The 57,671-nt window shown below is 53.3% G+C and carries 54 protein-coding genes and 4 tRNA genes (1 of these 58 running past the window's edge); 42 read left to right on the top strand and 16 right to left on the bottom strand.

The genetic code is table 11. The features are described 5' to 3' along the window. A protein-coding gene (gene ilvY / locus FHD02_RS20555) for an HTH-type transcriptional activator IlvY (protein WP_137361412.1) crosses the window boundary here: on the bottom strand, window positions 1-458 show its 5' portion. The gene continues 445 nt to the left of window position 1, outside the view; only the first 458 of its 903 coding nucleotides appear in the window; the start codon lies at window positions 456-458; its stop codon lies beyond the left edge, outside the window. Between the two features lie 164 nt (window positions 459-622). Between ilvY and ilvC the strand changes: the two genes are divergently transcribed. Next, complete coding sequence (gene ilvC / locus FHD02_RS20550) at window positions 623-2,098, top strand: ketol-acid reductoisomerase (RefSeq protein ID WP_001726996.1); 1,476 nt, start codon at window positions 623-625, stop codon at window positions 2,096-2,098. 51 nt (window positions 2,099-2,149) lie between these two features. On the opposite strand, the gene ppiC (FHD02_RS20545) is transcribed toward ilvC, so the two are convergent. Beyond that, window positions 2,150-2,431, bottom strand: a complete 282-nt coding sequence (gene ppiC / locus FHD02_RS20545; protein ID WP_003017999.1) for a peptidylprolyl isomerase PpiC — start codon at window positions 2,429-2,431, stop codon at window positions 2,150-2,152. A 49-nt stretch (window positions 2,432-2,480) separates the two neighbouring features. Next, a complete protein-coding gene (ppiC, locus tag FHD02_RS20540; protein ID WP_061381061.1) occupies window positions 2,481-2,762 on the bottom strand; it encodes a peptidylprolyl isomerase PpiC in 282 nt (93 codons plus the stop codon). Between the two features lie 194 nt (window positions 2,763-2,956). On the opposite strand from ppiC (FHD02_RS20540), the gene FHD02_RS20535 reads away from it, so the two are divergent. From FHD02_RS20535 to rep, 4 genes are all read left to right on the top strand, one after another. After that, window positions 2,957-3,661 (top strand): Crp/Fnr family transcriptional regulator, encoded by a 705-nt coding sequence (locus FHD02_RS20535; protein WP_137350204.1) that lies wholly within the window; start codon window positions 2,957-2,959, stop codon window positions 3,659-3,661. 25 nt (window positions 3,662-3,686) lie between these two features. Next, complete coding sequence (locus FHD02_RS20530) at window positions 3,687-4,436, top strand: nucleoside phosphorylase (RefSeq protein WP_170972945.1); 750 nt, start codon at window positions 3,687-3,689, stop codon at window positions 4,434-4,436. Beyond that, the gene (gene pnuC / locus FHD02_RS20525; RefSeq protein ID WP_137361411.1) at window positions 4,436-5,164 is read left to right on the top strand and encodes a nicotinamide riboside transporter PnuC; all 729 of its coding nucleotides are present in this window, start codon (window positions 4,436-4,438) and stop codon (window positions 5,162-5,164) included. Before FHD02_RS20530 ends, pnuC begins: the two co-directional genes overlap by 1 nt. A 103-nt stretch (window positions 5,165-5,267) precedes the next feature. After that, entirely contained in the window at window positions 5,268-7,292 is a 2,025-nt protein-coding gene (gene rep, locus FHD02_RS20520; RefSeq protein WP_061381060.1) for a DNA helicase Rep, read from the top strand. Between the two features lie 37 nt (window positions 7,293-7,329). On the opposite strand, the gene gppA is transcribed toward rep, so the two are convergent. Both gppA and rhlB read right to left on the bottom strand, forming a co-directional pair. Further along, entirely contained in the window at window positions 7,330-8,811 is a 1,482-nt protein-coding gene (gppA, locus tag FHD02_RS20515; protein ID WP_042314061.1) for a guanosine-5'-triphosphate,3'-diphosphate diphosphatase, read from the bottom strand. 136 nt (window positions 8,812-8,947) lie between these two features. Beyond that, a complete protein-coding gene (gene rhlB, locus FHD02_RS20510; protein ID WP_003829013.1) occupies window positions 8,948-10,216 on the bottom strand; it encodes an ATP-dependent RNA helicase RhlB in 1,269 nt (422 codons plus the stop codon). Window positions 10,217-10,347: 131 nt separating this feature from the next. Here rhlB and trxA point away from each other — a divergent pair, with 131 nt between their 5' ends. From trxA to FHD02_RS20410, 20 genes are all read left to right on the top strand, one after another. Then, the gene (gene trxA, locus FHD02_RS20505; protein WP_001280776.1) at window positions 10,348-10,677 is read left to right on the top strand and encodes a thioredoxin TrxA; all 330 of its coding nucleotides are present in this window, start codon (window positions 10,348-10,350) and stop codon (window positions 10,675-10,677) included. Window positions 10,678-10,835: 158 nt separating this feature from the next. Further along, entirely contained in the window at window positions 10,836-10,937 is a 102-nt protein-coding gene (locus tag FHD02_RS20500) for a rho operon leader peptide (RefSeq protein ID WP_110496374.1), read from the top strand. A gap of 78 nt (window positions 10,938-11,015) precedes the next feature. Then, complete coding sequence (gene rho, locus FHD02_RS20495) at window positions 11,016-12,275, top strand: transcription termination factor Rho (RefSeq protein WP_002437993.1); 1,260 nt, start codon at window positions 11,016-11,018, stop codon at window positions 12,273-12,275. 238 nt (window positions 12,276-12,513) lie between these two features. Next, window positions 12,514-13,617, top strand: a complete 1,104-nt coding sequence (gene wecA, locus FHD02_RS20490; protein ID WP_042314058.1) for a UDP-N-acetylglucosamine--undecaprenyl-phosphate N-acetylglucosaminephosphotransferase — start codon at window positions 12,514-12,516, stop codon at window positions 13,615-13,617. A 12-nt stretch (window positions 13,618-13,629) separates the two neighbouring features. Continuing rightward, window positions 13,630-14,676 (top strand): ECA polysaccharide chain length modulation protein, encoded by a 1,047-nt coding sequence (gene wzzE, locus FHD02_RS20485; RefSeq protein ID WP_042314055.1) that lies wholly within the window; start codon window positions 13,630-13,632, stop codon window positions 14,674-14,676. Between the two features lie 55 nt (window positions 14,677-14,731). Next, window positions 14,732-15,862, top strand: a complete 1,131-nt coding sequence (wecB, locus tag FHD02_RS20480) for a non-hydrolyzing UDP-N-acetylglucosamine 2-epimerase (protein WP_042314053.1) — start codon at window positions 14,732-14,734, stop codon at window positions 15,860-15,862. Next, complete coding sequence (gene wecC, locus FHD02_RS20475) at window positions 15,859-17,121, top strand: UDP-N-acetyl-D-mannosamine dehydrogenase (protein WP_042314050.1); 1,263 nt, start codon at window positions 15,859-15,861, stop codon at window positions 17,119-17,121. Before wecB ends, wecC begins: the two co-directional genes overlap by 4 nt. Further along, on the top strand, window positions 17,121-18,188 hold the full coding sequence (rffG, locus tag FHD02_RS20470; protein ID WP_220394280.1) for a dTDP-glucose 4,6-dehydratase: 1,068 nt from the start codon (window positions 17,121-17,123) through the stop codon (window positions 18,186-18,188). The genes wecC and rffG overlap by 1 nt, the downstream gene beginning before the upstream one ends. Window positions 18,189-18,221: 33 nt before the next feature. Continuing rightward, window positions 18,222-19,103 (top strand): glucose-1-phosphate thymidylyltransferase RfbA, encoded by an 882-nt coding sequence (gene rfbA, locus FHD02_RS20465; protein ID WP_042314045.1) that lies wholly within the window; start codon window positions 18,222-18,224, stop codon window positions 19,101-19,103. Next, window positions 19,081-19,758: a dTDP-4-amino-4,6-dideoxy-D-galactose acyltransferase gene (gene rffC, locus FHD02_RS20460; RefSeq protein ID WP_137361418.1), complete on the top strand. Its 678-nt coding sequence runs from the start codon at window positions 19,081-19,083 to the stop codon at window positions 19,756-19,758. Before rfbA ends, rffC begins: the two co-directional genes overlap by 23 nt. Window positions 19,759-19,762: 4 nt before the next feature. Beyond that, window positions 19,763-20,893 (top strand): dTDP-4-amino-4,6-dideoxygalactose transaminase, encoded by a 1,131-nt coding sequence (gene rffA, locus FHD02_RS20455; protein WP_137361408.1) that lies wholly within the window; start codon window positions 19,763-19,765, stop codon window positions 20,891-20,893. Between the two features lies 1 nt (window position 20,894). Continuing rightward, the gene (wzxE, locus tag FHD02_RS20450) at window positions 20,895-22,145 is read left to right on the top strand and encodes a lipid III flippase WzxE (RefSeq protein ID WP_137361407.1); all 1,251 of its coding nucleotides are present in this window, start codon (window positions 20,895-20,897) and stop codon (window positions 22,143-22,145) included. Then, on the top strand, window positions 22,142-23,221 hold the full coding sequence (locus FHD02_RS20445) for a TDP-N-acetylfucosamine:lipid II N-acetylfucosaminyltransferase (RefSeq protein WP_137361406.1): 1,080 nt from the start codon (window positions 22,142-22,144) through the stop codon (window positions 23,219-23,221). Before wzxE ends, FHD02_RS20445 begins: the two co-directional genes overlap by 4 nt. After that, window positions 23,218-24,573 (top strand): ECA oligosaccharide polymerase, encoded by a 1,356-nt coding sequence (gene wzyE / locus FHD02_RS20440; protein ID WP_137361405.1) that lies wholly within the window; start codon window positions 23,218-23,220, stop codon window positions 24,571-24,573. The genes FHD02_RS20445 and wzyE overlap by 4 nt, the downstream gene beginning before the upstream one ends. Next, complete coding sequence (wecG, locus tag FHD02_RS20435; protein ID WP_137348862.1) at window positions 24,573-25,313, top strand: lipopolysaccharide N-acetylmannosaminouronosyltransferase; 741 nt, start codon at window positions 24,573-24,575, stop codon at window positions 25,311-25,313. The genes wzyE and wecG overlap by 1 nt, the downstream gene beginning before the upstream one ends. Before the next feature lie 275 nt (window positions 25,314-25,588). Further along, window positions 25,589-26,974: an amino acid permease gene (locus FHD02_RS20430; protein ID WP_042314025.1), complete on the top strand. Its 1,386-nt coding sequence runs from the start codon at window positions 25,589-25,591 to the stop codon at window positions 26,972-26,974. Between the two features lie 102 nt (window positions 26,975-27,076). Then, window positions 27,077-27,153 (top strand) — tRNA-Arg (locus FHD02_RS20425). Window positions 27,154-27,209: 56 nt separating this feature from the next. Continuing rightward, window positions 27,210-27,285: transfer RNA gene (locus FHD02_RS20420), tRNA-His, on the top strand. A gap of 20 nt (window positions 27,286-27,305) precedes the next feature. Then, window positions 27,306-27,391: transfer RNA gene (locus FHD02_RS20415), tRNA-Leu, on the top strand. Between the two features lie 41 nt (window positions 27,392-27,432). Continuing rightward, window positions 27,433-27,509, top strand: a tRNA-Pro gene (locus FHD02_RS20410). Between the two features lie 414 nt (window positions 27,510-27,923). Here the strand turns inward: FHD02_RS20410 and hemY are convergent. From hemY to hemC, 4 genes are read right to left on the bottom strand one after another with little or no spacing between them, the layout of a single operon-like run. Further along, window positions 27,924-29,123, bottom strand: coding sequence for a protoheme IX biogenesis protein HemY (gene hemY / locus FHD02_RS20405; RefSeq protein ID WP_137348875.1), 1,200 nt, complete (start codon window positions 29,121-29,123; stop codon window positions 27,924-27,926). 2 nt (window positions 29,124-29,125) lie between these two features. After that, window positions 29,126-30,301, bottom strand: a complete 1,176-nt coding sequence (gene hemX / locus FHD02_RS20400; protein ID WP_137397564.1) for a uroporphyrinogen-III C-methyltransferase — start codon at window positions 30,299-30,301, stop codon at window positions 29,126-29,128. Window positions 30,302-30,322: 21 nt separating this feature from the next. Next, entirely contained in the window at window positions 30,323-31,063 is a 741-nt protein-coding gene (hemD, locus tag FHD02_RS20395) for a uroporphyrinogen-III synthase (RefSeq protein WP_042314019.1), read from the bottom strand. Beyond that, a complete protein-coding gene (gene hemC / locus FHD02_RS20390; protein ID WP_042314016.1) occupies window positions 31,060-32,001 on the bottom strand; it encodes a hydroxymethylbilane synthase in 942 nt (313 codons plus the stop codon). The genes hemD and hemC overlap by 4 nt, the downstream gene beginning before the upstream one ends. A gap of 395 nt (window positions 32,002-32,396) precedes the next feature. Between hemC and cyaA the strand changes: the two genes are divergently transcribed. After that, a complete protein-coding gene (cyaA, locus tag FHD02_RS20385; protein ID WP_079225747.1) occupies window positions 32,397-34,943 on the top strand; it encodes a class I adenylate cyclase in 2,547 nt (848 codons plus the stop codon). A 77-nt stretch (window positions 34,944-35,020) separates the two neighbouring features. Here cyaA and cyaY read toward each other — a convergent pair whose 3' ends face one another. Beyond that, on the bottom strand, window positions 35,021-35,341 hold the full coding sequence (gene cyaY, locus FHD02_RS20380) for an iron donor protein CyaY (RefSeq protein WP_042314014.1): 321 nt from the start codon (window positions 35,339-35,341) through the stop codon (window positions 35,021-35,023). Window positions 35,342-35,479: 138 nt separating this feature from the next. Between cyaY and FHD02_RS20375 the strand changes: the two genes are divergently transcribed. From FHD02_RS20375 to corA, 8 genes are all read left to right on the top strand, one after another. Beyond that, the gene (locus FHD02_RS20375) at window positions 35,480-35,683 is read left to right on the top strand and encodes a lipoprotein (protein WP_032940199.1); all 204 of its coding nucleotides are present in this window, start codon (window positions 35,480-35,482) and stop codon (window positions 35,681-35,683) included. 48 nt (window positions 35,684-35,731) lie between these two features. Next, entirely contained in the window at window positions 35,732-36,556 is an 825-nt protein-coding gene (gene dapF, locus FHD02_RS20370; protein ID WP_042314013.1) for a diaminopimelate epimerase, read from the top strand. After that, window positions 36,553-37,260: a DUF484 domain-containing protein gene (locus tag FHD02_RS20365; RefSeq protein WP_038634510.1), complete on the top strand. Its 708-nt coding sequence runs from the start codon at window positions 36,553-36,555 to the stop codon at window positions 37,258-37,260. The genes dapF and FHD02_RS20365 overlap by 4 nt, the downstream gene beginning before the upstream one ends. After that, a complete protein-coding gene (gene xerC / locus FHD02_RS20360; protein WP_006686068.1) occupies window positions 37,257-38,159 on the top strand; it encodes a tyrosine recombinase XerC in 903 nt (300 codons plus the stop codon). Before FHD02_RS20365 ends, xerC begins: the two co-directional genes overlap by 4 nt. After that, window positions 38,159-38,875 carry a 5-amino-6-(5-phospho-D-ribitylamino)uracil phosphatase YigB gene (gene yigB, locus FHD02_RS20355; protein WP_200009503.1) on the top strand — a complete coding sequence of 239 codons (717 nt, stop codon included), beginning with the start codon at window positions 38,159-38,161 and terminating at the stop codon, window positions 38,873-38,875. Before xerC ends, yigB begins: the two co-directional genes overlap by 1 nt. Window positions 38,876-38,963: 88 nt before the next feature. After that, window positions 38,964-41,126 carry a DNA helicase II gene (gene uvrD / locus FHD02_RS20350; protein WP_038634502.1) on the top strand — a complete coding sequence of 721 codons (2,163 nt, stop codon included), beginning with the start codon at window positions 38,964-38,966 and terminating at the stop codon, window positions 41,124-41,126. A 234-nt stretch (window positions 41,127-41,360) separates the two neighbouring features. Continuing rightward, a complete protein-coding gene (ysgD, locus tag FHD02_RS20345) occupies window positions 41,361-41,417 on the top strand; it encodes a YsgD/CorL family protein (protein ID WP_212723238.1) in 57 nt (18 codons plus the stop codon). A 155-nt stretch (window positions 41,418-41,572) separates the two neighbouring features. Further along, window positions 41,573-42,523, top strand: coding sequence for a magnesium/cobalt transporter CorA (gene corA, locus FHD02_RS20340; RefSeq protein ID WP_038634499.1), 951 nt, complete (start codon window positions 41,573-41,575; stop codon window positions 42,521-42,523). Between the two features lie 69 nt (window positions 42,524-42,592). Here the strand turns inward: corA and rarD are convergent, their stop codons facing one another. Both rarD and yigI read right to left on the bottom strand, forming a co-directional pair. Continuing rightward, window positions 42,593-43,489 carry an EamA family transporter RarD gene (gene rarD, locus FHD02_RS20335; RefSeq protein WP_137371303.1) on the bottom strand — a complete coding sequence of 299 codons (897 nt, stop codon included), beginning with the start codon at window positions 43,487-43,489 and terminating at the stop codon, window positions 42,593-42,595. Window positions 43,490-43,540: 51 nt separating this feature from the next. Further along, window positions 43,541-44,008 (bottom strand): acyl-CoA thioesterase YigI, encoded by a 468-nt coding sequence (gene yigI / locus FHD02_RS20330; RefSeq protein WP_042314003.1) that lies wholly within the window; start codon window positions 44,006-44,008, stop codon window positions 43,541-43,543. Between the two features lie 165 nt (window positions 44,009-44,173). Between yigI and pldA the strand changes: the two genes are divergently transcribed. From pldA to rhtC, 3 genes are all read left to right on the top strand, one after another. Continuing rightward, window positions 44,174-45,043, top strand: a complete 870-nt coding sequence (gene pldA, locus FHD02_RS20325) for a phospholipase A (RefSeq protein WP_042314001.1) — start codon at window positions 44,174-44,176, stop codon at window positions 45,041-45,043. An 88-nt stretch (window positions 45,044-45,131) separates the two neighbouring features. Beyond that, window positions 45,132-46,961 carry an ATP-dependent DNA helicase RecQ gene (gene recQ, locus FHD02_RS20320; protein WP_042314000.1) on the top strand — a complete coding sequence of 610 codons (1,830 nt, stop codon included), beginning with the start codon at window positions 45,132-45,134 and terminating at the stop codon, window positions 46,959-46,961. A gap of 63 nt (window positions 46,962-47,024) precedes the next feature. Then, on the top strand, window positions 47,025-47,645 hold the full coding sequence (gene rhtC / locus FHD02_RS20315) for a threonine export protein RhtC (protein ID WP_061381047.1): 621 nt from the start codon (window positions 47,025-47,027) through the stop codon (window positions 47,643-47,645). A 38-nt stretch (window positions 47,646-47,683) separates the two neighbouring features. On the opposite strand, the gene FHD02_RS20310 is transcribed toward rhtC, so the two are convergent. Next, entirely contained in the window at window positions 47,684-48,568 is an 885-nt protein-coding gene (locus tag FHD02_RS20310; protein WP_137361396.1) for an Rpn family recombination-promoting nuclease/putative transposase, read from the bottom strand. 162 nt (window positions 48,569-48,730) lie between these two features. After that, window positions 48,731-49,351 (bottom strand): homoserine/homoserine lactone efflux protein, encoded by a 621-nt coding sequence (gene rhtB / locus FHD02_RS20305; RefSeq protein WP_042313996.1) that lies wholly within the window; start codon window positions 49,349-49,351, stop codon window positions 48,731-48,733. A 110-nt stretch (window positions 49,352-49,461) separates the two neighbouring features. Here rhtB and pldB point away from each other — a divergent pair, with 110 nt between their 5' ends. The 3 genes from pldB (at window position 49,462) to FHD02_RS20290 (ending at window position 52,274) form a co-directional block, all read left to right on the top strand. Beyond that, on the top strand, window positions 49,462-50,478 hold the full coding sequence (pldB, locus tag FHD02_RS20300) for a lysophospholipase L2 (protein WP_137348865.1): 1,017 nt from the start codon (window positions 49,462-49,464) through the stop codon (window positions 50,476-50,478). Window positions 50,479-50,493: 15 nt separating this feature from the next. After that, complete coding sequence (gene yigL, locus FHD02_RS20295; RefSeq protein ID WP_042313992.1) at window positions 50,494-51,294, top strand: sugar/pyridoxal phosphate phosphatase YigL; 801 nt, start codon at window positions 50,494-50,496, stop codon at window positions 51,292-51,294. Window positions 51,295-51,374: 80 nt separating this feature from the next. After that, window positions 51,375-52,274, top strand: a complete 900-nt coding sequence (locus FHD02_RS20290; RefSeq protein ID WP_042313989.1) for a carboxylate/amino acid/amine transporter — start codon at window positions 51,375-51,377, stop codon at window positions 52,272-52,274. Here the strand turns inward: FHD02_RS20290 and metR are convergent. Beyond that, entirely contained in the window at window positions 52,162-53,115 is a 954-nt protein-coding gene (gene metR, locus FHD02_RS20285) for an HTH-type transcriptional regulator MetR (protein ID WP_038634477.1), read from the bottom strand. The genes FHD02_RS20290 and metR overlap by 113 nt on opposite strands. Window positions 53,116-53,363: 248 nt before the next feature. On the opposite strand from metR, the gene metE reads away from it, so the two are divergent. Next, window positions 53,364-55,625, top strand: coding sequence for a 5-methyltetrahydropteroyltriglutamate--homocysteine S-methyltransferase (gene metE / locus FHD02_RS20280; protein ID WP_137361393.1), 2,262 nt, complete (start codon window positions 53,364-53,366; stop codon window positions 55,623-55,625). Window positions 55,626-55,679: 54 nt separating this feature from the next. Here metE and FHD02_RS20275 read toward each other — a convergent pair whose 3' ends face one another. Beyond that, a complete protein-coding gene (locus FHD02_RS20275) occupies window positions 55,680-56,486 on the bottom strand; it encodes a dienelactone hydrolase family protein (RefSeq protein ID WP_061381042.1) in 807 nt (268 codons plus the stop codon). A gap of 265 nt (window positions 56,487-56,751) precedes the next feature. On the opposite strand from FHD02_RS20275, the gene udp reads away from it, so the two are divergent. After that, window positions 56,752-57,513 carry a uridine phosphorylase gene (gene udp / locus FHD02_RS20270; protein ID WP_003828923.1) on the top strand — a complete coding sequence of 254 codons (762 nt, stop codon included), beginning with the start codon at window positions 56,752-56,754 and terminating at the stop codon, window positions 57,511-57,513. Window positions 57,514-57,671: the final 158 nt, after the last annotated feature.

Genomic DNA, 57,671 nt, shown 5'->3' with positions numbered 1-57,671 from the left:
GGCAGCGTTTCCGGCTTACCGGCAATCGCCAGATCGGCCTCGCCGGAGACCACTTTATCCATCGCGTCGGCGGCGTCGCCGGTGGTGAGCTTAATTTCGACGGAGGGATGCTCGGCGCGGAAGCGGTCGAGGATCGGCGGCAGGTGGCTGTACGCCGCGGTCACCGAACAGAAAATGTGCAGTTCACCAGAAAGTGATGGTCCTTGCTGATCGAGGGTGTGGCGCAGTTGCTGATACTGCAACAACGTTTGCTGGGCAAATACCCGCAGTTCTTCCCCTGCTTCGGTCAGCGTGACCGTGCGGTTATCACGCACAAACAGCGCCTGACCGAGGTCCTCTTCCAGCCGCTGAATTTGCCGGGAAAGCGTGGAGGGACTGACGTGCATCGCCCGCGCGCTGCGGCCAAAGTGGCGGCTTTCCGCCAGATGCAGGAAGGTTTTCAGATCGCGTAAATCCACCGATTTCACCTCACGGTTTTACGTTGCAGAAATTGCAACGTGACGTTGTGAATATATCAATTTCCGCAATAAATTTCCTGTTGTAATGTGGATTCAATCTCGCAAATACAAATCTGCGAACCGAATAATAAGCACCACAACACAACATCACGGAGTACACCATCATGGCTAACTACTTTAATACACTGAATCTGCGCCAGCAGCTGGCGCAGCTGGGTAAATGCCGCTTTATGGGCCGCGACGAATTCGCCGACGGCGCGAGCTACCTTCAGGGTAAAAAAGTGGTCATCGTCGGCTGTGGCGCTCAGGGTCTGAACCAGGGCCTGAACATGCGTGACTCCGGTCTGGATATTTCCTATGCCCTGCGTAAAGAAGCAATCGCTGAGAAGCGTGCTTCCTGGCGTAAAGCGACCGAAAACGGCTTCAAAGTAGGCACCTACGAAGAGCTGATCCCGCAGGCGGACCTGGTGGTTAACCTGACGCCAGACAAACAGCACTCCGACGTTGTTCGTTCCGTACAGCCGCTGATGAAAGACGGTGCGGCACTGGGCTACTCCCACGGTTTCAACATCGTCGAAGTCGGCGAGCAGATCCGTAAAGACATCACCGTGGTGATGGTTGCGCCGAAGTGCCCGGGTACCGAAGTGCGTGAAGAGTACAAACGTGGTTTCGGTGTTCCGACCCTGATCGCCGTTCACCCGGAAAACGATCCGAAAGGCGAAGGCATGGCGATTGCTAAAGCCTGGGCTGCGGCCACCGGCGGTCACCGTGCGGGCGTACTGGAATCTTCTTTCGTGGCGGAAGTGAAATCTGACCTGATGGGCGAGCAGACTATCCTGTGCGGTATGCTGCAGGCCGGTTCTCTGCTGTGCTTCGACAAGCTGGTGGCAGAAGGCACCGACCCGGCTTATGCGGAAAAACTGATTCAGTTCGGCTGGGAAACCATCACCGAAGCGCTGAAGCAGGGCGGCATCACCCTGATGATGGACCGTCTGTCTAACCCGGCGAAACTGCGTGCTTACGCGCTGTCCGAACAGCTGAAAGAGATTATGGCGCCGCTGTTCCAGAAACACATGGATGACATCATCTCCGGCGAATTCTCTTCCGGCATGATGGCAGACTGGGCCAACGACGATAAGAAACTGCTGACCTGGCGTGAAGAGACCGGCAAAACCGCGTTCGAAACCGCGCCGCAGTTTGAAGGTAAAATCGGCGAGCAGGAGTACTTCGATAAAGGCGTGCTGATGATTGCGATGGTGAAAGCGGGTGTTGAGCTGGCGTTCGAAACCATGGTCGATTCCGGCATCATCGAAGAGTCCGCTTACTACGAATCACTGCACGAACTGCCGCTGATCGCGAACACCATCGCCCGTAAGCGTCTGTACGAAATGAACGTGGTTATCTCCGATACCGCAGAATACGGTAACTACCTGTTCTCTTACGCTTGCGTACCGCTGCTGAAAGAGTTCATGACTACCCTGCAGACTGGCGACCTGGGCAAAGCGATTGCCGAAGGCGCGGTAGATAACGCGCAACTGCGCGACGTTAACGACGCCATTCGCGGTCATGCTATCGAGAAAGTGGGCCAGAAACTGCGTGGCTATATGACAGATATGAAACGTATTGCAGTCGCCGGATAAGCGTAGCGCCATCCGATAAAAAAGCCCGGTGTTTAAACACCGGGCTTTTTATTAGTTGCGGTACAGCACTTTAATTATGTGGTAACCGAACTGGGTGTGCAGCGGGCCGGTTGGCTCCAGCACCGGGCAAGAGAAGACCACTTTGTCGAACGCCGGCACCATCTGGCCCTGACGGAATTCACCTAAATCGCCGCCGCGTTTGCCCGATGGGCAGATGGAATGCTTCTTAGCCAGTTTGCCGAAGTCGGCACCGTTTTTAATCTGCTCCAGAAGATCCAGTGCCAGTTTCTCTTCTTTTACAAGGATATGCACTGCTGCTGCTGTTTTTGCCATGATCGTGCCTTCAAAAGGGAATATATAAGGCTGGCGATTTTAGCATGGCTTATCGGCGATACAGCACCTTGATGATGTGATAGCCGAATTTGGTTTTGACCGGCCCGTAAGGTTTAAGCAATGGACAGCTAAACACGGCGGCATCAAATGGCCCCACCATCATCCCCTGTTTGAATTCACCCAAATCGCCGCCGTTGCGCCCGGATGGACAGCGAGAGTAGCGTTTTGCCAGGTGATCGAAGCTAATACCGCGCTCCAGCTTGCTGAGGATCTCCAGCGCCAGTTTTTCTTCTTTTACCAGGATGTGCAGGGCTGCCGCGCTCTTAGCCATTATTTTGTTCTCATGTCTCAAAGATATCTCGTTACTTTATCACCCACCTTCGCCGTGAACATATACTCTTCGCCATCACGGGACAGATGTCTCGCCTGATGTATGGAAGCGAGAGATGAGCGACATTTTTATCTGCCCTATTCCTTCTTGTCGGGGACAGCCGTCCTGTCCCTACCGCTGTGGAGCGAGATAACATGGATACAATGAAAAAACCTGAATTTTCAGTCGGCTGGCTTTCCGGGCTTAGTGATATTGTTCGCGATCCACAGCTTTATGAATTACTGAAATATTGCCCTCTGGAAATCATGCAGCAATGGTGTTTTGAAGAGATCCCGCGCGGAGACTTTATTTGCCGGCAGGGGGAAATATGTCAGCGCTTTTCACTAATTATTGCCGGTGAAGTGGATGTGTTCTATGAGGCTGAAGATGGACGTCGTTATCGTCAGGCCCGCTACCGGAAAAGCGACATGCTGGGTGAGCTCGAGATCTTTGAGTCGCGTCATTACATCTGTTCGGTGGTGGCGGTAGGGCATGTGCAGCTCCTGAGTTTGTCGCAGGAATATTTTTGCCGCTGGCTGGCCTTAGATAACCATTTTAACCAGCGGATGCTGCGCTTCTTTAGTCAGCAATATTATCAGCTGTCAAAAAAGGCCAGCAGCGACAATCTTTACTCGCTGCATCAGCGAGTGTGTCAGGCGTTATGGCTGCGTTATCAACAAGATGGCACCAACGCAATTTTGTTGGATAAGCTAAACCTCAGCGAGGAGCTGGCGGCGACGACCCGTAGTATTAATCGTATTTTACATGATCTGAAAGCGTTACAGATTATTGATACCGATGGTGAAAGCATTGTGTTGTTAGTCCCTGAAAAGTTAAAGCAGGAGGCTGATATCGGATAACCGCCAGAGTGAAGGAGGCGCGAGAATGTCGCTGCAACCCCATATCCAGTTAAGCAAGGAGATGACCGGCGCACGCTATGCGCTGCTGCCGGGAGACCCGTTGCGGGTCGACCGCATCGTCAATTTTCTTGATAACCCAGAACAGCTTGGTCAAAACCGGGAGTTTCGCGCCGCGCGAGGTTGGTATCAGGGCATCGAGATTTTGGTGCTCTCTACCGGGATCGGTGGGCCGTCTACGGCGATTGCCATTGAAGAACTGCGCCAGATCGGCATAACAACCCTGATTCGTATCGGTAGCTGTGGGGCGTTGCAGGATAATCTTGCGCTCGGTGACGTGATTATTGCCCATGCCGCAGTAACGGATGACGGGACCAGCCGTACCTATGCGCCAACGGGCTATCCGGCCTGCGCCGACCCGCAGTTAACCTGGGAACTGATGGCGCAGGCGCGCCAGATGAATATCCCCGCCGTGTGCGGCCTGGTGCGTAGCCACGACAGTTTTTATACCGATCGGGAAGCAGAACTGGACGCGCGGTGGTCGGCGCTCGGCGTTCTGGGCGCGGATATGGAGAGCGCCGCTCTGATGACTATCGGCGCGCTGCGAGGGTTACGTACGGCGTCATTACTCAACGTGGTGGTTGCCCACAACGGTTGTCTGGATAGCAGCATCAATGATTATGTCCAGCAGGACGCGTTGTGCCAGCAGGGTGAAGAACGGCAAATTGCCCTGGCGCTCCGCGCCATTTATTCCGTCAGCCAGTCAGGAGGTCAGTGATGGACTTTTTTAGCATTAACAATGTGATGGTCAACATTCCTCTCGGCGAAGGCGGGTATGCGCTATCGTGGATTGAAGCCATTGGTACCGTATTTGGTCTGTTATGTATCTGGTGTGCCAGCCGGGAAAAAATCATTAATTACCTGTTTGGCTTGATTAACGTCACGCTGTTTGCAGCAATCTTTTTCCAGATTCAGCTTTATGCCAGTCTGTTGCTGCAGGTGTTTTTCTTCGCCGCTAACATTTACGGTTGGTATGCGTGGAGCCGACAAAATGAGGCACAGGAAGCTGCGCTCAAAGTACGTTGGCTTTCACGCCAGCAAACCCTGGCATTAGGCGGCGTTTGTGCGGTGGCGATTGTTCTGATGACGCTGTTTATCGACCCGGTGTTTGCGGCGCTCACCCGCATCATGATTGCCCTGCTGCAAACATTTGGTATGCAGGTCGCTATGCCTGACCTCCAGCCCGATGCCTTCCCGTTCTGGGATTCCACCATGCTGGTATTGTCGATTGCGGCCATGGTACTGATGACGCGCAAGTTCGTCGAAAACTGGCTGCTGTGGGTAGTTATCGACGTGATTAGCGTGGTTATTTACGCGGTGCAGGGCGTTTACGCCATGTCGCTTGAGTATGTCCTGCTGACGGCAATCGCGGTGATGGGATCCTACAGCTGGATCAAGAGCGCGCAGCGCAACGGCTATACACCACTAGCCGCGACGGCTTCCTGATTGACCCGATTTTCTGGCTACCCGCAGAGGTAGCCAGTTACTCTTTCTCCCCCTCTTTCTGCTACAATCCACCTCCCCGTGTTTACAGATTGAGCAATCCTCTATGCGTTTGAACCCCGGACAACAACAAGCCGTCGAATTCGTCACCGGACCTTGCCTGGTGCTGGCGGGCGCAGGTTCCGGTAAGACGCGTGTTATCACCAATAAAATCGCGCATCTGATTCGTGAATGCGGCTACCAGGCTCGACATATTGCGGCCGTGACCTTTACCAACAAGGCTGCGCGCGAGATGAAAGAGCGCGTGGCGCAAACGCTGGGGCGTAAAGAAGCACGCGGGTTGATGATCTCCACTTTCCACACTCTGGGACTGGATGTCATTAAGCGTGAATATGCGGCGCTGGGGATGAAGTCGAACTTCTCGCTGTTTGACGATACCGACCAGGTGGCCCTGCTTAAGGAGCTGACCGAAGGGCTAATTGAAGACGATAAGCTTATTCTCCAACAGCTGATCTCGACGATCTCCAACTGGAAAAACGATCTGATGACCCCGGCGCAGGCGGCAGCCAGCGCAAAGGGCGAGCGCGATCGTATTTTTGCTCACTGCTACGGTTTGTATGACGCCCATATGAAGGCGTGTAACGTTCTCGATTTTGACGATCTGATCCTGCTCCCCACGCTGCTGCTTCAGCGCAATGAAGAAGTGCGCGAGCGCTGGCAGAACAAAATTCGTTACCTGCTGGTGGATGAATATCAGGATACCAACACCAGCCAGTACGAGCTGGTGAAGTTGCTGGTGGGGAAACGGGCGCGCTTCACCGTCGTGGGCGATGACGATCAGTCGATCTACTCCTGGCGCGGCGCGCGTCCGCAGAACCTGGTGCTGTTGAGCAAAGATTTCCCGGCCTTGCAGGTGGTTAAACTGGAGCAAAACTACCGTTCCTCCGGGCGCATCCTGAAGGCGGCGAATATTCTCATCGCTAATAACCCACATGTGTTTGAAAAGCGGCTTTTTTCCGAGCTGGGCTATGGTGCGGAGCTTAAAGTATTGAGCGCCAATAACGAAGAGCATGAAGCGGAGCGCGTCACCGGTGAACTGATCGCCCATCACTTCGTCAATAAGACGCAGTATAAGGACTACGCGATTCTGTATCGCGGCAACCACCAGTCGCGGGTGTTCGAAAAATTCCTGATGCAGAACCGTATCCCGTACAAGATTTCTGGTGGGACATCGTTCTTCTCCCGTCCGGAGATTAAAGACTTGCTGGCCTATCTACGCGTACTCAGCAACCCGGATGACGACAGCGCGTTCCTGCGCATCGTTAATACACCGAAGCGCGAGATTGGCCCAGCGACGCTGCAGAAATTGGGTGAATGGGCGATGACGCGTAATAAAAGCCTGTTTACCGCCAGCTTTGACATGGGGCTGAGCCAGACGCTGACCGGACGCGGATATGATTCACTGACCCGCTTTACGCACTGGTTGGGTGAAATTCAGCGCCTGGCAGAGCGTGAACCCGTTGCGGCCGTACGCGATCTTATCCATGGCATTGATTACGAGTCCTGGCTGTATGAAACCTCGCCGAGTCCGAAAGCGGCAGAAATGCGCATGAAGAACGTCAACACGCTGTTTAGCTGGATGACAGAGATGCTGGAAGGCAGCGAGCTGGAAGAGCCAATGACCCTGACCCAGGTGGTTACTCGTTTTACCCTGCGTGACATGATGGAACGTGGAGAGAGCGAAGAAGAACTGGATCAGGTGCAGTTGATGACATTGCACGCTTCAAAAGGGCTGGAGTTTCCTTACGTATTTATGGTGGGAATGGAAGAAGGATTTTTGCCGCACCAGAGCAGCATTGATGAAGACAATATAGATGAAGAGCGTCGTCTGGCTTATGTAGGGATTACCCGCGCACAGAAAGAACTCATCTTTACACTGTGCAAAGAACGCCGTCAGTACGGTGAGCTGATACGCCCGGAACCGAGCCGTTTCCTGTTAGAACTGCCGCAGGATGACGTTATCTGGGAACAGGAGCGTAAAGTGGTAAGTGCTGAGGAACGGATGCAAAAAGGGCAGGCCAGTATTGCCAATATTCGGGCAATGATGGCAAAGGCAAAAGCGAAGCCGTAGGCCGGATAAGCGCGAGCGCCTTCCGGCAAATCAACGATTAACGTACTTCCAGCGGCCAGTGGACATAGCTTTGCCACTCACTTTCCTGATCGATGAGCTCTTTACCTAGCGGGTGATGTTCCAGCCAGCCTTCAGGTAGTATGACCGTCAGGTGCTCATCTCTTGCATCCAGCTGAATTTCCGGCACCAAATCATCGCGACGACGGCTGGCGAAAATGATCGCCAGTCGTAGCAAACGGCAAAGGTGCTCCGCGATGCGGGGTGGCACGGCGTTTTGCTGATGGAGCGAAGAGAGATCGACCGGATTGGTCTGGTTGAGTAACAGCGTGGCTAACAGTTTTTTCTGCGCCGGCGTAAAACCCGGAAGATCGAGATTGCGCACCAGATAAGCCGCATGCTGTGGTGCCTGTTTAAAATCAACGCTCAGCCCAATTTCATGCAGCTGGCAGGCGCTAATCAGTAGTTCGCGACTAATTGCTTCCAGATGCCACTTATTTTCCACTTGATCGAGGAATTTAGTTGCTAACATGGCAACGCGATGCGCTTGCTCTGTATCGACCATAAATCGACGCTGAATATTACGTAACGTGCGGCTGCGAATATCCTGATCCACTGCCAGATGTAGCATGCCATAGACCAGCCCTTCGCGTAATGCGCCGCCAGCAAGGGTCATGCACTGAATATTCAGTTCGGTGAAAATGGCAATCAGGATCGCCAGCCCGCTGGGGAAAACCAGCGCACGTTCCAGCGTTAAGCCTTCAATTTCCAGCTCTTCCAGACGACCACAATGAATGGCTCGCTGCTTTAGCTGCTGAAGTTTCGCCAGCGTGATACGCTCATCCATGCCTTGCGCCATCATGATTTCCTGCAGCGCCTGGACGGTACCAGAAGCACCAACGCAGACTTTCCAGCCATGAAAACGCAGTTTGTCAGCGACCGGACGCAGCACCTCGCGCGCAGCCTTTTCGGCCTGGTCGAAGTTTTCCTGCGCCAGATTACGATCGGTAAAATACCGTTCGAGCCAGGTGACGCAGCCCATTGACAGGCTAAACAAGGAAGTCGTTTGTGCGCCGGAGCCGGTAACCAGTTCAGTGCTGGCGCCGCCAATATCAACGACCAGACGCTGATCGGCCCCGCCGGTAGTGTGGGCAACACCCTGATAAATCAGTCGTGCTTCTTCTTCGCCGCTAATGACCTGGACAGGACAGCCAAGGATTTCTTGCGCTTTGGCGATAAACACATCGGCATTTACGGCGATGCGTAATGTTGCCGTGGCGACCACGCGGATTTGTGGTTGAGGAATATCCTGCAGGCGTTCAGCAAACAGGCGCAGACATTGCCAACCGCGCTCCATCGCCTCTGTGGAGAGAACGTAATCGCTGTTGAGTCCAGCGGCCAGACGCACTTTGCGTTTTATACGCGTGAGCGTCTGGATGCTTCCCGCCACCTCGCGTACGACCAGCATATGAAAACTATTGGAGCCGAGATCGATTGCTGCATACAACGAGGTAGAGTTCATACACTTCATCCTTCAACCTGTATCTGTGTTGGCTGCGTTCTCTCACCCGAATCACTTACTTTTGTAAGCTCATCGGGATTCGTTTTCTTGCCGCCTTGATAAAGGCTGAATGATTTTGTGTATGGCATAGCTTTTCTTAACCTGAACGACGACGATTACGCGGAGCGCCACCGGTACGACGCGGGCCATTACCTGTGCGCGGGCGCGTCAGGCGCAGCGGCTTCGGCAGATCGGTCATTAGCGCATCCGGGTTGTACTTGCTGACCGGAATTGAGTGGCCGATATAGGTCTCGATTGCAGGTAAATTCAGCGCGTATTCTTCGCAGGCCAGGCTGATAGAGTGACCGCTTGCGCCAGCACGACCCGTACGACCGATACGGTGAACGTAATCTTCACAGTCATCCGGCAGGTCATAGTTAAAGACGTGCGTTACGGCTGGGATATGCAGGCCACGCGCGGCAACGTCAGTCGCAACAAGAATGTCGAGATCGCCACGGGTGAACTCATCCAGGATACGCAGGCGTTTTTTCTGCGCCACGTCACCGGTCAACAGGCCGACGCGATGACCGTCCGCAGCGAGGCTGCCCCAAATATCTTCACAACGGTGCTTGGTGTTAGCAAAGACGATGGCGCGATCTGGCCACTCTTCTTCAATCAGCGTTTGCAATAAACGCATTTTTTCTTCGTTGGAAGGATAGAAGAGTTCTTCTTTAATGCGGTGACCTGTTTTCTGCTCCGGTTCGACTTCAACGTACTCAGCGTTATTCATCTGTTCGAACGCCAGTTCGCGGACGCGATAAGAGAGGGTTGCAGAAAACAGCATGTTCAGACGTTGGGTGGTTGGCGGCATACGACGGAACAGCCAACGGATATCTTTAATAAAGCCCAGATCGTACATACGATCGGCTTCATCCAGCACCACGACCTGAATCGCGCCCAGGTTAATGTGGTTCTGCTTTGCATAGTCAATGAGACGACCGGTCGTGCCGATAAGAATATCGACGCCGCTTTCCAGCACTTTCAGCTGTTTGTCGTAACCGTCGCCGCCATAAGCCAGGCCTAATTTCAGACCGGTGGTCTGTGCCAGCGGCTCGGCATCGGCGTGGATCTGCACGGCTAACTCACGCGTTGGCGCCATAATTAACGCACGCGGTTGGTTCACCTTGCGATCGGCAATCGCGGGATGAGAGAGAAGATAATGAAACGTTGACGTCAGGAACGCCATCGTTTTTCCGGTACCGGTTTGCGCCTGCCCTGCAACATCACGACCTGCCAGCGTTAGCGGCAGCGCGAGGGCCTGAATGGGCGTGCAGTTATGAAACCCTTTATTTTCAAGGGCTTCTATCACCTTTGGGTGCAGGGCGAAGTCGGAAAACTTCTGTTCTGTTAAATGTGTTTTGCTCATAGTGTGGTAGAATATCAGCTTACTATTGCTTTACGAAAGCGTATCCGGTGAAATAAAGTCAACCTTTAGTTGGTTAATGCTACACCAACAGCCTACACCAACACGCCAGGCTTATTCCTGTGGAGTTATATATGAGCGATAAAATTATTCACCTGACTGACGACAGTTTTGACACGGATGTACTCAAAGCGGACGGAGCGATCCTTGTTGATTTCTGGGCAGAGTGGTGCGGTCCGTGCAAAATGATCGCTCCGATTCTGGATGAAATCGCTGACGAATATCAGGGCAAACTGACGGTTGCTAAACTGAACATTGACCAAAACCCAGGCACCGCGCCGAAGTATGGTATTCGTGGTATCCCGACCCTGCTGCTGTTTAAAAACGGCGAAGTAGCGGCGACTAAAGTCGGCGCACTGTCCAAAGGTCAGTTGAAAGAATTCCTCGACGCGAATTTGGCGTAAGGAAGTCTCATGATCGGGCGACCATACTTCGAATTGATTCGGATGACTGGACGCCCGACTTGAGTCGTGCTAAGTTAGTGTTGACTTCGTATTAAACATACCTTATTAAGTTTGAATCTGGTTACATCCCATACTTCCCGTTGTTTCTCGCGCGAGAAGTGGACAGATTCAGGGCCTTATCACTCAATCCGTCTTGTCGTTTCAGTTCTGCGTACTTTCCTGTGACCAGACAGCGAACAGACATGAGTCGATGGCCGTAAACAGGCATGGATGACCCTGCCATACCATTCACAACATTAAGTTCGAGATTTACCCCAAGTTTAAGAACTCACACCATTATGAATCTTACCGAATTAAAGAATACGCCGGTTTCTGAGCTGATCACTCTCGGCGAAAATATGGGCCTTGAAAACCTGGCTCGTATGCGCAAGCAGGACATTATTTTTGCCATCCTGAAGCAGCACGCAAAGAGTGGCGAGGATATCTTTGGTGACGGTGTGCTGGAGATATTGCAGGACGGATTTGGTTTCCTCCGCTCTGCAGACAGCTCCTACCTCGCCGGTCCTGATGACATCTACGTTTCTCCCAGCCAAATCCGCCGTTTCAACCTCCGCACTGGTGATACCATTTCTGGTAAGATTCGCCCGCCGAAAGAAGGTGAACGCTACTTTGCGCTGTTGAAAGTTAACGAAGTTAACTACGACAAACCGGAAAACGCCCGTAACAAAATCCTCTTTGAGAACTTAACCCCGCTGCACGCAAACTCTCGTCTGCGTATGGAACGTGGTAATGGTTCTACTGAAGACTTAACGGCGCGCGTACTGGATCTGGCATCGCCGATCGGTCGTGGCCAGCGTGGTCTGATTGTTGCTCCGCCGAAAGCGGGTAAAACCATGCTGCTGCAGAATATCGCGCAGAGCATTGCATACAACCATCCAGACTGTGTGCTGATGGTGCTGCTGATTGACGAACGTCCGGAAGAAGTAACCGAGATGCAGCGTCTGGTGAAAGGTGAAGTGGTTGCGTCTACTTTTGATGAACCAGCATCCCGTCACGTTCAGGTTGCGGAAATGGTCATCGAGAAGGCAAAACGCCTGGTTGAACACAAGAAAGACGTTATCATTCTGCTCGACTCCATCACCCGTCTGGCGCGTGCTTATAACACCGTGGTTCCGGCTTCCGGTAAAGTGCTGACCGGTGGTGTGGACGCTAACGCCCTGCACCGTCCGAAGCGTTTCTTTGGTGCTGCGCGTAACGTGGAAGAGGGCGGCAGCCTGACCATCATCGCAACTGCGCTGATCGATACCGGCTCTAAAATGGATGAAGTTATCTACGAAGAGTTTAAAGGTACCGGCAACATGGAACTGCACCTCTCTCGTAAGATTGCGGAAAAACGCGTCTTCCCGGCTATCGACTACAACCGTTCCGGTACCCGTAAAGAAGAGCTGCTCACCACCCAGGAAGAGCTGCAGAAAATGTGGATCCTGCGCAAAATCATCCATCCGATGGGTGAAATCGACGCCATGGAATTCCTTATTAATAAGCTGGCGATGACCAAGACCAACGACGACTTCTTCGATATGATGAAGCGTTCCTGATCCTGGCATCATCTGAAAACGCCACGTTTTTACGTGGCGTTTTGCTTTTGTAGATGTAATCTTAACGACACAATAACAATAATCCGGTATGACATACCGCCAGGCGAAGAAGTGTTATAATTCGTATTTTGTGGTTAATAATCATACAGAACCACCTGATATGGAATCGGGTTTCTCTTCTGAATATGCGCCTCGATGGTTATACTTCATATATTGATATTCTTTGAGAGCATGTATAGTGAATTTACTGACAGCAAGTACTGATCTCATCAGTATTTTTTTATTCACAACGCTGTTTCTTTTCTTTGCCCGCAAGGTTGCGAAAAAGATAGGATTGGTGGATAAACCCAACTTTCGCAAACGTCATCAGGGACTGATTCCGCTGGTTGGGGGGATCTCGGTTTACGCTGGCATTTGCTTTACATTCCTCATCGCCGATTATTACATCCCGCATGCTACTCTCTACCTGGCCTGTGCCGGGGTACTGGTATTTATCGGTGCCCTGGATGACCGTTTTGATATTAGTGTAAAAATCCGTGCAACCGTTCAGGCCATTATCGGTATCATTATGATGGCGGTTGGTAAGCTGTATTTGCTAAGCCTGGGGTATATTTTTGGTCCCTGGGAGATGGTGCTCGGTCCTTTTGGTTATTTCCTTACCCTTTTTGCCGTCTGGGCGGCGATTAACGCCTTTAATATGGTGGATGGCATTGATGGCCTGTTAGGCGGGTTATCCAGCGTTTCATTTGCCGCGATGGGACTTATCCTGTGGTTTGATGGCCAGACGAGCCTGGCTATCTGGTGTTTTGCCATGATCGCCGCCATTTTGCCTTATATCATGCTGAACCTGGGGATACTCGGACGTCGCTATAAAGTCTTTATGGGCGATGCAGGCAGTACACTGATTGGCTTCACGGTAATTTGGATCCTGCTGGAGACCACACAAGGGAAAACGCATCCTATTAGCCCTGTCACCGCACTGTGGATTATCGCCATTCCGCTAATGGATATGGTGGCGATTATGTATCGTCGCTTACGTAAAGGTATGAGTCCTTTCTCCCCGGATCGCCAACATATTCATCACTTAATCATGCGCGCTGGGTTTACCTCCCGACAGGCTTTTGTCCTGATTACGTTGGCTGCAGCGATTCTGGCTGCTATCGGCGTACTGGCCGAATATTCCCGGGTTGTTCCGGAATGGGTGATGCTGGTGCTCTTTTTACTGGCATTTGTTTTATACGACTTTTGTATTAAACGTGCCTGGAAGGTAGCGAGATTTATCAAACGCTTGAAGCGCAAGCTGCGTAGAAACCGTGAAAGTAAACCAAACTTAACCAAATAAATTGAGGGTACGATGACACAACCATTACCGGGAGAACACGCCGTGAGCGCTGAAAATGAACTGGATATCCGTGGGTTGTTTCGTACCTTGTGGGCAGGGAAGGCGTGGATCGTCGGTATAGCGCTCGCCTTTGCGCTAGCCGCTCTTGCCTATACGTTTTTTGCTCGTCAGGAGTGGAGTGCTACGGCGATTTCAGATAGGCCAACGGTTAATATGTTGGGGGGTTACTATTCTCAACAGCAGTTTTTGCGTAACCTGGATATTAAGGCTAGTCTCGCATCTGCGGACCAGCCGTCGGTGATGGACGAAGCCTACAAAGAATTCATCATGCAGCTTGCCTCCTGGGATACGCGCCGTGAATTCTGGCAGCAGACTGATTACTATAAGCAGCGTATGGTGGGTAACAGTAAAGCCGATGCGGCGATGCTGGACGAACTGATCAATAACATTCAGTTTATGCCTGGCGATGCGATGCGTAATACCAATGACAGTGTGAAACTGATTGCGGAGACGGCTCCTGATGCCAACAATCTGCTGCGTCAGTACGTCGCCTTTGCCAGCCAGCGTGCGGCGCGTCATCTGAACGAAGAGTTAAAAGGGGCCTGGGCTGCACGCACCGTGCAGATGAAGGCGCAGGTTAAGCGCCAGGAAGAAGTGGCGAAATCGATATTCTCCCGCCGTGTTCACAATATTGAGCAGGCACTCAAAATTGCCGAACAGCATAACATTTCTCGTACTTCCACAGATGTTCCTGCTGATGAGTTGCCGGATTCTGAACTGTTCTTGCTTGGACGCCCTATGCTGCAGGCGCGACTCGAAAACCTACAGTCCGTTGGTCCGGATTTTGATCTGGACTACTTCCAAAACCGAGCCATGCTTAACACACTGAACGTTGGGCCAACTCTGGATCCTCGCTTTCAGACATATCGTTATTTGCGTACGCCGGAAGAGCCAGTAAAACGTGACAGCCCTCGCCGTGCCTTCCTGATGATTATGTGGGGCATCGTTGGGGCTCTGATTGGTGCTGGTGTCGCATTGACCCGTCGCCGCACGATTTAGCAATACCGTTGCAGTGAGGGGCTGGGCCCTCACTGCCAATCCGAAGAGAATCGATGTGAAAGTACTGACTGTATTTGGCACGCGACCGGAGGCTATAAAAATGGCTCCTCTGGTTCATGCGTTGGCAAAAGATCCTGATTTTGAGGCGAAAGTTTGCGTCACGGCGCAGCATCGGGAGATGCTCGATCAGGTGTTGAACCTCTTTTCCATAGTACCTGATTACGATCTCAATATTATGCAGCCAGGTCAGGGGCTAACAGAAATTACCTGCCGAATCCTTGAAGGATTAAAGCCAATTCTGGCTGATTTCAAACCTGATGTGGTGCTGGTTCACGGTGATACCACGACTACGATTGCCACCAGTTTGGCTGCGTTTTATCAGCGCATCCCGGTGGGGCATGTCGAGGCGGGTTTACGTACCGGCGATCTTTACTCTCCCTGGCCGGAAGAGGCGAACCGTACGCTGACTGGGCGTCTGGCTATGTATCATTTTGCGCCAACAGAAAACTCGCGCCAAAATTTGTTACGGGAAGCTATTCCTGATAATCGTATTTTCGTCACTGGCAATACGGTTATTGATGCGTTGATCTGGGTACGCGACCGCGTACTGGCGAGTGATGCATTGCGGGCGGAACTGGCAGAAAATTACCCTTTCCTGAGCGCTGACAAAAAGATGATCCTGGTGACCGGTCATCGTCGGGAAAGCTTCGGTCGCGGCTTTGAGCAAATTTGCCACGCGCTGGCGGAAATTGCCGCGGCTAATCAGAATGTGCAGATTGTCTACCCGGTACACCTGAATCCTAACGTCAGCGAGCCGGTCAACCGCATCCTGGGTCACGTTGAAAACGTGATTCTGATTGAACCGCAGGACTACATGCCGTTTGTCTGGCTGATGAATCACGCCTGGCTGATCCTGACCGATTCCGGCGGAATTCAGGAAGAAGCTCCATCCCTGGGGAAACCTGTGCTGGTGATGCGCGAAACAACGGAACGGCCTGAAGCCATTACCGCAGGCACTGTACGTCTGGTGGGTACTGACCCACAGCGTATCGTAGAAGAAGTCACGCGTTTGCTGCATGACGACAATGAATATCAGACCATGAGCCGTGCCCATAATCCATATGGTGACGGGCAGGCGTGTGGCCGTATTTTACACGCGTTAAAAAATAATCGGGTATCGCTATGAGTTTTACGACCATTTCTGTCATTGGGCTGGGTTATATCGGACTGCCAACGGCGGCTGCCTTTGCTTCCCGTCAAAAACATGTAATTGGCGTAGATGTAAATCAACATGCGGTGGATACCATTAATCGCGGCGAAATTCACATTGTTGAGCCCGATCTGGGCGCCGTGGTGAAAACGGCGGTCGAAAACGGATTTCTTCGTGCAACCATCACTCCCGTAGAAGCTGATGCATATCTGATTGCTGTGCCTACCCCATTCAAGGGAGAGCATGAACCCGATATGGTCTACGTTGAAGCTGCGGCTAAGTCTGTCGCGCCGGTGCTGAAAAAAGGCGCATTAGTGATACTTGAATCGACGTCACCTGTCGGGGCAACTGAACAGATGGCCGCATGGCTTGCAGAAATGCGGCCTGACCTGACGTTCCCGCAGCAGGTCGGTGAACAGGCCGATGTGAATATTGCTTATTGCCCGGAGCGTGTGTTGCCAGGCCAGGTCATGGTTGAACTGATTAAAAACGACCGCGTGATCGGCGGGATGACTTCCGTCTGTTCCGCGCGCGCCAGTGAGCTGTATAACATCTTCCTTGAGGGCGAATGTGTCGTAACCAACGCCCGCACCGCGGAAATGTGCAAGCTGACTGAGAATAGCTTCCGCGACGTCAATATCGCCTTCGCTAATGAATTATCGTTAATTTGCGCCGATCAGGGGATTAACGTCTGGGAACTGATTCGCCTGGCAAACCGTCATCCGCGTGTAAATATTCTGCAACCAGGACCGGGCGTTGGTGGGCACTGTATCGCGGTCGATCCGTGGTTTATTGTGGCGCAGAACCCGCAGCAGGCGAAACTGATCCGTACCGCACGCGAGGTTAATGATGGTAAGCCTCATTGGGTCGTTGATCGGGTAAAAGCAGCTGTAGCCGATTGTCTGGCAGATACCAACAAACGGGCCAGCGAAGTGAAAATCGCCTGCTTTGGTTTGGCTTTTAAACCGAATATTGATGATTTGCGTGAAAGTCCGGCGATGGGAATTGCGCAAAGCATCGCGCATTGGCACAAAGGCGAAACATTGGTGGTGGAACCGAATATCCATCAATTGCCGAAAAAACTGGACGGCATTTGCCAACTGGCGACGCTGGACGATGCGCTGGAAAGCGCCGATGTGCTGGTCATGCTGGTCGACCATAATGAATTTAAAGCCATTAAAGGCGATGCGGTTCTTCAGCAGTACATCGTTGATACCAAAGGGGTCTGGCGCTAATGAAACGAATTCTGGTTACCGGTGGCGCGGGGTTTATCGGCTCGGCGGTTGTACGGCATATTATTCATGAGACCCAGGATGCGGTGGTTGTGGTCGATAAGCTGACCTATGCCGGGAATCTGATGTCGCTGGCGCCGGTTGCACAGAATGACCGTTTTGCCTTTGAGAAAGTTGATATCTGCGATCGGGCATCGCTCGACAAGGTGTTTCAACAATACCAGCCAGACTGCGTGATGCATCTGGCGGCAGAAAGCCATGTCGATCGCTCCATTGATGGCCCGGCTGCCTTTATCGAAACCAACATCGTGGGAACCTACACGCTGTTGGAAGCGGCGCGCGCTTACTGGAGTGCATTGGCCAGCGAGAAAAAATTGGCGTTTCGCTTCCACCATATCTCAACTGATGAGGTGTATGGCGATCTCCATTCGACGGATGATTTCTTTACTGAAAGCACACCGTATGCGCCGAGTAGTCCTTATTCCGCGTCGAAAGCCAGCAGCGATCATCTGGTACGCGCGTGGTTGCGAACCTATGGCCTGCCAACGCTCATTACCAACTGCTCTAACAACTATGGCCCCTATCATTTCCCGGAAAAACTCATCCCGCTGATGATCCTCAATGCATTGGCTGGGAAACCGCTGCCGGTATACGGCAATGGGCAACAGATCCGCGACTGGTTGTACGTAGAAGATCATGCCAGGGCGCTCTATTGCGTGGCGACAACGGGCGCGATTGGGGAAACCTATAATATTGGTGGCCACAATGAGCGTAAAAACCTGGACGTTGTCGAAACGGTTTGTAGCCTTTTGGAAGAGCTGGCGCCGCAAAAACCGCAGGGTATTGCACAGTACCGAGACTTGATCACTTTTGTTGACGATCGCCCGGGTCATGATGTGCGGTATGCCATTGACGCGTCGAAAATTGCGCGTGAATTAGGCTGGATACCGCAGGAAACGTTTGAAAGCGGAATGCGCAAAACCGTGCAGTGGTATCTGGATAATCAGGCATGGTGGAAACCCGTGCAGGATGGCAGCTATCAGGGCGAACGTTTAGGTCTGAAGGGCTAACAGCCTGGTTTTGGCTCCCGGAGGAGACAACGCATGAAAGGTATCATTCTGGCGGGTGGCTCAGGTACTCGCCTGTATCCCATTACGCGTGGCGTATCGAAGCAGCTATTGCCCATTTACGATAAGCCGATGATTTACTACCCGCTTTCAGTGCTAATGCTGGCGGGAATTCGCGAAATTCTGATTATTACCACGCCGGAAGATAAAGGTTATTTCCAGCGTTTGTTAGGCGATGGCTCTGAGTTCGGCATTGAACTGCACTATGCTGAGCAACCCAGCCCGGATGGATTAGCGCAGGCTTTTATCATTGGTGAAACGTTCCTTAACGGTGAACCGTCATGTCTGGTATTAGGGGATAATATCTTCTTTGGTCAGGGCTTCAGTCCAAAACTACGTCATGTAGCCGCCCGCACAGAAGGTGCGACGGTGTTTGGTTACCAGGTGATGGATCCTGAACGTTTTGGTGTTGTGGAGTTTGACGACAGTTTTCGCGCTATCTCTCTGGAAGAGAAGCCGAAAGCACCGAAATCTAACTGGGCGGTAACCGGCCTTTATTTCTATGACAGTAAAGTGGTGGAATACGCAAAACGCGTGAAACCTTCTGAGCGTGGAGAACTGGAGATTACGTCAATCAATCAGATGTATCTTGATGACGGGCATCTGACGGTAGAATTGCTTGGACGTGGCTTTGCCTGGCTGGATACCGGGACGCATGACAGTTTGATCGAAGCGAGCACGTTTGTGCAGACGGTAGAAAAACGTCAGGGCTTTAAAATAGCCTGTCTGGAAGAGATCGCCTGGCGTAACGGTTGGCTGGATGATGAAGGCGTGAAACGTGCCGCCAGTTCGCTGGCTAAAACGGGGTACGGCCAATATTTGCTGGAGCTGCTTCGTGCTCGCCCGCGCCAGTATTGAGCCGCTTAGCTGGGAAAATACGTTTTTTGGCGTGAATAGCGCCATTATACGTTTTGACCAACACGCGCCGGTTCTGACGGAGGATGCGTTACGTCCCTGGTCGCGGGTACAGGCAAAAATTCCTGCCGCAAATACCCATGAATTAGATGCTTTGCAGCAGTTAGGTTTCTCACTGGTCGAAGGCGAAGTGGATTTTGTGCTGCCAGTGGCATCTACCAGTGGCAACACTGACGTGCAGATTGCTCAAATTACGGATATTCCGGCGTTACGCCGCCTGGCGGAACAAGCGTTCGCGCAAAGCCGTTTTCGCGCCCCGTGGTATGCCGCAGATGCCAGTTCGCGTTTTTATGCACAGTGGATTGAAAATGCGGTGCTGGGGACGTTCGATCATCAATGCCTCGTTTTACGCACGCCAACAGGTGAAATTCGTGGTTATGTCTCGCTGCGCGAACTGAATGCGACCGAGGCGCGAATTGGCCTACTGGCTGGGCGTGGCGCGGGCGAAGAACTAATGCTGGCTGCGCTTTGCTGGGCGCAGGCCCGCGGTAAAACAACATTGCGCGTGGCAACCCAAATGGGTAACACCGCCGCGCTTAAACGTTACATACACAGTGGTGCGAATGTGGAAAGCACCGCGTATTGGTTATACAGGTGACACGATGATTCCATTTAATGCACCGCCGGTGGTGGGAACTGAACTCGATTACATGCAGTCTGCGATGAACAGCGGCAAACTGTGTGGCGACGGCGGCTTTACCCGCCGCTGTCAGCAGTGGCTGGAGCAGCATTTTGGCAGCGAGAAAGTTCTGTTGACGCCATCTTGTACCGCATCGCTTGAGATGGCGGCATTGCTGTTGGACATTCAGCCTGGCGATGAAGTCATCATGCCGAGCTACACATTTGTTTCCACGGCTAACGCATTCGTTTTGCGCGGGGCGAAAATCGTCTTTGTTGATATCCGTCCGGATACCATGAACATTGACGAAACGCTGATTGAAGCGGCTATTACCGACAAAACCCGCGCTATTGTGCCAGTACATTACGCGGGCGTGGCCTGTGAAATGGATACCATTATGGCGCTGGCCGCTAAATATAACCTGTATGTGGTCGAAGATGCGGCTCAGGGCGTGATGTCGACTTATAAAGGTCGGGCGTTGGGGACGATTGGTCACATTGGCTGCTTTAGCTTCCATGAGACTAAAAACTACACCGCAGGCGGTGAAGGTGGCGCGACGCTGATCAATGATAAAAAATTAGTCGAACGTGCCGAGATTATTCGTGAAAAAGGGACGAACCGTAGCCAGTTTTTCCGTGGTCAGGTAGACAAGTATACCTGGCGCGATATCGGCTCCAGCTATTTGATGTCCGATCTGCAGGCTGCCTATCTGTGGGCGCAACTGGAAGCGGCTGACCGTATTAACCAGCAACGTCTGGCGCTGTGGCAGAATTACTATGATGCCCTCGAACCGCTGGCGCGTGCCGGACGTATTGAGCTGCCTGCTGTCCCGGAAAACTGCGTGCAGAATGCCCATATGTTTTATATCAAGCTGCGCGATATCGACGATCGCACCGCGTTGATTAATTTCCTCAAAGAAGCTGAAATTATGGCGGTGTTCCACTATATCCCGCTACATGATTGCCCGGCTGGCGATAAATTTGGCGTGTTTGCCGGTGTGGATCGTTACACCACCAAAGAGAGCGAGCGTCTGCTACGTTTACCGCTGTTCTATAACCTGTCGCCGGTTAACCAGCGAACGGTAATTTCGACATTACTCAATTACTTCGCCTGATATGTCGCTTGCTAAAGCGTCCTTATGGACGGCGGCCAGTACGCTGGTAAAAATTGGTGCGGGTTTGCTGGTGGTGAAGTTATTGGCCGTCTCCTTTGGCCCGGCAGGTGTGGGTCAGGCGGGTAATTTTCGCCAAATGGTTACCGTGCTGGGCGTGTTGGCGGGGGCCGGCATTTTCAACGGCGTCACGAAATACGTTGCGCAGCACCATGACGATCCGGCCCGACTCCGTAAGGTGGTCGGTACATCTTCCGCAATGGTGCTGGGATTCTCTACGCTGATGGCGGCGATTTTCCTGCTGGCGGCCGCACCCATCAGTCAGGGGTTGTTTGGCCATACGCATTATCAGGGGCTGGTTCGACTGGTTGCGCTGGTGCAGATGGGCATCGCCTGGGCTAACCTGCTGCTGGCGCTGATGAAAGGCTTCCGCGATGCGGCAGGCAACGCGCTGTCGCTGATTGTGGGTAGCCTGGTGGGCGTAGTAGCTTACTATGGCTGCTATCGCCTGGGGGGCTATGAAGGCGCCTTGCTGGGCCTGGCCCTGGTGCCAGCGCTGGTCGTTATCCCTGCCATCATTATGCTGCTTAAGCGTGGAACTATTCCGCTGCATTACCTGAAGCCCTCGTGGGACCATGGTCTGGCCGGGCAGCTAAGCAAGTTTACGCTGATGGCGCTGATTACATCCGTGACGCTGCCTGTGGCATACGTGATGATGCGAAACCTGCTGGCGGCGCAGTACAGTTGGGATGATGTGGGGATCTGGCAGGGAGTCAGCAGTATCTCCGATGCCTATCTGCAATTTATTACCGCCTCATTCAGCGTTTACTTGCTGCCGACGTTGTCGCGGCTGACCGAAAAGCGCGACATTACCCGCGAGGTCATTAAGTCGTTGAAGTTTGTGCTGCCGGCGGTTGCCGCCGCGAGCTTTACCGTCTGGCTATTGCGTGATTTTGCGATCTGGCTGCTCTTTTCCGCAAAATTCACCGCCATGCGCGACCTGTTTGCCTGGCAACTGGTTGGTGATGTACTGAAAGTTGGCGCTTACGTTTTTGGTTATCTGGTGATCGCGAAAGCGTCGCTGCGGTTTTATATTTTGGCTGAAATTAGCCAGTTCATGTTATTGACGGCGTTTGCCCACTGGCTGATCCCGGCACATGGTGCTCTGGGAGCTGCGCAGGCGTATATGGCAACATACATCGTCTATTTTTCTCTTTGTTGTGGCGTGTTTTTACTCTGGCGTAGGCGGGCATGACTGTACTGATTCACGTTCTGGGATCGGATATCCCTCACCATAACCAAACCGTGCTGCGGTTTTTTAACGATTCGCTGGCTGCGACGAGCGAGCACGCGCGCACGTTTATGGTTGCAGGCCAGGATGCTGGATTCAGTGAGAGCTGCCCGGCGTTATCGCTGAGTTTCTATGACGGGAAAAAGGCGCTGGCCCAGGCGGTTATTGCGAAGGCGAAAGCGAATCGCCAGCAGCGCTTCTTCTTTCATGGTCAGTTCAACACCAGCCTGTGGCTGGCGCTGCTGAGCGGGGGAATTAAACCGGAGCAGTTTTACTGGCACATCTGGGGCGCGGATTTATATGAAGTTTCCAGTGGGCTGAAATTCCGCCTGTTGTACCCGATTCGCCGCATGGCGCAGAATCGCGTGGGCTGCGTGTTTGCTACGCGAGGCGATTTACGTTATTTCGCTGGGCAGCATCCGCACGTTCGTAGCGAGCTGCTCTATTTCCCAACGCGGATGGATCCCTCGCTCAATAATCTGAGCAGTGAACGTCAGCGCAGCGGTAAGATGACGGTGTTGGTTGGCAACTCTGGCGATCGCAGCAATGAGCATATTGCCGCGCTACATGCTGTTCACCAGCAGTTTGGTGATACGGTGAATGTGATAGTGCCGATGGGGTATCCTGCGAATAATACGACCTATATCGATGAGGTTCGTCAGGCGGGTCTGGCACTATTTAGCGCTGATAATTTGCAAATATTGAGTGAAAAACTGGAGTTTGATGCCTATCTGGCACTACTGCGTCAGTGCGATCTGGGCTACTTTATTTTTGCCCGTCAGCAAGGGATCGGTACCCTGTGTTTGTTAATCCAGGCCGGTATCCCGTGCGTGCTCAACCGTGAAAATCCTTTCTGGCAGGATATGGCAGAGCAAAATATCCCGGTCCTGTTTACGACAGATCAACTCAATGAAGGTCTCGTACGCGAAGCGCAGAGCCAACTGGCGTTGGTAGATAAAAATACGATCACCTTCTTTAGCCCGAATTATCTGCAACCGTGGCATCATGCGCTGCGCATTGCTTCAGGAGAAACCAAATGAGCCTGATGCAATTCAGCGGTCTGCTGGTGGTCTGGCTGCTCTCCACTTTGTTTATCGCCACGCTGACCTGGTTTGAATTCCGCCGCGTGCGTTTTAACTTTAACGTCTTTTTCTCGTTGCTGTTTTTGCTGACGTTCTTCTTCGGATTCCCGCTGACCAGCATCCTGGTGTTCCGTTTTGATGTGGCGGTAGCACCACCGGAGATCCTGCTGCAGGCTTTGCTATCAGCCGCCTGTTTCTATGCCGTTTACTACGTGACGTATAAAACGCGCTTACGTAAGCGCGTAGAGAATAAGCCGCGCAGGCCGCTATTTACTATCAATCGCGTGGAGGCCCATTTGACCTGGGTTATCCTGATGGCGATTGCGTTGGTGAGCGTGGGCGTCTTCTTTATGCACAATGGGTTCCTGCTGTTCAGACTGCAATCCTACAGCCAGATTTTTTCCAGTGAAGTCTCTGGAGTGGCGTTGAAGCGCTTCTTCTACTTCTTCATTCCGGCAATGTTGGTGGTCTACTTCCTGCGCCAGGACAGCAAAGCGTGGCTGTTTTTCCTGGTAAGCACAGTCGCGTTTGGCTTGTTGACCTATATGATTGTGGGGGGAACGCGCGCCAATATTATTATTGCGTTTGCCATCTTCCTGTTTATCGGCATTATTCGCGGTTGGATTTCGCTGTGGATGCTCGCCGCCGCAGGCGTGTTGGGCATCGTCGGTATGTTCTGGCTGGCGCTGAAACGCTACGGGATGAACGTGAGCGGTGACGAGGCGTTCTATACGTTCCTGTACCTGACGCGTGATACCTTCTCGCCATGGGAAAACCTGGCGCTGTTGCTGCAGAACTACCACAATATTGAGTTCCAGGGGTTGGCGCCGATCGTCCGTGATTTCTACGTCTTTATCCCCTCCTGGCTGTGGCCTGGGCGGCCGAGTATCGTTCTCAACTCCGCGAACTACTTTACCTGGGAGGTGTTGAACAACCACTCGGGGCTGGCGATTTCGCCAACGTTAATTGGTTCGCTGGTGGTGATGGGCGGGGCGCTGTTTATACCGTTAGGCGCGATTGTCGTCGGGTTAATCATTAAATGGTTCGACTGGCTATATGAATTAGGTAACCGCGAAACCAATCGCTACAAGGCGGCCATTTTGCACAGTTTCTGTTTTGGCGCCATTTTCAATATGATCGTTTTGGCACGTGAAGGACTGGATTCGTTTGTCTCGCGAGTGGTCTTTTTCCTCGTGATTTTCGGCGTTTGTCTGCTGGTGGCAAAATTGCTGTTCTGGCTATTCGATAGCGCGGGACTTATCCATAAACGAATTAAATCGCTGCCCCGGACACAGATTGAAGGATCGTAATGACAGATAACACAACTGCGCCACTCTATTCGCTGCGCGGGTTACAACTGATTGGCTGGCGCGATATGCAACACGCGCTAAATTACCTGTTTGCCGAAGGACGCCTCAGGCCTGGGACGCTGGTGGCTATCAATGCCGAGAAAATGCTGACGGCAGAAGATAACCCTGAAGTGTGGGATCTGATTAACGCCGCTGAGTTCAAATATGCGGATGGCATTAGCGTGGTGCGTTCGGTGCGTAAAAAATTCCCGCAGGCGCAGGTTTCACGCGTAGCGGGGGCTGATCTCTGGGAAGCGCTAATGGCGAGAGCCGGGCAGGAGGGAACGCCGGTTTTCCTGATTGGCGGCAAGCCTGAGGTTCTGGCGCAAACCGAAGCCAAATTGCGTGCGCAGTGGCATGTGAACATTGTGGGTAGCCAGGACGGTTATTTTACGCCGGAGCAGCGTCAGGAATTGTTTGAGCGTATCCACGCCAGCGGTGCGCAAATTGTGACGGTGGCGATGGGGTCGCCGAAACAAGAAATTTTTATGCGTGATTGCCGGAAGATCCACCCTGAAGCGCTGTATATGGGGGTGGGTGGTACCTACGACGTCTTTACCGGTCACGTTAAGCGGGCGCCTAAACTCTGGCAAAATCTGGGGCTGGAGTGGCTGTATCGCTTACTGTCACAGCCGAGCCGTATCACCCGTCAACTTCGTTTGTTGCGCTATCTCCGTTGGCACTATACCGGCAACCTCTGACGCTCTCTCCTCTGATAAGTAGCGTGATCTGCTAATCACGCTACTTATTCACAACATAATCGCTGCTTTCTCGCACAATCTATTCATTTTTTGAATGCTTTAATTGCCATTTAAGCGATTTTAGGAAACCATTCGCAACAATCATTACAGTGCCATGGTGTTTTGGCGCCAACCGTTAAGCGGTCGATGCCGTATGGCCTGTTATGGAATAACAAGATGTACCCATAACGAGAACCGGTAATACCGGACAGCATGCAAACACATCAAGAGGATTTATGGCCGAGAACAAACCTGAGCTACAGCGTGGGCTGGAGGCTCGTCACATCGAATTAATTGCCCTTGGAGGCACTATTGGCGTCGGACTGTTTATGGGCGCCGCCAGTACCCTGAAATGGGCGGGGCCTTCGGTCCTGCTGGCGTATATCGTCGCGGGGCTGTTCGTCTTTTTCATTATGCGTTCCATGGGGGAGATGTTATTCCTCGAGCCGGTTGCCGGTTCATTCGCTGTTTACGCGCACCGTTACATGAGTCCCTTCTTTGGCTATCTCACCGCCTGGTCATACTGGTTTATGTGGATGGCGGTAGGGATATCAGAGATTACCGCTATCGGGGTGTACGTGCAGTTCTGGTTCCCGGAAATGGCGCAATGGATACCCGCCCTGATTGCTGTCGGGCTGGTTGCGCTGGCAAACCTCGCCGCGGTTCGCCTGTATGGTGAAATTGAATTCTGGTTTGCCATGATCAAAGTGACCACCATCATTGTGATGATCGTCATTGGGTTAGGAGTGATTTTCTTCGGCTTTGGCAATGGCGGCCAGGCGATTGGCTTTGGCAACCTGACCGAGCATGGCGGCTTCTTTGCCGGCGGCTGGAAGGGCTTTCTGACGGCATTGTGTATTGTTGTGGCGTCCTACCAGGGCGTGGAACTGATCGGCATTACTGCGGGTGAAGCGAAGAACCCCCAGGTCACACTGCGTAGCGCGGTGGGGAAGGTGCTGTGGCGTATCCTGATTTTCTACGTCGGCGCGATCTTTGTTATCGTCACTATTTTCCCGTGGAACGAGATTGGCAGCAACGGCAGCCCATTTGTGCTCACTTTTGCCAAGATTGGTATTACCGCCGCGGCAGGGATTATTAACTTTGTGGTCCTGACGGCGGCGCTGTCAGGCTGTAACAGCGGCATGTACAGCTGCGGGCGTATGCTCTACGCGTTGGCAAAGAATCGCCAGCTACCTGCTGTTGTTGGAAAAGTATCTCGCCATGGCGTGCCAGTTGCTGGTGTGGCGATTTCTATCGCGATCCTGCTGATTGGTTCGTGCCTGAACTACATCATTCCCAACCCGCAGCGTGTGTTCGTGTATGTTTATAGCGCCAGCGTGCTGCCGGGGATGGTGCCGTGGTTTGTGATCCTGATAAGCCAGCTGCGTTTCCGTCAGGCGCATAAAGCGGCGATCGCCAGTCATCCTTTCCGCTCGATTTTGTTCCCGTGGGCAAATTATTTGACGATGGCGTTCCTGATTTGCGTATTAATTGGCATGTACTTCAATGAAGATACCCGAATGTCGCTGTTTGTTGGCATTATCTTCTTACTGGGCGTGACGCTCATTTATAAGGCTTTTGGCCTGAATCGTCATGGCACAGCCCATAAATTGCGGGAATAAGCGACAAAACGCACAAACCATGACCAAACGATAATTTATTTTAAAAAAGCACTAGACAGAAGACCGAGACCTCCGTAATATCCAGCCCCGCAACGGCGCTAAGCGCCCGTAGCTCAGCTGGATAGAGCGCTGCCCTCCGGAGGCAGAGGTCTCAGGTTCGAATCCTGTCGGGCGCACCATTTAGTTAGGTGCCGGAGCTGCGGTGGTTTTAATACCGCGTAAAAGATTTGCAGTGGTGGCTATAGCTCAGTTGGTAGAGCCCTGGATTGTGATTCCAGTTGTCGTGGGTTCGAATCCCATTAGCCACCCCATTAATTTAAAGTTGTGAAATGCGAAGGTGGCGGAATTGGTAGACGCGCTAGCTTCAGGTGTTAGTGTCCTTAGGATGTGGGGGTTCGAGTCCCCCCCCTCGCACCACGACTTAAAGAATTGAACTAAAAATTCAAAAAGCAGTAAAACGGCGAGTAGCGCAGCTTGGTAGCGCAACTGGTTTGGGACCAGTGGGTCGGAGGTTCGAATCCTCTCTCGCCGACCAATTTTGAACCCCGCTTCGGCGGGGTTTTTTGTTTTCTGATTTCCCTTCACAGCCCTTATTCCCGCGAATTACCTGATGTCTTAAAAAGTTCGAATACCTGGTTTTTGCAGTGCAATCGTGGCATGCGTTGTGCAATAATATACGGGTAGATGCTCATTCCATCTCTTATGTTCGCCATCAGGCCTCATAAACTCAGGAATGATGCAGAGCCGTTTACGGTGCTTATCGTCCACAGACAGATGTCGCTCAGGCCTCATCAAACACCATGGACATAACGTTGAGTGAAGCACCCATTATGTTGTCATACAGACCTGTTTAACGCCTGCTCCTTACCGAGCGGGCGTTTTTTTATGCATCTTAAATGATTTTGTGTAGACGGTAGGCCCGGTAAGCGAAGCACCGGGCAAGAGGGAATTACTGCGGGGGATTGTTGTTCTGCAGCGTCAACATCAGGCCATCACGGCGCATGGTGGCGGCTTCTTCCGGCTGATGCAGTCTGTCCAGCGCGTCAGCAAGCCAGGCGTAGTCGTAGGCGTCCGGGCGCTGTTTGAGCGCTGCACGGAAGGCGAGCGTGGCTTCCTGCCATTCACCATGCTTCATTAACGATTGCCCCAGCGTGCTCCACAGCAACGGGCGATCGCCTACGGCCTTAATCTGCTGGCGCAGCACTTTTTCTATCTGTTCCGGGTTGTTGGTTTTCAGGCGCGGGATCGGCAGCACCAGACGGTCGTCATACTGACGTTTTAGACCGTCAATGATGACCTGCTGCGCCGTATCATGATCGTCGCACTCAATCAGATGTTCAGCCATCGCTACCTGCAGGGCAACCTGATGACGGGTTTTACGGTTCTGGTTTTTCCACCAGGCACGTAGTCCCTCACTGCCCTGATCGGCGCGAACCTGATCCATCAGACCCACCCATGCCTGTTGTTCCAGCATTGCGCGGTGCTCTTCATCACCTACATGCGCTTTAGCCATAGATGGAATGATATCCAGTAACGAACTCCATGCGCCGGTGCGAATGTAGGCTTGCTCAGCCAGACGCAGCACTTCCGGATGACGCGGCGTCACCTCCAGCAGCTTATCTACGCTGTGGCGCGCGGCGTGATTTTCATTACGCGCCAGTTGCAGACGAACGCGAGCGATTTCTACCGGGATCGTATCATTCCCGGCCAGTTCAGCGGCACGCTCAAGGTGTTGGTTGGCGCGCGCTTCGTCACCGCGCTGCTGGGCCGCTTCTGCCGCCAGCAGATAATTCACTACCGGTTGTTCAGCATGATCGGCGTTTTTCGACATCAGCTTTTCAACCTGCTGATAATCGCCTTCTGCCAGCTTGAGCAGCGCTTGTTCGGTCTGTTTGCGGGCGCGGCGACGCTTACGGCCGACAAACCATCCGCGGGTATGCGCACCTGTGCGGAAAATTCGGCGCAGCAACCATTCAATCGCAAACAGAACGACCATCGCGACGATCAGGATGATCACCAGGCCCGTCACGCTGGTTTCAATGTTGTAATTATCGGTTTGGATCAGCACGTAGCCCTGATGACCGGCAATCATTGGACCAACGACGATCCCGGCGATCAACAGTACAAAGAGCAATAATACTTTTAGCATCATTATTCTCCTTGCGGCGCGGTTGCCGGATTGTCTGCCGAAGGAGCAGGAGCGGCGGCAACCGGCGCTGTGACAGGCTGCGCCAGTAAATTACGAACACGGGTCTGCATTAATTTGTCGAGAATAGCCTGGCTCTGCAGCGTTTCTGGCACATCCATACTGATGCTTTGTTGGCTCAGCTGGTCTACCTCTTCCAGGAAAGCTTTGGTGGTTGCATCGTCGGTGTCGTAGTAGGCGCGTACCCAGGTGGAGACATTTTCCAGCGCCTGGCGGTATGTCTCTTCCTGATGACGCGGTACGGCCTGGGCGGCTACTAACAGGCGAGAACGAATGTTCTCACGTAAGTAAACGTCCTGGTTCGGTGCCAGCAGCGGGACGGCGGTTTCATCTCGACGGCGAACAGTGATAAAGCTGTCCATAAAACTCTGCCAACTTTTTTGCAGGTTGACGCGCCATTCACTAATTGAGCTGGACAGCTCGCTGCTGTCGGAGTCCATCGGTGAATCGTCGGTGTCGTTGTCGGCCAGACGCAGGTTATCTATCTGGTTAGCGAGCTGATTCACTTTCAGGATAATGCCGTCATAGTCGACCTGTGTTACCGCGGAGAGGCTCGCGATATCGTCAGTAATCGCGCGACGGGCGGAAATTAAGCTCGGGTCGTTCATATCAGCCAGACTGGCGTCGGCGCTTTTCAGCAACGCCGCTGCGGTGGTAACGTCCTGATCGCTCCATAATTTACGACCGGCCAGTTTTACCAGAAAATCAGCCTGCGCCAGCAGCCATGTCCCGGCATCGCTGCCGGAAATAGTGGCGACTTTTTGCTGAACTTCATCAAGCTGTTTGACCAGTGCGGCCTGCTGGCGAGTGGCTTCATCAAGCTGCGTTGCCTGCTGTTTAATAATGCCTTCCAGCTCAGCTTTTTGGTTTTCTTGCGCTTTTTGCAGCGCCGTCAGCTGGTTCGCCAGCGCATCGCTGGTTGCCGTCTGCGTTGTTGCCTGCTGTTTCCCCCAGCCATACAGCCCCACACCTGCTGCCAGCGCAATAGCAATCGCCACCGCGCTCAGAATCAGCGCCGTGCTGTTGTTAGCCTTTTTTTCAGTATTGACTGGCTGTGCTGTGGTTTCCACGGCCTCCCTGGTCTCTTCAACCACGGCGGAGGATTTTTCTTGTTCCGTCATTATGGCATCCCATTATGAGAGTTATTGTAATGCGCGTAGTAGCGCATCGTTGTCGGCGTTATCAGCGACCTTAATATCTTGCCAGCCCAGTTCCCGGGCGAGGTGCGCCAGACGCTCACTGACGACCAGCAGCCGACAGCGTAGTAACCAGTGCTCACGATACCACTGCGGAATGAGCGACCAGAGCTGTTGTAACATCTCTCCGCTGGTGACCACCACCGTGGTCACGCCGCGAGATTGCCAGCGCATTGCTTCTTCCGCACCATCGTAATTTTTTGCACTGCGTTGATAACATTCACAAAAATCAACATCGGCTCCGCGCGCCGTCAGGGTTTCACCTATCAGTTCCCGACCGCCGTTGCCGCGTAAAATAAGCGCGCGTTTTCCCGCAATATTTTGTAATTCAGGTAATTGTAGCAAGACTTCGCTGATTTCCCGATCCAGAGGATAGTGAATATTGCAGCCGCTAACAGTATGCAGCGCCAGCGCCGTTGTGCGGCCAATGGCAAAATAATGCGGAAGGGAAGGCCAGCTTTTCCCTTGTTGCTGAAGTTCGGCATCGGCAAAGGTGACAGCGTGCTGCGAGAGGGCAAAAACCAGATCGTTATCCGTCAACGCCGACAGTCGGGAGGCGAGTGTTGCCAGTTCCCGACCCGGGGAAAACTCGATGAGCGGAAAACTCCAGGCCACCTGCCCCAGTGTGCGCAGACGGCTCACTAACTCTTCCCCTGCGGGAGACGGGCGGGTGACCAGAATACTCATGCGGGTGCTTCTCCGTTATAAACTTCAGCCAGAATGGCGCGCGCACCGTTTTCCAGTAGCTCTTCTGCCAGAGAGATGCCCATCTTTTCTGCATCCTGCGGGGCGCCGCGACGTTCTCCGCATACCATCTGCGATCCGTCAGGCGCGCCGACCAGCGCGCGTAGCCAAATCTCACCGTTGATGAGTTCGGCATAGCTGCCGATAGGTACCTGACATCCCCCTTCGAGGCGGGTGTTCATGGCGCGTTCGGCTGTTACGCGTAGTGCGGTCTCTTCATGATTGAGCGGCGCTAACAGCGCCTGAGTGCGCATATCGTCCAGTCGGCACTCTATGCCAACAGCGCCTTGCCCGACTGCGGGCAAGGATACTTCCGGCGGCAGTGCGGTACGGACTCGCGACTCAAGCCCTAAACGTTTTAACCCGGCCACCGCCAGGATAATGGCGTCATAATCGCCGTTATCGAGTTTGCCGAGGCGCGTACCAACGTTACCGCGCAGCGAACGGATGACGAGATCCGGGCGACGCTTTGCCAATTGGCACTGGCGACGCAAACTGGATGTCCCAACAATACTACCCGCGGGAAGGTCATCCAACGTGTTGTACTTATTTGAGACGAAAGCATCACGCGGATCCTCTCGCTCGCAAATGGTGACCAGTCCAAGACCGTCAGGGAATTCAACCGGCACATCCTTCATGGAATGCACGGCGATATCGGCGCGTTTTTCCAGCAGCGCGACTTCCAGCTCTTTAACAAACAACCCTTTCCCTCCGACCTTCGCCAGCGGGGTATCAAGGATCACATCGCCACGGGTTACCATAGGAACCAGTTCCACGATCAGACCGGGGTGATTTGCCATTAAAGCGTCTTTGACATAATGTGCCTGCCAGAGCGCAAGGGGGCTTTGGCGTGTGGCAATTCTCAAAACATTGTCTAACATGCTTGTTACCGTCATTATCAATCATTGACCATCCTAACATCCTTATCAAAGGGATGTCAGCGTTACGCTCAAACGTAAGTGAGAGGAAAAGCTGCTGCATCATCAGTGGCAGTGAATAATGACGAGAAACCTTCCGACCGTATGAAGGAATTTACACGTAACGAACGGTGCTACACTTGTATGTAGCGCATCTTTCTTTACGGTCAATGAGCAAGGTGTTAAATTGATCACGTTTTAGACCATTTTTTCGGCTGTACCGCACAAAAAAATACGGGCGAAAAACAGGTAACGGTTATTTTTGACATACGGTTTATCCGAATTGATGACGATTAATTGTGAGCGCTTGCGCCGCAGTAATCGACAACATGACGGATAGCAACATCAGGCGATACGTCTTGTACCTCTATATTGAGACTCTGAAACAGAGACTGGATGCCATAAATCAACTGCGTGTGGATCGCGCGCTTGCTGCCATGGGGCCTGCTTTCCAGCAGGTATACAGTCTGCTGCCGACATTATTGCACTACCACCACCCTCTGATGCCGGGTTACCTCGATGGTAACGTTCCCAAAGGCATATGCTTTTACACGCCTGATGAAACCCAACGCCACTACCTCAACGAACTGGAACTGTACCGCGGCATGTCACCGCAGGAACCTCCCAAGGGCGAACTGCCGATCACTGGCGTTTACTCAATGGGCAGTACCTCTTCGGTAGGGCAAAGCTGTTCTTCCGACCTTGATATCTGGGTCTGCCACCAATCCTGGCTGGATAGCGAAGAGCGACAGCTGTTGCAGCGTAAATGTAGCCTGCTCGAAAGCTGGGCCGCTTCGCTGGGCGTGGAAGTCAGTTTCTTCCTGATTGATGAAAACCGTTTCCGTCACAATGAAAGCGGAAGTCTCGGTGGTGAAGACTGTGGCTCGACGCAGCATATCCTGTTGCTTGATGAATTCTATCGCACCGCTGTGCGCCTCGCGGGCAAACGTATTCTGTGGAATATGGTGCCGGGCGACGAAGAAGAGCATTACGACGATTACGTCATGAAGCTCTACGCACAGGGGGTGTTAACGCCAAACGAATGGCTGGATCTCGGCGGACTCAGTTCGCTCTCCGCCGAAGAGTACTTTGGCGCCAGCCTCTGGCAGCTGTACAAAAGTATCGATTCCCCGTACAAAGCAGTGCTAAAGACGCTGCTGCTGGAAGCCTATTCCTGGGAATATCCCAATCCACGCCTGTTGGCGAAAGACATTAAACAGCGCCTGCACGATGGCGAGATCGTCTCTTTTGGTCTCGATCCCTACTGCATGATGCTGGAGCGTGTTACCGAATATCTCACGGCGATCGAAGACCCGACGCGTCTGGATTTAGTGCGTCGATGTTTCTACTTAAAAGTATGTGAGAAACTGAGCCGCGAGCGCGCCTGCGTGGGCTGGCGTCGTGAAGTATTAAGTCAGTTAGTGCAGGAATGGGGCTGGGACGAAGCTCGTCTGACAATGCTGGATAACCGCGCTAACTGGAAGATTGATCAGGTACGTGAAGCGCATAACGAACTGCTTGATGCGATGATGCAGAGCTATCGTAATCTGATCCGCTTTGCGCGGCGCAATAACCTCAGCGTTAGCGCCAGTCCGCAGGATATCGGTGTGCTGACCCGTAAGCTGTATGCCGCGTTTGAAGCGTTGCCGGGCAAGGTAACGCTGGTGAACCCGCAGATATCTCCAGACCTCTCAGAACCGAACCTGACCTTTATCCATGTGCCGCCGGGCCGCGCCAACCGTTCGGGTTGGTATCTCTACAACCGTGCGCCGAATATGGATTCGATCATCAGCCATCAGCCGCTGGAATATAACCGCTATCTCAATAAGCTGGTGGCGTGGGCCTGGTTCAACGGTCTGCTGACATCGCGTACGCATTTGTTTATTAAGGGCAACGGCATTGTCGATTTGCCGAAGTTGCAGGAGATGGTCGCCGATGTATCGCACCACTTCCCGCTGCGCCTGCCGGCACCCACGCCGAAAGCGCTCTACAGCCCGTGTGAAATTCGCCATCTGGCGATTATCGTTAACCTTGAATATGACCCAACGGCCGCATTCCGTAATCAGGTGGTGCATTTTGATTTCCGCAAGCTGGACGTCTTCAGCTTTGGCGAAGAGCAAAATTGCCTGGTAGGAAGCGTCGACCTGCTGTATCGCAACTCGTGGAATGAAGTCCGTACGCTGCACTTCAACGGCGAGCAGGCGATGATTGAAGCGTTAAAAACAATTCTGGGCAAAATGCACCAGGATGCCGCGCCGCCGGATAGCGTCGAAGTGTTCTGCTATAGCCAGCATCTGCGTGGATTAATCCGTACCCGCGTGCAGCAACTGGTCTCTGAGTGTATCGAGCTGCGCCTTTCCAGCACCCGCCAGGAAACCGGGCGCTTCAAAGCGCTGCGCGTGTCTGGTCAGACGTGGGGACTGTTCTTCGAGCGTCTGAACGTATCGGTACAGAAACTGGAAAACGCCATCGAATTCTACGGTGCGATTTCACACAACAAACTGCACGGCCTTTCCGTCCAGGTTGAAACGAACCATGTGAAACTCCCTTCTGTGGTGGACGGCTTTGCCAGTGAAGGGATCATTCAGTTCTTTTTCGAAGAAACGGGCGATGAGCAGGGCTTTAATATTTATATACTGGATGAGAGTAACCGTGCGGAGGTGTATCACCACTGCGAGGGAAGCAAAGAAGAGCTGGTACGTGATGTCAGCCGCTTCTATTCATCGTCGCACGATCGCTTCACCTACGGCTCCAGCTTCATCAACTTTAACCTGCCGCAGTTCTATCAGATTGTGAAAACCGACGGACGTGCGCAGGTGATTCCGTTCCGTACCCAGCCGCTCAACCCAGTCCCGCCAGCTAATCAGGATAACGACACGCCGATGTTGCAGCAGTATTTCTCCTGAGGCTTTTCGCCCGGTGGCGGCTACGCCTTACCGGGCCTACAGTAGGCCGGATAAGCACATCTCATCCGGCAAATAAATCAACGGAAGCCCACCTTTTCTCCCGACTGCTGCGTTGCTGCCTGCTCCAGCAAATCCCAGAACGTTTCGCCGCTACGGTCGCAGATCCACTCGTCGCCTTTCAGGTCAAAGTGGTAGCCGCCCTGTTTGGTCGCCAGCCACACCTGGTGCAGCGGCTCCTGACGGTTAATAATGATTTTGCTGCCGTTTTCGAAGCTGATGGTCAGCACGCCGCCATTGATCTCACAATCGATATCGCTGTCGCCATCCCAGTCGTCCAGACGCTCCTCAATGGTCATCCACAGGGTGTCAGCAAGGCGATGAAATTCACTGTCGTTCATTTTCTTATCCTGTTTTTCGTGATGAGGGCAGTATAACCTGAAACAAAACGCGTTGCAGATTACAGGCTAACTCTTGCTTTTACGCCTTCTCCTGCGATGATAGAAAACAGAAAGCATGAACTTTACAGGCAATCCATAATGAAAAACGTGTTAAAGCCACTCGCTGTCATTTTAACTCTGTTCAGCCTGACGGGCTGTGGGCTAAAAGGCCCGCTCTATTTCCCGCCAGCAGATAAAACCGCGCCGCCTCCGACCAAGAGCGTTCAGCCGCAATCGCAATCCACCACGCCCGAGAAAAACGATCGTGGGATTAGCGACGGCCCTTCTCAGGTGAATTACTGACGGCAGGAATAGATTTACATTTCTGTACCCGCGTGAACGGAGTGAATGATGCAATTCTCTAAAATGCATGGCCTTGGCAACGATTTTATGGTCGTCGACGCGGTAACGCAGAATGTCTTTTTCTCACCAGAGCTGATCCGCCGCCTGTCCGACAGGCATCTCGGTGTTGGGTTTGATCAGTTGCTGGTGGTTGAACCTCCGTATGATCCGGAGCTGGATTTCCACTACCGTATTTTTAATGCCGACGGCAGTGAAGTGTCACAGTGTGGCAATGGCGCCCGTTGTTTTGCCCGTTTTGTTCGCCTGAAAGGGCTGACCAATAAGCGTGATATTCGCGTCAGTACCGCGAATGGTCGTATGGTATTAACCGTAACCGACGACGAGCTGGTGCGGGTGAATATGGGGGAACCCAACTTTGAGCCTTCGCAGGTTCCGTTTCGCGCCAACAAAGCAGAGAAGACCTATATTATGCGCGCGGCCGAACAGACAGTATTGTGCGGCGTGGTTTCAATGGGGAATCCGCACTGCGTGATTCAGGTTGATGATGTTGATACGGCCACTGTGGAAACGCTGGGACCGGTGCTGGAAAACCACGAACGCTTTCCAGAACGCGCCAACATCGGCTTTATGCAGGTGGTAAAGCGCGAGCATATCCGGCTGCGCGTCTACGAGCGCGGGGCGGGCGAAACGCAGGCCTGCGGCAGCGGTGCGTGCGCCGCTGTTGCGGTAGGTATTCAGCAGGGCCTGCTGGCAGAAGAGGTGAGGGTGGAGTTACCTGGCGGTCGACTTGATATCGCCTGGAAAGGTCCGGGTCATCCGCTGTATATGACTGGCCCGGCGGCACATGTCTACGACGGATTTATTCACTTATGAAGCAACCAGGGGAAGAACTACAGGAAACGCTCATGGAGCTCGACGATCGAGCGGTCGTCGATTACCTGCAACGTAATCCTGAGTTTTTTATCCGTAATGCCCGGGCAGTTGAAGCGATGCGCGTCCCACACCCGGTGCGGGGCACGATCTCTTTAGTTGAATGGCATATGGCGCGGGCACGTAATCATATTAATGTGCTTGAAGAGAACATGGCGTTATTGATGGAACAAGCCAACGCCAATGAAAGCCTGTTCTATCGTTTGCTAAATCTGCAAAGCCGCTTGGTGTCGGCCAGCAGTCTTGACGATATGCTGATGCGATTTCATCGCTGGGCGCGTGAGCTGGGGCTGGCCGGCGCGACGGTTCGTCTGTTTCCGGACCGGTGGCGACTCGGCGCGCCATCAAAATTTACGCATCTGGCATTAAGCCGCCAGGCCTTTGAACCGTTGCGTATTCAGCGTCTGGGCCAGTCGCAGCACTATCTTGGACCACTCAATGGACCGGAACTGTTGGTCATGATGCCGGAGGCGAAAGCGATAGGTTCGGTGGCGATGTCGATGCTGGGGCAAGATGGTTCCCTGGGCGTGATGTTATTCAGCAGTCGTGACGTTAATCATTATCAGCAGGGACAGGGTACGCAGCTATTGCAGGAAATCTCGCTGATGTTGCCGGAGCTGCTGGAGCGCTGGATTGAACGCGTATGACCGATTCACCCCTTTCTCAGGATGTGGCGCGCTTTTTGCGCTATCTGGGCGTTGAGCGCCAGCTTAGCCCGATCACATTGCTTAATTATCAGCGTCAGCTTGATGCCATCATTGCGCTAGCCGGAGAAACCGGTCTGCAAAGCTGGCAACAATGTGATGCTGCAATGGTACGCAGTTTTGCCGTGCGCAGCCGTCGTAAAGGGTTGGGACCGGCGAGCCTGGCATTGCGTCTCTCCGCACTACGCAGTTTCTTCGACTGGCTGGTCAATCAGGGCGAGCTGAAAGCCAATCCGGCAAAAAGCGTTTCCGCGCCGAAAGCGCCACGTCACTTACCTAAAAATATCGACGTCGATGACGTTAATCGTCTGCTGGATATCGATCTCAACGATCCCCTTGCCGTGCGCGACCGGGCGATGCTGGAAGTGATGTACGGCGCGGGGCTGCGTTTATCTGAACTGGTTGGGCTGGATATTAAACATCTCGATCTCGACACCGGCGAAGTGTGGGTGATGGGCAAGGGTAGTAAAGAACGTCGTCTGCCGATTGGCCGCAATGCGGTGGCGTGGATTGAGCACTGGCTGGATCTGCGCGGCTTATTTGGCGGGGATGACGATGCGTTGTTCCTGTCAAAACTAGGCAAGCGCATCTCTGCGCGTAACGTGCAGAAACGCTTTGCGGAATGGGGTATCAAACAGGGGCTGAACAGCCACGTCCATCCCCACAAATTGCGCCACTCTTTTGCGACGCATATGCTGGAGTCTAGCGGCGATCTGCGCGGGGTGCAGGAGTTATTGGGGCATGCCAATCTTTCGACCACCCAAATCTATACCCATCTTGATTTTCAACACCTGGCTTCAGTGTACGATGCGGCGCATCCGCGCGCCAAACGGGGGAAATAATGCGTTTTTACCGGCCTTTGGGGCGTATTTCTGCGCTCACCTTTGACCTTGATGACACCCTTTACGATAACCGTCCCGTTATCACACGCACCGAGCAGGAAGCGCTCGCGTTTGTACAGAATTACCATCCGGCGTTGAATTCGCTGCAAAATAGCGACCTACAGCGCTTACGTCAGGCCGTTCGTGATGCCGAGCCGGAAATCTACCACGACGTTACCCAATGGCGTCACCGCGCCGTAGAGCGCGCTATGCTGGAGGCAGGTCTGTCACCGGCAGAAGCCTTGATGGGGGCGAATGCGGCGATGATGAATTTTGCCAAATGGCGTAGCCGCATTGATGTTCCGCAGGCGACGCATGACACGTTGAAGGCGCTGGCCCGCAAATGGCCGCTGGTGGCGATCACCAACGGTAACGCACAGCCGGAACTGTTTGGCCTGGGCGATTATTTTGAGTTTGTGCTGCGCGCCGGTCCCGACGGGCGCTCAAAACCGTTCAGCGACATGTACGCGCTGGCGGCGGATAAACTGAAAATGCCAGTGGGTGAGATTCTGCATGTGGGCGATGACCTGACGACAGACGTTGCAGGCGCTATTCGTTGTGGTATGCAGGCTTGCTGGATCAAACCGGAAAATGCCGACCTGATGCAAACTGCAGACAGCCGTTTGCTGCCGCATATCGAAATTTCACAGTTGGCATCTCTGACCTCGCTGATATAATCACCAGCAGAACTCTGTATATATACCCAGCTTTTTGGCGGATGGCGCTACGCTTCTCCGCCTTACCTACTTTTACGCGGCGGTGCCAATGGACGTTTCTTACCTGCTCGACAGCCTTAATGATAAACAGCGTGAAGCGGTGGCCGCGCCACGCAGCAACATGCTGGTTCTGGCAGGCGCGGGGAGTGGTAAAACTCGCGTACTGGTGCACCGTATCGCCTGGTTACTGACGGTAGAGAACAACTCGCCGTACTCTATTATGGCGGTGACCTTTACCAACAAAGCGGCAGCGGAAATGCGCCACCGTATTGGTCAGATCATGGGAACCAGCCAGGGCGGAATGTGGGTGGGGACCTTCCACGGTCTGGCGCACCGTCTGTTACGCGCGCACCATATGGATGCTAACCTGCCGCAGGACTTCCAGATCCTCGACAGCGAGGACCAACTGCGTCTGCTCAAGCGCCTGATCAAGGCGATGAACCTGGACGAAAAGCAGTGGCCGCCGCGTCAGGCTATGTGGTTTATCAACAGCCAGAAAGACGAAGGGCTGCGCCCGCACCATCTGCAAAGCTATGGCAACCCGGTCGAACAGACCTGGCAGAAGGTCTATCAGGCTTATCAGGAAGCGTGCGATCGCGCGGGGCTGGTGGATTTCGCCGAACTGCTGCTGCGCGCCCATGAACTGTGGCTCAACAAGCCGCACATTCTGCAGCACTACCGCGAACGCTTTACCAATATCCTGGTGGACGAATTCCAGGATACTAACAACATTCAGTACGCCTGGATCCGTCTGCTGGCGGGCGACACCGGCAAGGTGATGATCGTGGGCGATGATGATCAGTCGATCTACGGCTGGCGTGGGGCGCAGGTGGAGAACATTCAGCGCTTCCTCAACGATTTCCCGGGCGCAGAAACCATTCGTCTGGAGCAGAACTATCGCTCGACCAATAATATTCTGAGCGCAGCTAACGCCCTGATTGAAAATAACAACGGGCGCCTGGGTAAAAAATTGTGGACCGACGGCGTCGACGGCGAGCCGATCTCGCTGTATTGCGCATTCAATGAACTTGATGAAGCGCGCTTTGTGGTCAATCGCATCAAAACCTGGCAGGACAACGGCGGTGCGCTGGAACAATGCGCCATTCTGTATCGCAGCAACGCCCAGTCGCGCGTGCTGGAAGAAGCCTTACTACAGGCTAGCATGCCGTATCGTATCTATGGCGGGATGCGCTTCTTCGAACGCCAGGAAATCAAAGACGCGCTCTCCTACCTGCGCCTGATCGCTAACCGCAATGACGACGCCGCGTTTGAGCGTGTGGTGAATACGCCAACCCGCGGGATTGGCGATCGTACTTTAGATGTGGTGCGCCAGACCTCGCGTGACCGCCAGCTAACGCTGTGGCAGGCCTGTCGTGAACTGCTGCAGGAAAAAGCCCTGGCCGGTCGCGCCGCCAGCGCCTTACAGCGCTTTATGGAATTGATTGACGCGCTGGCACAAGAGACTGCTGATATGCCGCTGCACGTGCAGACTGACCGGGTGATTAAAGATTCCGGCCTGCGCATGATGTATGAACAGGAAAAAGGCGAGAAGGGTCAGACGCGTATCGAAAACTTAGATGAACTGGTGACGGCAACGCGCCAGTTCAGCTACAACGAAGAAGACGAAGACTTAATGCCGCTGCAGGCGTTCCTGTCTCATGCGGCGCTGGAAGCGGGCGAAGGACAGGCGGATACCTGGCAGGACGCGGTACAGCTGATGACCCTGCACTCGGCGAAAGGGCTGGAGTTTCCGCAGGTGTTTATCGTGGGGATGGAAGAAGGCATGTTCCCGAGCCAGATGTCGCTGGATGAAGGCGGACGTCTCGAAGAAGAACGTCGCCTGGCCTATGTCGGCGTGACCCGCGCGATGCAAAAGCTGACGCTTACCTACGCCGAAACGCGCCGTCTGTACGGCAAAGAGGTTTACCATCGTCCGTCGCGCTTTATTGGCGAACTGCCGGAAGCGTGCGTTGAAGAGGTGCGTCTGCGCGCCACGGTTAGCCGTCCGGTGAGCCATCAGCGGATGGGCACGCCAATGGCGGAAAACGATACCGGCTACAAACTTGGCCAGCGGGTACGCCACGCGAAGTTCGGCGAGGGCACCATCGTCAACCTCGAAGGAAGCGGCGAGCACAGTCGTTTGCAGGTCGCGTTCCAGGGGCAGGGGATCAAATGGCTGGTGGCGGCTTACGCAAGACTGGAAACGGTGTGATCGCCTGATGTCGCTGCGCTGACCGGGTAACATTTTGATTTGTAGGCCGGATAAGGCGAAGCCGCCATTCGGCTATCTGCCGGTTAATATTCTGAAATCATAGATAAATAATTCCCCTCTGCTAACCTTTCTGTATAAGGGGAAATTATTACTTTTTCGCCATCCGTTGCGTGTTGACGTCAAAATTTTGCTGGCGTAACATGCGCGCACGATTACGCTAAGAGGACATTCGCCTTGGACACACCCAGTAGATACTGGCTCATTATCCTGTCATCCAGGATCAACTCCTAAGGCTATCCCTTTTTGCTGATAGCCTTCGCGGTTGTCAGCGACCTTCTGTTTTTTTCCCGTCGCGCTGAGTCAGGCTGTTTAATGGTCTGAAACCCAATTTGTTTCTGTGTGCCCTCCGAACTGTCCGATAATTTTTTGCATTGGGAGTCCCGGTCATGCTGAGCGCATTTCAACTGGAAAACAATCGGTTAACTCGCCTTGAGGCAGACGAGATCGAGCACCTGGCCAGTTCGGTTTGGGTCGATTTAGTCGAGCCGGATGACGAAGAACGAAACCGTGTGCAAAAGGACTTGGGCCAGAACCTGGCCACGCGCCCTGAACTGGAAGATATCGAAGCATCCGCACGTTTTTTTGAAGACGAAGATGGCCTGCACATTCACTCCTTCTTCTTCTATGAAGACGCCGACGATCACGCGGGTAACTCAACCGTTGCATTTACCATTCGTGAAGGTCGCTTGTTTACCCTGCGCGAACGCGAACTACCGGCGTTTCGTCTGTATCGCATGCGTGCGCGTAACCAGGCGATGGTGGATGGTAACGCCTACGAGCTGCTACTCGACCTGTTCGAAACCAAAATCGAACAGCTGGCGGATGAGATTGAAAATATCTATAGCGACCTGGAAAAACTCAGCCGTGTGATTATGGAAGGGCGTCAGGGCGATGAGTATGACGAAGCGCTTTCCACGCTGGCGGAACAGGAAGATATCGGCTGGAAGGTTCGTCTGTGTCTGATGGATACCCAGCGTGCACTGAATTTCCTGGTGCGTAAAGCGCGTCTGCCAGGTGGGCAACTGGAGCAGGCGCGTGAGATCCTGCGCGATATCGAGTCTCTGCTGCCGCATAACGAATCGCTGTTCCAGAAAGTTAACTTCCTGATGCAGGCGGCGATGGGCTTTATCAATATCGAGCAGAACCGCATTATCAAGATCTTCTCGGTGGTCTCGGTGGTGTTTCTGCCGCCGACGCTGGTGGCTTCCAGCTACGGCATGAACTTTGAATTTATGCCGGAACTGCACTGGAGCTTCGGTTATCCTGGCGCGATTGTCTTCATGATGCTCGCAGGTCTGGCGCCGTATCTGTACTTCAAACGTAAGAACTGGCTTTAATGGCGGTGTCTTACCAGGCCTACAGAACCCGTAGGCCTGATAAGCGTAGCGCCATCAGGCAAAAAGCATTCACATCCCCATACGCGTTCTGCGTTGGGTATAAATCGCATCCATCACGAAAATCGCCAGCGCCACCCAGATAAACGCAAACGTGACCATTTTATCCGCTCCCGGCACTTCACCGTAAAAGGTGATCGCCAGCAGGAACATCAACGTGGGTCCGATATACTGGAAGAAGCCCAGCGTGGAAAGACGCAGGCGGGTCGCTGCGCCGGTAAAGCACAGCAGCGGAATAGTGGTCACGACACCCGCGGCAATCAGCAGCAGATTGAGCGACATCGGGTTTTGCCCGATATGGCTGGTTGGGCTATTCGCAATGCCAAACAGATAGATTGCAGCCACGGGTAAGAGCCACAGGGTTTCAATCAACATACCGGTTTGTGCTTCAACGGCAATCTTCTTACGCACCAGACCATAAAAAGCAAAGCTGAACGCCAGTCCCAGCGCGATTATCGGCAACGAGCCGAAGGTCCATAGCTGTACCAGTACGCCGCAGGCGGCTAACAGTACCGCCAGCCACTGCATGCGACGAAAGCGCTCGCCGAGGAAAAGCATCCCCAGCACGATATTCACCAGCGGGTTAATAAAATAGCCGAGACTGGCTTCCAGCATATGGTGATTATTGACCGCCCAAATGAACAGCAGCCAGTTTCCGCCAATGAGCACCGCAGAGAGCGCCAGCAGGAAGATCTTCTTTGGCGTTTGTAGCAGCGTTTTAACACCCGACCACTGGCGGCTGATGCTCATCAGCACCACCATAAAGAAAAATGACCAGATGACGCGGTGCGTCAGGATCTCATCTGCCGGGACATAGTAAATCAGCTTGAAGTAGGCGGGAGCGATACCCCAAATAAAATAGGCAGCCAGAGCGAGTAACACGCCCTGCCGCGTTTGTTTAGCATCCATCGGGAAAACTCATTGCAGAAATGTAACAGCAGTTTACCTTTTTTTAAGCGCTTACCCCACCATATAAGTGGCGGTTGCGCTGGCGATATAGCGCTGTTCTTCGTTATGCAGTTCCACGCGCGCAACGGCTACTTTATTACCCGCCCGCAGCAGGCTGCTGGTAGCGGTAAAGCGATTTCCTCTCCCCGGGCGCAGATAATCAACGCGTAAATCGATGGTGCCCATACGTGACATGCGCTGACGCAGTTCGTCCTCACTGATCGTTTCGTGACGGGTCAACGTGCTGCCTACACACACCAGTCCGGCGGCGACGTCGAGTGCTGAGGCGATCACCCCGCCATGCAGAATGCTTTGCGCCCAGTTCCCGACCATCATCGGTTGATTATTAAACGCTAATTGCGCAAATTCTTTTTCATAGCGTTCCAGTTCCAGCCCCAGCGCACGGTTAAACGGCATATGATAAACAAACATTTCACCCACTAACTTCAGGGCTTCTTCAGCGGTCAGTACAGCAGACATACGATCTTAATACCTTATTGGTTAATGAAATGTTGATATTATGCTTATTATTTGTTGTTTTCTACTTTAGGACGGGATAACTAACGAGGAGCGAGCTAAGTATGTAGAATGCTTGTCAGAAAATTATACAATTCATCAATATTTTGGTTCAGGAGAACATTACCGATGCGGGCGATTCTGGGATGGTTACTACCAGCAGTCATGCTGCCGTTGACCGCGTATGCGCAGGAAGCGACAGTAAAAGAGATTCATGATGCACCAGCAGTTCGGGGTAGTATTATCGCTAATATGCTGCAAGAGCATGACAACCCTTTCACGCTTTACCCTTATGACACCAACTACCTTATCTACACCAATACCAGCGACATGAACAAAGAGGCGATCAGCAGCTATAGCTGGTCGGACAATGCGCGCAAAGATGAGGTGAAGTTTCAGCTAAGCCTGGCATTTCCACTTTGGCGCGGAATATTTGGTCCGAACTCGGTGCTCGGCGGCTCCTATACGCAGAAATCCTGGTGGCAGCTTTCTAACAGTGAAGAATCTTCACCGTTTCGCGAAACCAACTACGAGCCGCAGCTGTTCCTTGGTTTCGCCACCGACTATCGCTTTGCCGGGTGGACGTTACGTGATGTCGAAATGGGTTATAACCATGATTCCAATGGTCGCTCCGACCCCACTTCGCGAAGCTGGAACCGTCTTTACACCCGCCTGATGGCTGAAAACGGCAACTGGCTGGTGGAAGTAAAGCCGTGGTACGTCATTGGCAGTACCGATGATAACCCCGACATCACCAAATACATGGGCTATTATCAGCTGAAAATGGGTTATCACCTGGGCGACGCCGTTATCAGCGTGAAAGGCCAGTACAACTGGAACACCGGCTACGGTGGCGCAGAGTTAGGGGCAAGCTATCCTATTACGAAGCATGTTCGTCTCTACACCCAGGTCTACAGTGGTTACGGCGAATCGCTGATTGACTACAACTTCAATCAAACCCGTGTTGGCGTCGGCGTGATGCTTAACGATATCTTCTAACGGATATTGAGAGTATTTTAATCATTGCAGTTTCTCTCTCAGGCGCTGAAAATAGCGCCTGTTTTTATTTCAGGTTAATGGGGTTAATGTGGCGCAGGCGGAAGTGTTGAATCTGGAAATGGGCGCTAAACAGGTTTTACAGGAAACCTTTGGCTACCAACAGTTTCGCCCAGGCCAGGAAGAAATCATCGACACCGTGCTCTCTGGTCGCGACTGTCTGGTCGTTATGCCCACCGGTGGCGGCAAATCCCTGTGCTATCAAATTCCCGCATTATTACTCAACGGACTCACCGTTGTTGTTTCGCCGCTGATTTCCCTGATGAAAGACCAGGTCGATCAACTGCTGGCCAACGGCGTGGCGGCGGCGTGCCTGAACTCCACCCAAAGTCGTGAACAGCAGCTTGAGGTGATGGCCGGCTGTCGCAGCGGGCAGGTTCGCTTGCTTTATATTGCCCCTGAGCGCCTGATGCTGGATAACTTCCTTGAGCATCTTGGACACTGGAATCCGGTGCTGCTGGCAGTTGATGAAGCGCACTGTATTTCGCAGTGGGGACATGACTTCCGCCCGGAATACGCTGCGCTGGGCCAGTTACGTCAGCGTTTCCCAACCCTGCCGTTTGTGGCACTGACCGCGACCGCGGATGAAACCACCCGGCTGGACATTGTGCGTCTGCTGGGCCTCAACGATCCGTTAATTCAGATCAGCAGCTTTGACCGCCCGAATATTCGCTACATGCTGATGGAGAAATTTAAGCCGCTCGATCAGCTGATGCGCTATGTGCAGGAACAGCGTGGTAAGTCCGGCATTATTTACTGTAACAGCCGCGCCAAAGTCGAAGACACCGCTGCGCGCCTGCAAAGTCGTGGCATCAGCGCGGGAGCCTATCATGCCGGGCTGGAAAACAGCGTGCGCGCCGAGGTGCAGGAAAAATTCCAGCGCGATGACCTGCAAATTGTGGTGGCGACCGTGGCGTTCGGCATGGGGATCAACAAACCCAACGTGCGCTTCGTGGTGCATTTTGATATACCGCGTAACATTGAGTCCTACTATCAGGAAACCGGCCGTGCCGGACGTGACGGCCTGCCGGCGGAAGCGATGCTGTTTTACGATCCGGCTGATATGGCGTGGCTCCGCCGTTGCCTCGAAGAGAAACCTGCCGGACAGCTGCTGGATATCGAACGTCATAAGCTCAATGCGATGGGGGCGTTTGCCGAGGCGCAAACCTGTCGTCGTCTGGTTCTGCTGAATTATTTTGGCGAAGGGCGTCAGGAGCCGTGTGGTAACTGCGATATCTGTCTCGACCCGCCAAAACAGTACGACGGGTTAATGGATGCGCGCAAAGCGCTGTCGACGATCTACCGCGTTAACCAACGCTTTGGTATGGGTTACGTCGTGGAAGTTCTACGCGGGGCGAATAACCAGCGCATTCGTGAGCTGGCCCATGACAAACTGCCGGTCTATGGTATTGGCCGTGAGCAAAGCCACGAGCATTGGGTGAGTGTGATTCGTCAACTGATTCATTTGGGCCTGGTAACACAGAATATTGCCCAACACTCCGCGTTACAGCTCACTGAAGCTGCGCGTCCGGTGCTGCGCGGCGAAGTCCCGTTGCAGCTTGCGGTACCGCGAATCGTGGCGCTGAAACCGCGCGCTATGCAGAAATCCTTCGGCGGCAATTACGATCGCAAACTGTTTGCCAAATTGCGTAAGCTGCGTAAAGCGATTGCCGATGAAGAGAATATCCCGCCGTATGTCGTCTTTAACGATGCCACGTTGATTGAAATGGCCGAGCAGATGCCGGTTTCGCCGAGCGAAATGCTGAGCGTCAACGGCGTGGGAATGCGTAAACTTGAGCGTTTTGGCAAAGAGTTTATGGCACTTATTCGAGCGCACGTTGATGGTGACGACGAAGAGTAGTCAGCGAGGCAAAAAAGTGCCAGGATGGTGACTCACTGAACTATTCCCCCGCGAGTCATTTTTATGTTAACGCTATTTTTCACCGTTGCGTTGGTGCATATCGTTGCGCTGATGAGTCCCGGTCCCGATTTTTTCTTTGTTTCTCAAACGGCCGTTAGCCGTTCACGCAAAGAAGCCATGATGGGCGTGCTGGGTATTACCTGTGGCGTCATGGTCTGGGCTGGCGTGGCGCTGCTTGGCCTGCATCTGATTATCGAAAAAATGGCCTGGTTGCATACCATTATCATGGTGGGCGGCGGTCTGTATCTGTGCTGGATGGGTTACCAGATGCTGCGCGGCGCCTTTAAAAAACAGGACGTAGCGGCCCCTACCCCACAGGTTGAGCTGGCACAGAGCGGACGCAGCTTTTTAAAAGGTCTGTTGACCAACCTCGCCAACCCGAAAGCCATTATCTATTTTGGCTCCGTGTTTTCATTGTTTGTTGGCGATAGCGTAGGAACAGGCGCGCGATGGGGCATTTTCGCGCTGATCATCGTGGAAACGCTGGCGTGGTTCACCGTGGTCGCCAGCCTGTTTGCACTTCCGAAGATGCGTCGCGGCTATCAGCGTCTGGCGAAGTGGATTGATGGCTTTGCCGGCGCGCTGTTCGCGGGCTTCGGTATCCACCTGATTATTTCGCGTTAAGTTTGTTACCCGCCTGGGCGTCCCAGGCGGAATGCGGTTTATTGCGCAAGCTTCTGTAACTCGTCCTTTGAAAGGCCGGTCATTTCCATAATTGCGTCGGTATCAAGACCCCGTTTGAGCATTGCTTTTGCTACATCAGTAAGGGCAAGGCGCCTCCCTTCTTCGCGGCCTATCTGTTTTAGTTGATCCGCCATTGTCATCAGTTTGTCTCCATGCTGCGGCACACGCTGTGCCAGCTTATACAATAATGTTTGAACATCTTGTGTATTCCCTGCTTGCACCATGTAGTTTACCAGCACGGTTAATTGTTGTCCGCTCATCTTATTCAGCATAAACAGGCGGGTAAGTTTATCCAGCAACTGTGCCATGTCGCGCTGGCGAATATGTTTTTGTACCAACGTTAGCGCCGCCATACTGCGATGCTGCATAATCTCATCATCCGGAATAACCGTCACATCCACCAGCGGAAACGGCGTGCTGTATAGCTGAAGGGCGATTCCTGAATCCTCAAAGTGATCCAGCCAGTTCATTGATCCTTGCCATGGGCTTTGCTTACCATGGTAAAAGAGCACAGGAATAACCAGCGGTAACGTGTCGTTTCCCGCCTCAAGATGACGTTGCATCGCTGCGATAGCGTAGCGCATCAGGCGAAATGACATATGCTTGTCCGGTGAGCTTTGATGCTCAATGAGCACATGTACATAGCCATGCCCGCTGGTGGTTTCCAGTGAGTAGAGAATATCGCTGAAATAGGGGCGCAGATCATCCTCCACGAAGCTGCCTGATTCCAGACGGAGCGTTTCCAGTTTGAAGATTTTGATTAACGAGGGAGGAAGATGAAGTTCGATAAAGTCCCGAGCGGTTTCCACGCGGGAGAGGAAGGTCTTAAATACTGCGTCATGTGGTGTCGTTGCTTCCGCCATCGTTCATCATCCGTGAGAAGTGAATATGGCGGCATTCTGGCATTAGCAATCAACGTCTAACAGTGCAGAATAAAAGGCTTTTCTACCTTTGCGGCGAAGTACGAGAACTCACGTCCAAACGCTCTTACTGTTAGCATTTTATTGCGAGCGTCGTTCCATTTGCTAGGCATGCCTTGCCGACGCCAGCAGGGCGCCTATCAGCATAAACAGTGAACCAAACACTTTGTTCAGCGCTTTCATTTGCTTTGGCCCCTTAATCCAGCCAGCAATGCGCGTAGCCAACGTCGCGTAACCGATCATCACAATAATATCGACCACGATGGTCGTGACGCCAAGCACCACATACTGCATCACCTGCGGTTCCTGTGGCAGGATAAACTGCGGGAACAGGGCGGCAAGAAAAACAATGCTCTTGGGGTTGGTCAGATTTACAAAGACCGCGCGTTTGAACAGTCGGCTGCGCGATTGCGTATTCGCCATGGTGTTCAGATCGATAGCGCCCGCCGCGCGCCATTGTTGGATCCCCAGCCAAATCAGGTACGCCGCACCCGCCCACTTCAGCACTTCAAACGCGATCGCTGAACGTGAAAATAGCGTTCCCAGCCCTACGCCAACCAAAACGATATGAATGCCCAGCCCGGTCTGTAGACCTGCAATCGACGCGCTGGCACCACGATAACCGTGGCTGATGGCGGTGGTCATGGTGTTGATTGCGCCAGAGCCTGGAGACAAGCTCAAAATAATAGAGGTCAGCAGGTAGGCGAACCACCATTCAAAGGTCATGAGAAACTCCCGGATTGTCTATTTTTATGCCACAATACGCTACTGTCGGTACGTTGTATCAGACATGGCAAAAAAAACGATTTTACTTGGTCAACGAGGCTGGATACCCGATGTTTCAGCAGCAAAAAGACTGGGAAACAAGAGAAAACGCGTTTGCTGCTTTTTCCATGGGACCACTGACAGACTTCTGGCGTCAGCGGGAAGAGGCGGAATTTACGGGCGTAGATAATGTTCCCGTACGCTTTGTTCGTTTTCACGCAGAGAAAAACGATCGTGTCATCGTCGTCTGTCCTGGACGCATTGAAAGCTATGTGAAATACGCTGAACTGGCGTATGACCTGTTTCATTCTGGTTTTGACGTTCTCATTATCGATCACCGTGGCCAGGGGCGTTCCGGGCGTATGCTTTCGGACCCGCATCGCGGTCATGTGGATAACTTTAATGACTATGTCGACGATTTAACCGCTTTCTGGCAGCAGGAAGTGTTACCCGGTCCGTGGAGAAAACGCTATATCCTGGCGCATTCTATGGGCGGGGCGATTGCCACGTTGTTCCTGCAGCGTCATCCGAATCAGTGTGATGCCATTGCGCTTTGCGCGCCGATGTTTGGTATTGTGATGCGCTTTCCCGACTGGATGGTGCGTCAAATTCTGGACTGGGCTGAAGGGCATCCACGGATCCGCGAGGGCTATGCCATGGGGACCGGGCGCTGGCGGGCGCTGCCATTCGGGATGAATGCGGTAACCCATAGTCGACAGCGCTATCGGCGCAATCTACGCTTCTATGCCGATGAACCTCGGCTGCGCGTGGGCGGTCCTACCTACCACTGGGTACGTGAAGGGATTCTGGCGGGTGAACAGGTCCTGGCCGGGGCGGGGGATGACGCGACGCCAACATTACTGATTCAGGCTGAAGAAGAGCGTTTGGTGGATAACCGTATGCACGATCGCTTTTGTGAACTCCGCGCCGCAGCGGGCCATCCTGTAGAGGGAGGTCAGCCGCTTGTCATTAAAGGCGCGTACCATGAGATCCTTTTTGAAAAGGACGCAATGCGCTCAGTCGCGCTTAACGCTATTGTCGAATTTTTCGACAAGCATAACTCATCCAGCGGAACCCGCTTTGCCTAGAGGTTTAATTTTCTTATGTATCAGGTTGTTGCGTCTGATTTAGACGGTACGCTGCTTTCCCCCGACCATACGTTGTCCCCTTATGCCAAAGAGACACTGAAATTATTGACCGCACGTGGCGTTAACTTTGTGTTTGCGACTGGCCGTCATCATGTTGATGTGGGGCAAATTCGCGATAACCTCGGCATTAAAACCTACATGATCACATCCAACGGTGCGCGTGTGCACGATTCTGCCGGGAATCTGGTGTTTACCCATAACCTGGATCGCGACATTGCCAGCGACCTGTTTGGTGTGGTGAATGCAAACCCGGACATCGTGACCAACGTTTATCGTGATGATGAATGGTTTATGAATCGTCATCGTCCGGACGAAATGCGCTTCTTTAAAGAAGCGGTATTTAACTATTCTCTGTTTGAACCTGCGCTACTGGAGCCTGAAGGCGTCAGCAAAGTGTTTTTTACCACCGATTCTCATGAAAGGCTGCTGCCGCTGGAGCAGGCGATTAACGCTCGCTGGGGCGATCGCGTCAACGTCAGCTTCTCTACGCTTACCTGTCTGGAAGTGATGGCTGGCGGCGTGTCGAAAGGTCATGCGCTGGAAGCGGTGGCGAAAGCGATGGGCTACAACCTGAAGGACTGTATCGCTTTCGGTGATGGCATGAACGATGCGGAAATGCTCTCCATGGCTGGCAAAGGCTGCATCATGGGCAACGCGCACCAGCGCCTGAAAGATCTTCATCCGGAACTGGACGTGATTGGACTCAACGCCGATGATGCCGTGCCACACTATCTGCGTAAGCTCTTTTTGCAGTAACACCATCGTTCGTTAGTTGACCAGTTGTCAACTAAAAACTTCGCTACAATGGGTGTACCTTTTGTTAAGAGACATCCATTGTGGCGTTACTCATCATTACCACAATTCTGTGGGCCTTTTCCTTTAGCCTGTTTGGCGAGTACCTTGCCGGTCATGTCGATAGCTATTTTGCGGTGCTGGTGCGCGTTGGGTTGGCGGCGCTGGTGTTCCTGCCATTTTTACGTACCCGTGGGCACAGCGTAAAAACGATCGCGCTGTATATGCTGGTAGGGGCCATGCAGCTTGGCATTATGTATATGCTGAGTTTTCACGCCTATCTGTACCTGACGGTTTCAGAGCTGCTGCTCTTTACCGTACTAACGCCGCTCTACATTACGCTAATTTATGACCTGATGAGCGGACGTCGTCTGCGCTGGAGCTACGCCTTCAGTGCATTGCTGGCGGTGATCGGTGCGGGGATCATTCGTTACGACCAGGTGACCAGCCACTTCTGGACCGGCCTGCTGTTGGTACAGCTATCCAATATCAGCTTTGCCATTGGTATGGTGGGCTACAAGCGTCTAATGGAAACACGGCCAATGCCGCAGCACAACGCCTTTGCCTGGTTTTACATGGGGGCATTTATGGTGGCGATAGTGGCCTGGTTCATGCTGGGTAATGCGCAGAAAATACCTGCAACCACGCTACAGTGGGGCATCCTGGTGTTTCTTGGCGTGGCGGCGTCCGGCATTGGTTACTTTATGTGGAACTACGGCGCGACTCAGGTGGATGCGGGTACGCTGGGCATCATGAACAATATGCATGTGCCGGCCGGGCTGTTGGTTAACCTGGCTATCTGGCATCAACAGCCTCACTGGCCGAGCTTCATCATTGGTGCGGCTGTGATAGTGGCCTCACTGTGGGTACATCGAAAGTGGGTCGTTCCGCACTCCGTACAAACGGCAGGTGATCGCAGGCGTGATTCCGCGCTGAGCGAATAAACGCTTCCGTGACCGGTTGTCGCTGCTCGCCATCGCGCACGGCGGCGTACAGTCGGCTCCACAATCCATCACCCAGGGTTTTGGTTACCACCAGGCCCTGGCGCTCAAAACTCTCCACTACCCAGTGTGGTAAAGCCGCGATACCCATTTTAGCTGCAACCATCTGAATCAGCAGCAAGGTGTTATCCACACTCTTCAGCGACGGGCTAACGCCCGCAGGTTGCAGGAAATGCCGCCAGACATCCAGCCGACTCCGTTGTACCGGATAAATAAGCAGCGTCTCGCTGGCTAAATCCTCCGGGGTGATTTGGGTTTTGCTGGCCAGCGGATGGTCCGGCGCCAGGACCAGGCGTACTTCAAAATCAAACATCGGCGAGTAGTGCAATCCGCTGCGCGGCAGAATGTCGGAGGTCAACACCAGATCCAATTCATCCTGCTGTAGCGCAGGTTGCGGATCGAACGTCACGCCGGATTTAAAGTCCATTTCCACCTGCGGCCAGTTGGCACGAAAATTCTCCAGCGCGGGCGTCAGCCATTGGATACAGCTGTGGCATTCAATCGCGATGCGTAGCCGGGTTTGCTGCGGTTCGTTGCAGGCCTGTAGCGCGCGACCGATTTGCGGCAACACCTGGTTTGCCAGCTGCAGCAAAATTTCGCCCTGCGGCGTAAAGCGCAGAGGCTGACTTTTACGGATAAAAAGACGAAAGCCGAGGCGTTGCTCCAGATCGCTGAACTGGTGAGAAAGGGCGGATTGGGTCTGATGCAACGTCGCCGCTGCGGCTGCCAGCGAACCACTATTCCGCAACGCCTGGAGCGTTTTCAGGTGTTTAATCTCGATCATGAAAGTCCTTCACTTCGGCATGAACAAATTGCGCTTGAGGAATATACAGTAACCGCCAATTATGGATGTGTAAACATCTGGACGTCCAAAACTTGTCATATTTCGGCTTGCAGATGCGTTGGCTTCCTCGCTTACCCCAGTCACTTACTTCAGTAAGCTCCTGGGGATGCGCTGTGTCGCCGCCTTCCTGCAAACCGAACTATTTAGAGTTTTTGCTTCAGATTCAATAAAATAAGAGAGGAAGAAAAATGACAATATTGAATCACACCCTCGGTTTCCCTCGCGTTGGCCTGCGTCGCGAGTTGAAGAAAGCGCAAGAAAGCTACTGGGCGGGAAATTCTTCCCGTGAAGAATTGCTGGCCGTTGGCCGCGAGCTGCGCGCCCGCCACTGGGATCAGCAGAAGCAGGCGGGCATTGACCTGCTGCCGGTGGGCGATTTTGCCTGGTACGATCACGTGCTAACCACCAGCCTGCTGCTCGGCAACGTTCCGGCGCGTCATCAAAATAAAGACGGCTCGGTTGATATCGATACTTTATTCCGCATTGGCCGTGGCCGCGCCCCGACGGGTGAGCCCGCGGCGGCGGCAGAAATGACCAAATGGTTTAATACCAACTATCACTACATGGTGCCGGAATTCACCAAAGGTCAGCAGTTCAAACTGACCTGGACCCAACTGCTGGATGAAGTGGACGAAGCGCTGGCGCTCGGCCACAAGGTGAAGCCTGTGCTGCTTGGGCCGGTAACTTACCTGTGGCTGGGTAAAGTGAAGGGCGAACAGTTTGACCGTCTGACCCTGCTGAATGACATTCTGCCGGTTTACCAGCAGGTGCTGGCTGAGCTGGCGAAACGCGGTATTGAGTGGGTACAGATTGATGAACCCGCGCTGGTACTGGAGCTGCCGCAGGTTTGGCTGAACGCCTTCAAACCCGCGTATGATGCGCTGGCAGGGCAGGTAAAATTACTGCTGACCACTTATTTTGAAGGCGTAACGCCAAACCTGGATATCATTACCGCGCTGCCAGTGCAGGGTCTGCACGTTGATTTCGTTCATGGCAAAGATGACGTTGCCGAGCTGCACCAACGTCTGCCTGCCGACTGGCTGCTGTCAGCCGGTTTGGTAAACGGTCGTAACGTCTGGCGCGCCGATCTCAGCGAAAAATATGCGCAAATCAAAGATATCGTCGGCAAACGTGATCTGTGGGTGGCTTCTTCCTGCTCTCTGCTGCACAGCCCGATTGATTTGAGCGTGGAAACCCGGCTTGATGCGGAAGTGAAGAGCTGGTTTGCCTTCGCGCTGCAAAAATGCGGCGAGCTGGCGCTGTTGCGCGATGCGTTGAACAGCGGCGATACGGCGGCAATTGTGGAATGGAGCGCACCGATCCAGGCGCGTCGTCACTCTACCCGCGTACACAACGCCACAGTGGAAAAACGTCTGGCGGCGATCACCGCCCAGGACAGCCAACGCGCCAACGCTTACCCGGTTCGCGCCGAGGCACAGCGTGCCCGTTTTAATCTGCCGGCATGGCCGACCACGACTATCGGATCATTCCCGCAAACCACCGAAATTCGCGGTCTGCGTCTGGACTTCAAAAAAGGCAATCTTGATGCTGCCCACTATCGCACCGGTATTGCGGAGCATATCAAACAGGCGATTGTTGAGCAGGAACGTCTGGGGCTTGACGTGCTGGTACACGGTGAAGCCGAGCGTAATGACATGGTGGAATATTTTGGCGAACACCTGGACGGTTTCGTCTTTACCCAGAACGGTTGGGTGCAGAGCTACGGCTCTCGCTGCGTGAAGCCGCCGGTGGTGATTGGCGACGTCAGCCGCCCGGAAGCAATTACTGTTGAGTGGGCGAAGTACGCGCAGTCACTGACCGACAAACCGGTAAAAGGCATGTTGACCGGTCCGGTGACCATTCTCTGCTGGTCGTTCCCGCGTGAAGACGTGACGCGTGAAACCATCGCGAAGCAGATTGCGTTGGCGTTGCGTGACGAAGTGGCGGATCTGGAAGCAGCGGGTATCGGTATTATTCAGATTGATGAGCCGGCGCTGCGCGAAGGTCTACCGCTGCGTCGCAGCGACTGGGCCGCGTATCTGGCATGGGGGGTAGAAGCTTTCCGCATTAACGCGGCAGTGGCGAAGGATGAAACCCAGATCCATACCCACATGTGTTACTGCGAGTTCAACGACATCATGGATTCCATTGCCGCGCTGGACGCGGACGTGATCACCATTGAGACCTCGCGCTCGGATATGGAGCTGCTGGAATCGTTTGAGGAGTTCGACTATCCGAATGAAATCGGACCGGGTGTGTACGACATTCACTCGCCGAACGTCCCGAGCGTGGAGTGGATTGAGGCTCTGCTGAAGAAGGCCGAGCAGCGTATTCCGGCGGAACGTCTGTGGGTGAACCCGGACTGCGGCTTGAAAACCCGCGGCTGGCCGGAAACCCGTGCCGCGCTGGCTAACATGGTCAAAGCAGCGCAGAACTTGCGTCAGGCGTAAAAATAAAACGGAGGCTAACGCCTCCGTTTTGATGATCGGTTTGCCTGGCGATACTTACTTCTTCTCGCCGTATTGCGCGAACCACTCCAGCATTCTCTGCCAGCCGTCTTTGGCCGACTCTTCGTGGTAGCTCGGGCGGTAATCGGCATTAAATGCATGCCCGGCATCGGGATAAACCACAATTTCCGCTTTAGCATTGGCGGCGCGTAGTGCCTGACGCATCGTTTCGACGGTATCCTGTGGGATACTGGTGTCCTGACCACCATAAAGTCCCAGGACGGGGGCGTTAAGATCGGTGGCGATATCAACGGGATGTTTCGGCGAGTTGAGGGTCTTATCACCCACCAGTTTGCCATACCACGCTACCGCTGCTTTTAACTGCGGATTGTGTGCGGCATACAGCCAGGTGATGCGTCCACCCCAACAAAAACCAGTGATCATTAATCGATGAGCATCCCCACCGTTGCGGGAGGCCCAACTGGCGACGTGGTCCAGGTCGGCCAGTACCTGAGAGTCAGGCACTTTGGCGACAAGGCCGCTGAGCAGCGTGGGGATATCGGCAAAGTCATTGGGATCGCCTTCGCGGAAGTAGAGCTCTGGTGCAATAGCCAGATATCCTTCCAGGGCCAGACGGCGGCAAACATCACGAATGTGTTCATGAATGCCAAAAATCTCCTGCACGACAATAACCACGGGCAGGGGGCCATCGGTCTGTTTTGGTCGTGCGTGATACGCTGGCATATCATCGCCCTGTGAAGGTATGGACGTTACACCGGCGATAATTGCGTTATCCGGTGTGTGAACCGTGGTAGACGTCGGTGGAGATACAGCAGGTGCAAAGCCAGATTGTCGTGTCGTCATGGTATTCTCCGTACCCTTAAATATTCAGCCAAAAAGCGCATTATTAACTATAGACATATGCAACGTACCACATTGCCTTAAACGGTCTATCTTTTGTGCAAGGTGTCCTTACAACACGCTGTTTATGTGATATCCGTCACTATTTAATGGCAATCGAATGCAATTGATTTACATCATGGTGATGTCTGTCACGAAAATTTGTTTATACCTTCGGTAAAGTGTGTTTTTGCTTCTTCTGACAAAACCGATTCACAGAGGAGTTTTTATGTCTAAGTCTGATGTTTTTCATCTCGGCCTCACTAAGAACGATTTACAAGGGGCTACGCTTGCTATCGTCCCTGGCGACCCGGAGCGTGTGGAAAAGATCGCCGCGCTGATGGATAAGCCGGTTAAGCTGGCATCCCATCGCGAGTTCACGACCTGGCGTGCTGAGCTGGATGGTAAAGCCGTGATCGTTTGCTCTACCGGTATCGGCGGCCCGTCCACCTCTATTGCCGTAGAAGAACTGGCGCAATTGGGCATTCGTACCTTCCTGCGTATCGGTACGACTGGCGCTATTCAGCCGCATATCAATGTGGGTGATGTGCTGGTCACCACTGCGTCTGTCCGTTTGGATGGCGCAAGCCTGCACTTCGCGCCAATGGAATTCCCGGCCGTTGCTGACTTCGAGTGCACCACTGCGCTGGTGGAAGCGGCGAAATCTATCGGTGCGACTACCCACGTGGGTGTCACCGCGTCTTCTGACACCTTCTACCCGGGCCAGGAGCGTTATGACACCTTCTCTGGTCGCGTAGTGAGCCGTTTCAAAGGCTCAATGGAAGAGTGGCAGTCCATGGGCGTCATGAACTACGAAATGGAATCCGCAACGTTGCTGACCATGTGCGCAAGCCAGGGCCTGCGTGCAGGTATGGTTGCTGGCGTTATCGTGAACCGTACTCAGCAAGAGATTCCTAATGCGGAAACGATGAAACAAACGGAAAGCCACGCTGTGAAAATCGTGGTGGAAGCTGCCCGCCGTTTACTGTAATTCTCCCGTCTGTTCAAAAAGGCCGACGCGTTCGGCCTTTTTATTGTGCACAGAAAACCCCCAGCTAGGCTGGGGGTTCCGGAAAGCTTTCAGCTTTGAGCCAGTTATTAAAACCCCTTTTGATTTGTTAAAACACCTTGCGGTCTGGCAACTGCAAG

It is taken from the genome of Citrobacter sp. EC_71 (genome assembly GCF_019584005.1).
Taxonomy (GTDB): Bacteria; Pseudomonadota; Gammaproteobacteria; order Enterobacterales; family Enterobacteriaceae; genus Citrobacter; species Citrobacter werkmanii.
Note: the sequence above shows the minus strand (reverse complement) of the source record. Positions and strands in the feature narration are given on the sequence as shown.

What these genes read in the sequence shown, in the direction of transcription:
- ilvC (WP_001726996.1), top strand. Translation starts at nt 623, where the DNA reads ATGGCTAACTACTTTAATACACTGAATCTGCGCCAGCAGCTGGCGCAG.
- ppiC (WP_003017999.1), bottom strand. Translation starts at nt 2,431, where the DNA reads ATGGCAAAAACAGCAGCAGCAGTGCATATCCTTGTAAAAGAAGAGAAA.
- ppiC (WP_061381061.1), bottom strand. Translation starts at nt 2,762, where the DNA reads ATGGCTAAGAGCGCGGCAGCCCTGCACATCCTGGTAAAAGAAGAAAAA.
- FHD02_RS20535 (WP_137350204.1), top strand. Translation starts at nt 2,957, where the DNA reads ATGGATACAATGAAAAAACCTGAATTTTCAGTCGGCTGGCTTTCCGGG.
- FHD02_RS20530 (WP_170972945.1), top strand. Translation starts at nt 3,687, where the DNA reads ATGTCGCTGCAACCCCATATCCAGTTAAGCAAGGAGATGACCGGCGCA.
- pnuC (WP_137361411.1), top strand. Translation starts at nt 4,436, where the DNA reads ATGGACTTTTTTAGCATTAACAATGTGATGGTCAACATTCCTCTCGGC.
- rep (WP_061381060.1), top strand. Translation starts at nt 5,268, where the DNA reads ATGCGTTTGAACCCCGGACAACAACAAGCCGTCGAATTCGTCACCGGA.
- gppA (WP_042314061.1), bottom strand. Translation starts at nt 8,811, where the DNA reads ATGAACTCTACCTCGTTGTATGCAGCAATCGATCTCGGCTCCAATAGT.
- rhlB (WP_003829013.1), bottom strand. Translation starts at nt 10,216, where the DNA reads ATGAGCAAAACACATTTAACAGAACAGAAGTTTTCCGACTTCGCCCTG.
- trxA (WP_001280776.1), top strand. Translation starts at nt 10,348, where the DNA reads ATGAGCGATAAAATTATTCACCTGACTGACGACAGTTTTGACACGGAT.
- rho (WP_002437993.1), top strand. Translation starts at nt 11,016, where the DNA reads ATGAATCTTACCGAATTAAAGAATACGCCGGTTTCTGAGCTGATCACT.
- wzzE (WP_042314055.1), top strand. Translation starts at nt 13,630, where the DNA reads ATGACACAACCATTACCGGGAGAACACGCCGTGAGCGCTGAAAATGAA.
- wecC (WP_042314050.1), top strand. Translation starts at nt 15,859, where the DNA reads ATGAGTTTTACGACCATTTCTGTCATTGGGCTGGGTTATATCGGACTG.
- rffG (WP_220394280.1), top strand. Translation starts at nt 17,121, where the DNA reads ATGAAACGAATTCTGGTTACCGGTGGCGCGGGGTTTATCGGCTCGGCG.
- rfbA (WP_042314045.1), top strand. Translation starts at nt 18,222, where the DNA reads ATGAAAGGTATCATTCTGGCGGGTGGCTCAGGTACTCGCCTGTATCCC.
- rffA (WP_137361408.1), top strand. Translation starts at nt 19,763, where the DNA reads ATGATTCCATTTAATGCACCGCCGGTGGTGGGAACTGAACTCGATTAC.
- wzxE (WP_137361407.1), top strand. Translation starts at nt 20,895, where the DNA reads ATGTCGCTTGCTAAAGCGTCCTTATGGACGGCGGCCAGTACGCTGGTA.
- FHD02_RS20445 (WP_137361406.1), top strand. Translation starts at nt 22,142, where the DNA reads ATGACTGTACTGATTCACGTTCTGGGATCGGATATCCCTCACCATAAC.
- wzyE (WP_137361405.1), top strand. Translation starts at nt 23,218, where the DNA reads ATGAGCCTGATGCAATTCAGCGGTCTGCTGGTGGTCTGGCTGCTCTCC.
- wecG (WP_137348862.1), top strand. Translation starts at nt 24,573, where the DNA reads ATGACAGATAACACAACTGCGCCACTCTATTCGCTGCGCGGGTTACAA.
- FHD02_RS20430 (WP_042314025.1), top strand. Translation starts at nt 25,589, where the DNA reads ATGGCCGAGAACAAACCTGAGCTACAGCGTGGGCTGGAGGCTCGTCAC.
- hemY (WP_137348875.1), bottom strand. Translation starts at nt 29,123, where the DNA reads ATGCTAAAAGTATTATTGCTCTTTGTACTGTTGATCGCCGGGATCGTC.
- hemX (WP_137397564.1), bottom strand. Translation starts at nt 30,301, where the DNA reads ATGACGGAACAAGAAAAATCCTCCGCCGTGGTTGAAGAGACCAGGGAG.
- hemD (WP_042314019.1), bottom strand. Translation starts at nt 31,063, where the DNA reads ATGAGTATTCTGGTCACCCGCCCGTCTCCCGCAGGGGAAGAGTTAGTG.
- hemC (WP_042314016.1), bottom strand. Translation starts at nt 32,001, where the DNA reads ATGTTAGACAATGTTTTGAGAATTGCCACACGCCAAAGCCCCCTTGCG.
- cyaY (WP_042314014.1), bottom strand. Translation starts at nt 35,341, where the DNA reads ATGAACGACAGTGAATTTCATCGCCTTGCTGACACCCTGTGGATGACC.
- FHD02_RS20375 (WP_032940199.1), top strand. Translation starts at nt 35,480, where the DNA reads ATGAAAAACGTGTTAAAGCCACTCGCTGTCATTTTAACTCTGTTCAGC.
- dapF (WP_042314013.1), top strand. Translation starts at nt 35,732, where the DNA reads ATGCAATTCTCTAAAATGCATGGCCTTGGCAACGATTTTATGGTCGTC.
- FHD02_RS20365 (WP_038634510.1), top strand. Translation starts at nt 36,553, where the DNA reads ATGAAGCAACCAGGGGAAGAACTACAGGAAACGCTCATGGAGCTCGAC.
- xerC (WP_006686068.1), top strand. Translation starts at nt 37,257, where the DNA reads ATGACCGATTCACCCCTTTCTCAGGATGTGGCGCGCTTTTTGCGCTAT.
- yigB (WP_200009503.1), top strand. Translation starts at nt 38,159, where the DNA reads ATGCGTTTTTACCGGCCTTTGGGGCGTATTTCTGCGCTCACCTTTGAC.
- uvrD (WP_038634502.1), top strand. Translation starts at nt 38,964, where the DNA reads ATGGACGTTTCTTACCTGCTCGACAGCCTTAATGATAAACAGCGTGAA.
- corA (WP_038634499.1), top strand. Translation starts at nt 41,573, where the DNA reads ATGCTGAGCGCATTTCAACTGGAAAACAATCGGTTAACTCGCCTTGAG.
- rarD (WP_137371303.1), bottom strand. Translation starts at nt 43,489, where the DNA reads ATGGATGCTAAACAAACGCGGCAGGGCGTGTTACTCGCTCTGGCTGCC.
- yigI (WP_042314003.1), bottom strand. Translation starts at nt 44,008, where the DNA reads ATGTCTGCTGTACTGACCGCTGAAGAAGCCCTGAAGTTAGTGGGTGAA.
- pldA (WP_042314001.1), top strand. Translation starts at nt 44,174, where the DNA reads ATGCGGGCGATTCTGGGATGGTTACTACCAGCAGTCATGCTGCCGTTG.
- rhtC (WP_061381047.1), top strand. Translation starts at nt 47,025, where the DNA reads ATGTTAACGCTATTTTTCACCGTTGCGTTGGTGCATATCGTTGCGCTG.
- FHD02_RS20310 (WP_137361396.1), bottom strand. Translation starts at nt 48,568, where the DNA reads ATGGCGGAAGCAACGACACCACATGACGCAGTATTTAAGACCTTCCTC.
- rhtB (WP_042313996.1), bottom strand. Translation starts at nt 49,351, where the DNA reads ATGACCTTTGAATGGTGGTTCGCCTACCTGCTGACCTCTATTATTTTG.
- pldB (WP_137348865.1), top strand. Translation starts at nt 49,462, where the DNA reads ATGTTTCAGCAGCAAAAAGACTGGGAAACAAGAGAAAACGCGTTTGCT.
- yigL (WP_042313992.1), top strand. Translation starts at nt 50,494, where the DNA reads ATGTATCAGGTTGTTGCGTCTGATTTAGACGGTACGCTGCTTTCCCCC.
- metR (WP_038634477.1), bottom strand. Translation starts at nt 53,115, where the DNA reads ATGATCGAGATTAAACACCTGAAAACGCTCCAGGCGTTGCGGAATAGT.
- metE (WP_137361393.1), top strand. Translation starts at nt 53,364, where the DNA reads ATGACAATATTGAATCACACCCTCGGTTTCCCTCGCGTTGGCCTGCGT.
- FHD02_RS20275 (WP_061381042.1), bottom strand. Translation starts at nt 56,486, where the DNA reads ATGACGACACGACAATCTGGCTTTGCACCTGCTGTATCTCCACCGACG.
- udp (WP_003828923.1), top strand. Translation starts at nt 56,752, where the DNA reads ATGTCTAAGTCTGATGTTTTTCATCTCGGCCTCACTAAGAACGATTTA.